General features: G+C 71.2%; 44 protein-coding genes (1 of these 44 only partly in view). 26 read left to right on the forward strand and 18 right to left on the reverse strand.

From position 1 onward, the window contains the following. From Apa02nite_RS51265 to Apa02nite_RS28110, 4 genes are all read right to left on the reverse strand, one after another. On the reverse strand, positions 1–677 hold the 5' portion of the coding sequence (locus Apa02nite_RS51265) for a CAP domain-containing protein (protein WP_239164622.1). Its footprint begins 73 nt before the window's first position; the window shows 677 of its 750 coding nt (coding positions 1–677); its start codon is at positions 675–677; the stop codon falls past the left edge of the window. A 341-nt stretch (positions 678–1,018) separates the two neighbouring features. Beyond that, positions 1,019–1,957 (reverse strand): pectate lyase family protein, encoded by a 939-nt coding sequence (locus Apa02nite_RS28100; RefSeq protein ID WP_203827708.1) that lies wholly within the window; start codon positions 1,955–1,957, stop codon positions 1,019–1,021. Positions 1,958–2,025: 68 nt separating this feature from the next. Beyond that, entirely contained in the window at positions 2,026–2,859 is an 834-nt protein-coding gene (locus Apa02nite_RS28105; protein WP_203827665.1) for a rhamnogalacturonan acetylesterase, read from the reverse strand. After that, positions 2,859–4,271 (reverse strand): pectinesterase family protein, encoded by a 1,413-nt coding sequence (locus tag Apa02nite_RS28110; protein WP_239164630.1) that lies wholly within the window; start codon positions 4,269–4,271, stop codon positions 2,859–2,861. Before Apa02nite_RS28110 ends, Apa02nite_RS28105 begins: the two co-directional genes overlap by 1 nt. 413 nt (positions 4,272–4,684) lie before the next feature. On the opposite strand from Apa02nite_RS28110, the gene Apa02nite_RS28115 reads away from it, so the two are divergent. Then, the gene (locus Apa02nite_RS28115; RefSeq protein ID WP_203827667.1) at positions 4,685–5,878 is read left to right on the forward strand and encodes a polysaccharide deacetylase family protein; all 1,194 of its coding nucleotides are present in this window, start codon (positions 4,685–4,687) and stop codon (positions 5,876–5,878) included. Between the two features lie 11 nt (positions 5,879–5,889). Here the strand turns inward: Apa02nite_RS28115 and Apa02nite_RS28120 are convergent, their stop codons facing one another. The 7 genes from Apa02nite_RS28120 to Apa02nite_RS28150 form a co-directional block, all read right to left on the reverse strand. Continuing rightward, positions 5,890–6,201, reverse strand: coding sequence for a MerR family transcriptional regulator (locus tag Apa02nite_RS28120; protein WP_203827668.1), 312 nt, complete (start codon positions 6,199–6,201; stop codon positions 5,890–5,892). A 668-nt stretch (positions 6,202–6,869) separates the two neighbouring features. Next, a complete protein-coding gene (locus Apa02nite_RS28125) occupies positions 6,870–7,298 on the reverse strand; it encodes a hypothetical protein (RefSeq protein ID WP_203827669.1) in 429 nt (142 codons plus the stop codon). A gap of 60 nt (positions 7,299–7,358) precedes the next feature. Next, positions 7,359–7,967 carry a nuclear transport factor 2 family protein gene (locus Apa02nite_RS28130; RefSeq protein WP_203827670.1) on the reverse strand — a complete coding sequence of 203 codons (609 nt, stop codon included), beginning with the start codon at positions 7,965–7,967 and terminating at the stop codon, positions 7,359–7,361. A gap of 34 nt (positions 7,968–8,001) precedes the next feature. Beyond that, complete coding sequence (locus Apa02nite_RS28135; RefSeq protein WP_203827671.1) at positions 8,002–8,577, reverse strand: NADPH-dependent F420 reductase; 576 nt, start codon at positions 8,575–8,577, stop codon at positions 8,002–8,004. 225 nt (positions 8,578–8,802) lie between these two features. Continuing rightward, the gene (locus Apa02nite_RS28140; RefSeq protein ID WP_203827672.1) at positions 8,803–10,095 is read right to left on the reverse strand and encodes a serine/threonine-protein kinase; all 1,293 of its coding nucleotides are present in this window, start codon (positions 10,093–10,095) and stop codon (positions 8,803–8,805) included. Positions 10,096–10,136: 41 nt separating this feature from the next. Continuing rightward, complete coding sequence (locus Apa02nite_RS28145; RefSeq protein WP_203827673.1) at positions 10,137–10,751, reverse strand: cytochrome b/b6 domain-containing protein; 615 nt, start codon at positions 10,749–10,751, stop codon at positions 10,137–10,139. Next, positions 10,735–11,466, reverse strand: a complete 732-nt coding sequence (locus tag Apa02nite_RS28150; protein WP_203827674.1) for a molybdopterin-dependent oxidoreductase — start codon at positions 11,464–11,466, stop codon at positions 10,735–10,737. The genes Apa02nite_RS28145 and Apa02nite_RS28150 overlap by 17 nt, the downstream gene beginning before the upstream one ends. 147 nt (positions 11,467–11,613) lie before the next feature. Here Apa02nite_RS28150 and Apa02nite_RS28155 point away from each other — a divergent pair, with 147 nt between their 5' ends. From Apa02nite_RS28155 to Apa02nite_RS28190, 8 genes are all read left to right on the forward strand, one after another. Continuing rightward, entirely contained in the window at positions 11,614–12,795 is a 1,182-nt protein-coding gene (locus Apa02nite_RS28155) for an FIST signal transduction protein (protein WP_203827675.1), read from the forward strand. Positions 12,796–12,815: 20 nt separating this feature from the next. Next, on the forward strand, positions 12,816–14,213 hold the full coding sequence (locus tag Apa02nite_RS28160; protein ID WP_203827676.1) for a GGDEF domain-containing protein: 1,398 nt from the start codon (positions 12,816–12,818) through the stop codon (positions 14,211–14,213). Between the two features lie 10 nt (positions 14,214–14,223). Continuing rightward, on the forward strand, positions 14,224–17,970 hold the full coding sequence (locus Apa02nite_RS28165; RefSeq protein WP_203827677.1) for a GTPase: 3,747 nt from the start codon (positions 14,224–14,226) through the stop codon (positions 17,968–17,970). Next, entirely contained in the window at positions 17,967–19,544 is a 1,578-nt protein-coding gene (locus tag Apa02nite_RS28170; RefSeq protein ID WP_203827678.1) for a GTPase domain-containing protein, read from the forward strand. The genes Apa02nite_RS28165 and Apa02nite_RS28170 overlap by 4 nt, the downstream gene beginning before the upstream one ends. Before the next feature lie 95 nt (positions 19,545–19,639). Continuing rightward, entirely contained in the window at positions 19,640–20,617 is a 978-nt protein-coding gene (locus Apa02nite_RS28175; protein ID WP_239164624.1) for an ABC transporter substrate-binding protein, read from the forward strand. Between the two features lie 4 nt (positions 20,618–20,621). Beyond that, the gene (locus Apa02nite_RS28180; protein ID WP_203827680.1) at positions 20,622–21,416 is read left to right on the forward strand and encodes a class I SAM-dependent methyltransferase; all 795 of its coding nucleotides are present in this window, start codon (positions 20,622–20,624) and stop codon (positions 21,414–21,416) included. Beyond that, entirely contained in the window at positions 21,413–22,168 is a 756-nt protein-coding gene (locus Apa02nite_RS28185) for an ABC transporter permease (protein ID WP_203827681.1), read from the forward strand. Before Apa02nite_RS28180 ends, Apa02nite_RS28185 begins: the two co-directional genes overlap by 4 nt. Beyond that, a complete protein-coding gene (locus Apa02nite_RS28190; protein ID WP_203827682.1) occupies positions 22,165–22,917 on the forward strand; it encodes an ABC transporter ATP-binding protein in 753 nt (250 codons plus the stop codon). Before Apa02nite_RS28185 ends, Apa02nite_RS28190 begins: the two co-directional genes overlap by 4 nt. Before the next feature lie 203 nt (positions 22,918–23,120). On the opposite strand, the gene Apa02nite_RS28195 is transcribed toward Apa02nite_RS28190, so the two are convergent. Further along, the gene (locus tag Apa02nite_RS28195) at positions 23,121–24,101 is read right to left on the reverse strand and encodes an amidohydrolase family protein (RefSeq protein WP_203827683.1); all 981 of its coding nucleotides are present in this window, start codon (positions 24,099–24,101) and stop codon (positions 23,121–23,123) included. 84 nt (positions 24,102–24,185) lie between these two features. On the opposite strand from Apa02nite_RS28195, the gene Apa02nite_RS28200 reads away from it, so the two are divergent. Next, positions 24,186–25,187, forward strand: a complete 1,002-nt coding sequence (locus tag Apa02nite_RS28200) for an Lrp/AsnC family transcriptional regulator (protein WP_203827684.1) — start codon at positions 24,186–24,188, stop codon at positions 25,185–25,187. On the opposite strand, the gene Apa02nite_RS28205 is transcribed toward Apa02nite_RS28200, so the two are convergent. Further along, the gene (locus Apa02nite_RS28205) at positions 25,184–25,444 is read right to left on the reverse strand and encodes a sensor histidine kinase (RefSeq protein ID WP_203827685.1); all 261 of its coding nucleotides are present in this window, start codon (positions 25,442–25,444) and stop codon (positions 25,184–25,186) included. The genes Apa02nite_RS28200 and Apa02nite_RS28205 overlap by 4 nt on opposite strands. Between Apa02nite_RS28205 and Apa02nite_RS28210 the strand changes: the two genes are divergently transcribed. Together Apa02nite_RS28210 and Apa02nite_RS28215 are read left to right on the forward strand one after the other, a co-directional pair. Then, entirely contained in the window at positions 25,424–25,726 is a 303-nt protein-coding gene (locus tag Apa02nite_RS28210; protein WP_239164625.1) for a helix-turn-helix domain-containing protein, read from the forward strand. The genes Apa02nite_RS28205 and Apa02nite_RS28210 overlap by 21 nt on opposite strands. Positions 25,727–25,775: 49 nt before the next feature. Then, positions 25,776–26,195 carry a BLUF domain-containing protein gene (locus tag Apa02nite_RS28215; protein ID WP_203827686.1) on the forward strand — a complete coding sequence of 140 codons (420 nt, stop codon included), beginning with the start codon at positions 25,776–25,778 and terminating at the stop codon, positions 26,193–26,195. A 7-nt stretch (positions 26,196–26,202) separates the two neighbouring features. On the opposite strand, the gene Apa02nite_RS28220 is transcribed toward Apa02nite_RS28215, so the two are convergent. Next, complete coding sequence (locus Apa02nite_RS28220) at positions 26,203–26,613, reverse strand: winged helix-turn-helix transcriptional regulator (protein WP_203827687.1); 411 nt, start codon at positions 26,611–26,613, stop codon at positions 26,203–26,205. Between the two features lie 98 nt (positions 26,614–26,711). Here Apa02nite_RS28220 and Apa02nite_RS28225 point away from each other — a divergent pair, with 98 nt between their 5' ends. Then, positions 26,712–27,212 (forward strand): SRPBCC domain-containing protein, encoded by a 501-nt coding sequence (locus Apa02nite_RS28225; RefSeq protein ID WP_203827688.1) that lies wholly within the window; start codon positions 26,712–26,714, stop codon positions 27,210–27,212. Between the two features lie 39 nt (positions 27,213–27,251). Here the strand turns inward: Apa02nite_RS28225 and Apa02nite_RS28230 are convergent, their stop codons facing one another. Then, a complete protein-coding gene (locus Apa02nite_RS28230; protein WP_203827689.1) occupies positions 27,252–28,193 on the reverse strand; it encodes an NADP-dependent oxidoreductase in 942 nt (313 codons plus the stop codon). Positions 28,194–28,279: 86 nt separating this feature from the next. Here Apa02nite_RS28230 and Apa02nite_RS28235 point away from each other — a divergent pair, with 86 nt between their 5' ends. From Apa02nite_RS28235 to Apa02nite_RS28270, 8 genes are all read left to right on the forward strand, one after another. After that, positions 28,280–28,879, forward strand: coding sequence for a TetR/AcrR family transcriptional regulator (locus Apa02nite_RS28235; protein WP_239164626.1), 600 nt, complete (start codon positions 28,280–28,282; stop codon positions 28,877–28,879). 73 nt (positions 28,880–28,952) lie between these two features. After that, positions 28,953–30,200, forward strand: coding sequence for a cytochrome P450 (locus Apa02nite_RS28240; RefSeq protein ID WP_203827690.1), 1,248 nt, complete (start codon positions 28,953–28,955; stop codon positions 30,198–30,200). Further along, positions 30,197–31,315 (forward strand): SDR family oxidoreductase, encoded by a 1,119-nt coding sequence (locus tag Apa02nite_RS28245; RefSeq protein ID WP_203827691.1) that lies wholly within the window; start codon positions 30,197–30,199, stop codon positions 31,313–31,315. Before Apa02nite_RS28240 ends, Apa02nite_RS28245 begins: the two co-directional genes overlap by 4 nt. A 35-nt stretch (positions 31,316–31,350) precedes the next feature. Then, positions 31,351–31,965 carry a lysophospholipid acyltransferase family protein gene (locus tag Apa02nite_RS28250; protein WP_203827692.1) on the forward strand — a complete coding sequence of 205 codons (615 nt, stop codon included), beginning with the start codon at positions 31,351–31,353 and terminating at the stop codon, positions 31,963–31,965. Then, a complete protein-coding gene (locus Apa02nite_RS28255; RefSeq protein ID WP_203827693.1) occupies positions 31,962–33,608 on the forward strand; it encodes an FAD-binding oxidoreductase in 1,647 nt (548 codons plus the stop codon). Before Apa02nite_RS28250 ends, Apa02nite_RS28255 begins: the two co-directional genes overlap by 4 nt. 84 nt (positions 33,609–33,692) lie before the next feature. Beyond that, positions 33,693–35,006 (forward strand): PD40 domain-containing protein, encoded by a 1,314-nt coding sequence (locus Apa02nite_RS28260; RefSeq protein ID WP_203827694.1) that lies wholly within the window; start codon positions 33,693–33,695, stop codon positions 35,004–35,006. A gap of 186 nt (positions 35,007–35,192) precedes the next feature. Beyond that, positions 35,193–35,696: a YcxB family protein gene (locus tag Apa02nite_RS28265; protein WP_203827695.1), complete on the forward strand. Its 504-nt coding sequence runs from the start codon at positions 35,193–35,195 to the stop codon at positions 35,694–35,696. Positions 35,697–35,869: 173 nt separating this feature from the next. Then, positions 35,870–36,343 carry a hypothetical protein gene (locus Apa02nite_RS28270; RefSeq protein WP_239164631.1) on the forward strand — a complete coding sequence of 158 codons (474 nt, stop codon included), beginning with the start codon at positions 35,870–35,872 and terminating at the stop codon, positions 36,341–36,343. 113 nt (positions 36,344–36,456) lie between these two features. Here the strand turns inward: Apa02nite_RS28270 and Apa02nite_RS28275 are convergent, their stop codons facing one another. Then, positions 36,457–37,203, reverse strand: coding sequence for a DUF6928 family protein (locus Apa02nite_RS28275; RefSeq protein ID WP_203827696.1), 747 nt, complete (start codon positions 37,201–37,203; stop codon positions 36,457–36,459). A gap of 328 nt (positions 37,204–37,531) precedes the next feature. Here Apa02nite_RS28275 and Apa02nite_RS28280 point away from each other — a divergent pair, with 328 nt between their 5' ends. From Apa02nite_RS28280 to Apa02nite_RS28295, 4 genes are all read left to right on the forward strand, one after another. Further along, positions 37,532–37,834 (forward strand): MafI2 family immunity protein, encoded by a 303-nt coding sequence (locus Apa02nite_RS28280; protein ID WP_203827697.1) that lies wholly within the window; start codon positions 37,532–37,534, stop codon positions 37,832–37,834. A 128-nt stretch (positions 37,835–37,962) separates the two neighbouring features. Further along, on the forward strand, positions 37,963–38,475 hold the full coding sequence (locus tag Apa02nite_RS28285) for a hypothetical protein (RefSeq protein WP_203827698.1): 513 nt from the start codon (positions 37,963–37,965) through the stop codon (positions 38,473–38,475). 178 nt (positions 38,476–38,653) lie between these two features. Continuing rightward, positions 38,654–38,938 carry a DUF2283 domain-containing protein gene (locus tag Apa02nite_RS52415; protein ID WP_203827699.1) on the forward strand — a complete coding sequence of 95 codons (285 nt, stop codon included), beginning with the start codon at positions 38,654–38,656 and terminating at the stop codon, positions 38,936–38,938. 56 nt (positions 38,939–38,994) lie between these two features. Continuing rightward, positions 38,995–39,570 (forward strand): hypothetical protein, encoded by a 576-nt coding sequence (locus tag Apa02nite_RS28295; protein WP_203827700.1) that lies wholly within the window; start codon positions 38,995–38,997, stop codon positions 39,568–39,570. Positions 39,571–39,742: 172 nt separating this feature from the next. Here Apa02nite_RS28295 and Apa02nite_RS28300 read toward each other — a convergent pair whose 3' ends face one another. Continuing rightward, the gene (locus Apa02nite_RS28300; RefSeq protein ID WP_239164627.1) at positions 39,743–40,057 is read right to left on the reverse strand and encodes a hypothetical protein; all 315 of its coding nucleotides are present in this window, start codon (positions 40,055–40,057) and stop codon (positions 39,743–39,745) included. Here Apa02nite_RS28300 and Apa02nite_RS51980 point away from each other — a divergent pair. Continuing rightward, positions 40,056–40,187 carry a hypothetical protein gene (locus Apa02nite_RS51980; RefSeq protein WP_275412535.1) on the forward strand — a complete coding sequence of 44 codons (132 nt, stop codon included), beginning with the start codon at positions 40,056–40,058 and terminating at the stop codon, positions 40,185–40,187. The genes Apa02nite_RS28300 and Apa02nite_RS51980 overlap by 2 nt on opposite strands. Positions 40,188–40,699: 512 nt before the next feature. Here the strand turns inward: Apa02nite_RS51980 and tnpA are convergent. Beyond that, positions 40,700–41,038: IS200/IS605 family transposase (tnpA, locus tag Apa02nite_RS28305; RefSeq protein WP_203827701.1), on the reverse strand; the 339-nt coding region annotated here is incomplete at its 5' end.

The raw sequence follows: 41,038 nt of genomic DNA on the forward strand, positions 1-41,038 counted from the left end.
GTGCTCGAGCAGTCGAGGATGTTCGCGCGGTGCCCGGCGCTGTTCATCCAGCCGGTGACGACCTCCTGCGGTGTGCGGTATCCCCAGGCGATGTTCTCCGCCGAGGCGCCGTTCTTCGGGTAGCCGGCGGTGACCTCACGGGCGACGAAGTCGCTGCCGTTCGAGCCGGTGTGGCTGAAGAAGTTCTGCGCGATCATGTCGCTGCTGTGTGCCCGGGCGGCGGCGATGAGACGGCTGTCGATGCGCAGCGCGCCGCAGCCGTTGCTGAGGCGTTCGGTGTTGGTCAGCGCGACGACCTGTGTCTCGAAGTCGTTCGAGGTCGCCGGCGGCGCGGTCGACGTTGTCGGCGTGACGGTCGGTGACGACGTGGGGCCGGGCGCGGAGGTCGTCGGCCGCACCGTCGGCGACGAGGTCGGCCGGGAGGCGCCGGGAGTCGCCGGCGGGGTGGGCCGGGAGGTGCCGGGAGTCGCGGGCGGGGTGGGCCGGGAAGCTGGCTTGCGGTGCCAGCGGTCGTCCGGCCGGTTCGGCTGCCCGTGCGGGTGGCCCGGGTTCGTGACGACGACACCCGTCGCGGCGGGCGGTGCCGCGGAGGCCGCAAGCGCCGGGCCCGCGACAGCGCACAACGGGGTGGCGATGACGACGGCGGTGAGGGCGGCGCGGCGGAGCTTCCGGGTCACGAGGGTGCCTCTTTCTGCGGTCGACATGGTCACCGCTGTGATCGGGTGGGTCGGTCGCAGGGGGAGCAGAAGACCTCAACCGCAACTGTCGGCACCTGAAGCGCCACCGCAGGAGGTTCGCCGCGACGACCCGCCTGGCCCGGACCGCGCAAAACCGAGCCATGCCACGGCGTCGGCGGCCCCCGGCCACCTCGAAGCCGGGCTCCGCGTCAACGTCGACGTCGAGGGCTCACCGCCGCCGAACCGGAGCCGGCGGATCAAGAGCTGGTCGGTCACGCGCTCCTGATCCGCGCCGAACCCGGTCCGCCTGCGGGGCGGACCGGGTTCGTGACCGGTTATGGTCAGAGCTTGCCGGTGCCCGCCCCGGCCTTCACCGCGGCCTTGACGTTGGCGGCCGCTTCCGGCGTGTACGCGTACGGGATCGCCGCGACGCTCGCCGGGTTGCGGACCAGCTCCGTACCCGAATTGACCTTGTAGTTGTTGAGGACCTTGATGTTGCCCAGATTCGTGTCACCGATGGTCATGGTGGGTTTGGCGACGTTCTCGAAATAGTTGCGCTCGACGAACACCCCGGCGTTCATGGCCGAGGCGACACCGTACGAACCGATGTTGCTGTAGTAGTTGTTCAGCACGTGGACCGGGTTGGCGAAGCGCACCCGGGGGTGGCGCTGGTTGGTGCCGTCGAACCAGTTGTGCACGTAGGTGGTGCGCAGGTGCCCGAGGTCCTGGGCGCCGTTGTCATCGCTGTGGCCGAGCAGCATCGACTTGTCGTGGTCGTGCAGGTGGTTCCAGGACACCGTGACGAAGTCCGAGCCGCGCTTGATGTCGATCAGGCCGTCGAAGCCGTTGGACAGGTCGTTGTGGTCGATCCACACGTTCGTGGAGCCGGACTGGACGTTGATCGCGTCGTCGCTGGCGTTCGTGAAGACCAGGTTCCGGATGATCACGTTCTTGACGCCGGAGAGGTTGAAACCGCCGCCGGTGACGCCGGAGCTCGCCCCGGAGCCGAGGACGGTCTTGTTCGACGCGACCGTGTACATCCCGGAGATCGTGATCATCCCGGAGATCTTGACGGTCTGCGCGGTGCTGGACGCCAGCGCGGTTTTCAGCGCCGCGGCGGTGTTGACGGTGACGACGGTGCTGCTGCCGCCGCCCTTGGTGCCGCCGTTGAGCGCGGCGAAACCGACCGGGCTGCTCTCCGCGGCGGACGCGTCGAGCTGGCCGACGGCCAGCATCGTGCCGGCGGCCAGGACGCTCACCGAGATCGCGGCGGCGGCCATGACGCGGCGCCGGCGGCGGGAACGGGCCGGAGGTGCGGTTGCGGACATGGGGGATCCTTCCGGGGGATTCAGTACGGGGCGGTGGCCGGCCAGACGATCTTGCTGTCCGGGATGGAGGTGTTCGTGAGCTGCTTGAAGTACGCCGCGGGCAGCACCGCCTGGCTCTGCAGGGCGGTGCCGATCAGCCGGGCGACCTCGATCGCGCCGTGCGCCTGGAAGTGCGTGTTGTCCGCGGCCCCGGCCGGATAGTTGGGGCTCTGCCCGGCGCTCAGGAACAGGAAGCACGCCTTGGTGCCCTCGACGCCGAGCCGGTTCCACAGCGCCATGCTGGACGTGCTCAGGTCGACGAGCGGCACGCCCTTGGCCGCGGCCAGCTGGCGCATCGCGGCCGGGTAGGCCCCGTGCGAGGCGGTGGCCACCCCGGCGCTGGTGAACCGGCGCCGCTCGACCGGCGTGATCAGGACCGGCTTCGCGCCCTTGGCCCGGGCCTTGTCGACGTACTGGCTCAGGTAGGACTGGTAGGTCGTCGCCGGCTCGGTGTACCGCGCCGGGTCGTCGGTCTTCTCGTCGTTGTGCCCGAACGAGATGAGCAGGTAGTCGCCGCTCCTGATCAGGCCGAGGATGTGGTCGAGCCGGCCCAGGTCGACGAAGCTCTTGGAGCTGGCGCCGGACTTGGCCACGTTGACCACGCTCGCGTCCGGGGTCAGGAACAGTTGCAGGGCCTGGCCCCATCCGGTCCGCGGCCGGTATCCGGTGACGTACGTCGAGGCCGTCGAGTCACCGGCGACGTACACGCGCACGGCGGTCGCGGCCGAGGCCGGTCGCGCCGTGACGAGCCCGGACGTGGCCCCCGCGGTGATCGCCGCGGCCGCGGTCAGCAGCGCGGATCTACGCGTTGGCATCAGCCGACCGGGTTCCACGCGTCGGTGCCGGCCAGGTACTTCTGCGGGGTGTAGTTTGCGGCCTGCGCGTCGGTGAGCTGCGTGCGGTTGCTGTTGACGGTCGCGCCGGCGCCGGTGTTCTTGTACTCGTAGAACCGGGCGTTCTGCCAGGTGTTGGTGGACATGTTGACCCACGGCTGGGCGGTGGCGATGGTGGCGCTCAGCGACGACTCGCGATAGGTCACCTGCGCGCCCTGGCCCCACGGCCGGCCGAGCTGGGTGGTGTCGGCGGTGGCGCCGGTGATCGTCGACTGGTAGATCAGGAAGCCGTACGTCTGGGCCGCCGGGGTGTTCGCCGCGGTGATCGGCCCGCCGGTGCTGCGCTTCTCGTAGATGGTGCAGGCGTGGAACACCGCCGAGCCGTTGCCGTAGATGAAGTCGACGGTCCCCTCGATGTACGAGTTCGCGATGTACGCCCGCGCACTGTTGTAGATCAGCAGGGTGTCCTGGTCGGCGGTGACCCGGACGTTCTTGAGGACCGCCCTGTCGCCGTAGAGGGCCAGCGCGAGCGCCTGCGACGCCGCCACGGTCTCGTCGTAGTCGTTGTTGAACGTCAGGTTGGTGGCGTTGAACTCTTTCGCCTGCACGTAGACGGTGGCCGACCCGGTGGTGCCGGCCGTCGAGGCGGGCTTGTTGTTGACGATCACCGTGGCGGACGGCGCCGAGCCCAGGCCCTGGAAGGTGATGAACGGCTTGTTCGACGGGATGACCACGCTCTCCCGGTACGTACCGGCCTTGATCGCGATCGTCTTACGGATGGTGTTGTTCGCCGGCACCGCGTCGACGGCGGCCTGCACGGTGCTGTACTGCCCGGTGCCGTCCTTGGCCACGGTCAGGCTGCCGGCCGGCGGCGTGGTGCCGCCGGTGACCGGGGTGAACGCCCACTGCTTGTTGCTGTTGGCCGAGCAGGTCTCCTGGATGATCGCGGCGCCGGACGAGGTCGACGCGCCCTTGTCGGTGACGCAGAGTCCACTGCCGACCCCGACGATCTGGTACGTGCCGGTGCCGCTCGCGGTGAGCCTCCACTGCTGGTTGGTCTGCGACGACACACAGGTGTACTGCTGCAACTGCACGCCGGAGGTGGTGGAGTGATCCGGCACGTCGATGCACTTACCGCTGTTGACGTTCTTCACCTGGTAGACCGAGCCGACCGCCACCAGCGTGAACTGCTGCCAGGTGGCACTCGGCGTGCAGCCCCACTGCTGCAACAGCGCGCTGTTCTCCTTCGACCCGGCGGTCACGTCGGCACACATGCCGCTCTTGGTCACCGCCAACTGGTACGTCACGCCGGCGGCCGGTGCTGCGGCCGCCTCCGACGGGAGCGCCGCGTAACCGGCCACGGCGCTGGGGACGGCCAGCACCACGGCGGCCACCAGCAACCGCGTTCTCCTTCTGATCCCTGACATCGCAGGTCCCTTCTAGGCGTCATCGATGGCTCTCCCGGCCGAGGACGACCCGGGGAGCCTGCCTAGTAGTTGCGCCAGCCGGCCGCCGATCACAGAAATCACGGAATTTCATAGCCGCATGTCGATCGGTGGCCGTCCGGATGGCATGCGCGAAGGGCGATCTGGCGCGACAACTGTGATAGACAGACCTCAATGACATGGGAGGTCGGATGGTTGTTCCGATCAGTCGACGCAGCGCCTTGACCGCCGGCGCGGTTACCGTCACCGGCCTGTCGATACCTCGACCCGCAGCTGCCGCAGCGCTCACGCTCGGGCCGTCCGGCCTGGCTCCGGGATCGCCGCTCCCGGCCAATCCGCGAGTCATCACCCATGTCACGTCGATGCAGAACGGGCACGGTTGGACTGCGGGGAACGTCAGCGCCAGCAACCTCAACGACACGACGACCTGTGCCCTGGGCACCCAGTCCGCATCGATCACCACCCGCAGTGACAACGTCGCCTCGACCCTGACCCGGACCGGGTTGTCGGTGAACCTGTCCGGCGCCAAGCACCTGCGGATACTCGTGCGCGTCGACGGGACCGACAATCTCAAGGGCCTCAATGTGTACGTGTCCTCGGACGGTGTGATCGCCAACTTCGGCTATGTCTACGTCCAATCGGAGACCCCCGACCCGGCCGTCCGCTGGCTCAAGGACGGCGAGTGGAAGTGGGTCACGCTGCCCTGGCAGTCGGCGACCGTCACCGGCAACCCGAACCTCGCCGCCGTCGACTCGTTACGGCTACGGGCGTTGTCCGCCGGCGGCACGACCTGCCAGGTGCGGTTGCAAGCCGTGCAAGTGATCGAGCGCCGGCCGGTCGCCGCCGGCGGCATCGTGTGTTTCACCTACGACGACTCGTACGCCTCTCAGTACACGATCGCGAAGCGCGACCTCGACAAGTACGGCTGGCCCGCCACCGCGTACACGATCGTCTCCAGCGCGCAGGACGCGGACGCGGGGAACACCGCCTATCTGAGCACCGCCCGGCTCAAACAGCTGCGGACCTGGTCGGGGTGGGAGATCGGGCCGCACGCCATGACCGCGACCGCCCACAACAGGGGCTTCGCTGGCGGCACCAATCCGCTGTCGGCCACCGAGCTCGACACCGACATCGGCGACACCGTGCAGTGGCTGGTCGACAACGACCTGACGGACGGGTTCATCGGGCACTGTTATCCGCAGGGCCGGTTCAGCACCGCGGTGCAACGGCAGATGCTGCGTGCCGGGGTGTCCTACGCCCGCGCCATGACCAGCACGGCGAACAGCGCCGAAACGGTGCCGCCGGCCGACTCGTACGCGATCCGCTGCTACACCCTCGACAACAACAGCACCCTGTCCGCCCTGCAGGCCCAGGTGGACGGGGTGGCCAACCACGGCGGGCTGCTCGTGTACTGCTGCCATGACATCGTCACCACACCCACGACATCCACCCAGTTCTCGATCGCCAACCACACGGCGCTGGTCGACTACGTGGCCGGCAAGAGCGGGATCCGCGTGATGACACTCGCCGACGTCATGCGCTCCCCACCCGGCTGACGGTCCGTAGGTCAGGCAGCGTCCGCGCGCTGGTAGCTCTCGTGGTGTCGGAGAGCGTCCTCGAGTTGGTTCTCGAGGATGATGATCCGGCAGGCGGCTTCCAGGGCGGTGCCGTGGTCGACCATTTCCCGGGCCCGTGCGGCGAGTCGTAACTGGTAGCGGGAGTAGCGGCGGTGCCCGCCGGCGGATCGGAACGGGGTGATCAGCTTCGCCTCGTCGAGGCGGCGCAGGAAATCCTGCGAAGCGCCAGTGATCTCCGCGGCGCGGCCCATCGTGTAGGCGGGGTAATCCTCATCGTCGAGCATGTCATCCGGTTGAGCCATACAGGGACCTCCATGACGAGGGCCCCGGCGCAGAAGCGCCGGGGCCCAGGGTTACGGGTTTACTACACCATCTACCAACAGGTTCGTCGGTTTGTCGTATCCGCACCGGCCGCGAACTTCAGCGGCGTGGAGTGCGAGGATCGCATACGCGTGACCGGAGACCACCTCACGTTCGATGGAGACTGCGGTGTCCACCCCAGAACCGGCACTGCGTCCTGACGGCGGGCGATCCAACGGTGTTCGACCCTCCCTTTCCTCTGCTTCGATTTTCTGTACTGCTGGTGTCGGAACCCCACGCAACGTCATGGCCCCGCGCACGTACAGCAGCTCATTCGTGCGTCAGGCAAAGCCCCGAACGTGCATCGGCCTTACCTGCATCGCCTTGACCTGGAGTTACGTCAAGGTCTTGTCCTGCTGGAGTGCGAACTCCATTGCGGTGCCGAGCGAGCCACGAACATCCGGGCCCTGCTTGACGCTCGGCTTGCGACGTCTGCGTCTTCAACGATCTTTGCTGTCAACGGGAGAAACGTTAATCGGTCCTGCCAAGAAAGTCTAGTAGGTTCGGCACAGATTTTCTGAGCCGCCGCTACCACCCCCGGTGCCGCCGGCGTGCAGTTCAGGACGGGGGCGCCTCCGCTCGGCCGGCGGTTCCCGGGCCCTGACATTGCTCAGGCCAAGGCCAGCAGCCGGGTGCGGAACTGCCGGCCGTCCTCGTTGCCCTCGAGCAGGATCCGCAGCGAGCCACGGTCGTTGAGGTTGCCGCCGACCCAGTGCCCGGAGAGGGAGAAGCTCGCCTCGGCCGTGGGCTGCGCCAGGCCGAAACCTGCGGTACTCAGCGACGTTCCGGCCCGCAGGTCGCGCAGATCGGTGCTGACCACGCCGACGCCCGTCGCGGTCGCCGTGACGACCGTGAACCGGTTCTCGCCGAGCAGGTAGAGCACCTCCATGACGGTGGGCCGGCGGAAACGGCGGGGTGTCTCGGCGCGGGTCAGGCAGCAGAGCGAGCCGGCGGTCAGCGCCGCCTCGGCAGCCGGGCGCAAGGCGTCCGGGATCTCCGCCGCGCTGATCAGTCGGGTGGACAGCTGGGGACCGCTCATGGTGCTCCTCGGTCGGACGGACGTGCCGCCGCCATTGTTCACTGCCCACCCACGCCTGGTTTACAGGCCGATCTGGGAGTAGAAGGACTGGTTGTCCCAGAACAGGAACTCCTCGTCCATGTAGCGCTTGCGCTTGTTCCAGATGCCGATGGTCGCCATGTTGATGGCGTACTTCTTGCCGGTCGGTGCGATGTATCCGCCCTTGCCGTCCGGCATGGGGCGGGAGAAGGTGCCGCGCATGACGCCGGTGACGGCGGTGAACTCGTTCAACGCGATCCGGATCGGGTGTTCGAGGATCCGGGTGTCGGGTGCCCAGACGAACATGGCGGCGAGGTCGGCGATGTGCTTGTCGATGCCGTCGGTGTAGTGCCCGTCGGGCCAGTGCACGCGGATGGTGGGGGAGTGGCTCTCGCCGAGCCGGGACCAGTCGGCGTGGGTGAACACGTCGAAGTCGAGCTCGTCGAAGGCCTTCAGGTGTGCCTTTTCGGTGCTGCTCAGGCCGTGCGGGAAGGGCGGGTTGGGCACCGGGGTGCCGGCCGGGTCGGGCATCGGCGCGGTGCGGACGGCCTCGTGCGCCAGGGCGGGCGAGCCCTGAGCGAACGCGCCCAGGGCCAGGGCGCCCAGCGCGACGGCGCCGCTGTCGCGCAGCAGGGTGCGGCGGTCGGACATGACGATCTCCTCGGTTGTCGCTGAACGGCAGGAGTCAGTGGGAGACGGCGAAGCCGCCGGTCCAGGTGATCTTTTCGCCGGCGGCGAGGGTGATCTGCAGGAAGCCGAGGGCTTCGAGCTCGCGGGCGCGCTTGAGGCCGCCGGCGTCGACGGCCTTGAGTCCGGCGGCAGTGACCACGCCGGTGAGCAGGGCCTTGGCGTCGGCGTCGTCGCCGGCGATCAGGACGGTGGTGGTCTCGGCGCCGACGCTGCCGCCGACCAGGGTGCCGCCGAAGTTGGTGTTGAACGCCTTGAGCACTGTCGAGTCCGGCAGCTGGGCGGCGATCTCGGCCGCGGCGGAGCCGTCGGCGGGGACGGTCAGGCCGTCGAAGGTGGCGAAGTCCACCGGGTTGGTGATGTCTACGACGATCTTCCCGGCGAGCTGCTCGCCGCGCTGCGCGACGATGTCGGTCACCGCGCTGTACGGGACGGCCAGCACGACGATGTCGCCGGTGACCGGGGTGCCGGTCTGCGCGCTGTTGACGGTCTCGACGGTGTTGCCGCCCTTGGTGACCAGTCCCGCGATGGCCTGACCCATGTTGCCCGTCCCGATGATGCTGATGTGCGCCATGACATCCTCCCGGATCAATTGGTTGTAGCTACAACCATGCGCGCACACTCAGGTTGAAGCAACAACTATTGTTGTTGCAAGTTTCACAGGGCGATCGGGAAGAGACGGGCGTCTGGCCCGCTGACCTCGGCCTCGGAAGCCGAGACTTAACGGGCTGCTCGACGGCGGCTGGATAAAGTGCCCGGGCGGACCCACGGCGAGCTGACGGCGACCGGCCCGGATCGGTCACCGGCGGCCGTGCCCGGATTTCGGCTTTTTCGCCTTCTTCGGCTTCTTCGGGTGCGGGGCGGTGACCGGGGCGGCCTTCGGTTTCGGCGGGTTCAGCGCCGGGCGGCGCGCCGGTGTGCCGGTCCCGGTCGTCCGGCGTGGGCGGCTGTCCGGGCGCGCCGTGGCGGTGGTCCGGACCGTGACCGCTTTCACCGGTGGCGACGTGGTCGGCGCCGTGCTCGGTGCCGTGGTGGCCGGTGTCGCGCTGACGCCGGCGCTGCCGGGGCAGGTCGCCGGGCACGACGTCTCGGAGCCGGTGGCGGCCAGGGTGTCGGCCGGGGTGGCCAGGTTCCACCACAGTCCACCGCCGGTCATCAGCACCACGGCCGCGGCGGCGGCCAGCAGGCCCCGCCGGGGACGGCGCACCGCCGGGCCGGTCAGGTTCAGCGTCGGCGTGGCCACCGCGCTGCGCATCACCCGGCTCGACGGCAGTCCGGCGATCTCGCCCAGCCGCTCGGCGACCTCGATCGCCGAGGGCCGGTCCGCGGGATCCTTGGCCAGGCAGCGCGTCACCAGCTGGACGACCGGTGCCGGCAGGCCGGGGACGGCCGGCAGTGGTGCCGGGCGCGCGTACACGTGGGCGCGCACCATCTGGGTGACCGTCGAGGCGTCCCAGGGCATCCGGCCGCACAGGGCCAGGTAGAGCAGCAGGCCGAGGGCGTAGACGTCGGTGGCCGGGCGGACCGGTGCGCCGCGGATGCGTTCCGGGGCCAGGTAGGCGGGCGTGCCGAGGATCTGGCCCTTCTGCCCGTCGACCGCGCCGACGATGGCCGAGATGCCGAAGTCGACGAGCTTCACCCCGACGCTGGTGACCATGACGTTCGCGGGTTTGACGTCGCGGTGCACGATGCCGGCCGCGTGCGCCGCGGACAGGGCCGCGGCCACCTGCGCGCCGACCAGGACGGCGACCTTCCACGGCAGGCTGCCGGCGGTGAGCATGTCGGCGAGGGTGCGCCCGTCGACGAGTTCCATCACGACGTACGACGAAAGCCGCCCCGCGTCGAGGAACTCGCCGTAGTCGTGCACCGCCACGACAGCGGGATGGTGCAGCCGCGCGGCGGTGCGGGCCTCGTCGTGGATCTGGCGCCGCAGCAGCGGGTCGGAGGCCAGCGCCGGCGACAGGACCTTGACGGCCACCTCGCGGCCGAGCACTTCGTCGTCGGCGCGCCACACCACCGACATGCCACCACGGCCCAGCTGCTCTCGCAGCCGGTACCGGCCCGCTATCACACTCTGCGACTCCACGATCATGCTCGATGCCCCGTGGGGCCGCAGCGAAACGTGGGACGGGATCACCCGTCGTGGTCCTCGCGCTCCCACAGTGCGTGATGGTGCCGGGCCCAGGAGCGGGACACGAACCCGGTGCGCAGCCCGGCCCGCGCCTCCGGGTCGTTGGAGGCGATCCAGATGTGCCCGGCCACCAGCGCGCCCAGCAGCAACGCGCCCCAGTCGTGCACGAACGTCGCCCCGATCCGGGTGACCAGCGGTGTCAGGTGCGGGAACCACAGGATCAGCCCGGTGCCGGTCATCACGAGCACGGCGCCGGCGGCCAGCGCCGCGTACATCTTCTGTCCGGTGTTGAATTTGCCCGCGGGCCGCGGCAGCCGGCGCAGGGTCGCCCGCAACCAGCCACGGTCGTGCGGGCCGAAGCGGTTCAGCCGGGCCAGGTCGGCGCGGAAGGCGCGCGAGAGCAGCCCGGCGAGCACCGGGATCAGCGCCAGGACCCCGGACCACTCGTGCACGGTGACCAGCAGGGCGCGCCGGCCGAGGATCTCGCCGAGCCCGGGCAGGTACAGGAACGCGGCGGTGATCATGGTGGTGCCGAGCAGGGCGGCGGTGCCGCGGTGGATCCAGCGTTCGGCGGGGGTGAACCGGCGCAGCGGCGTGTCATCAGGTGGGATCGTCACCACGCCCGTTCGAGCTGCCGACCCAGCCGTCGATGTCGTAGCCGCGTTCCTCCCAATAGCCGGGCGTGACGTGGTCGGTGACCGTGATGCCGGACAGCCACTTCGCCGACTTGTAGAAGTACATCGGCGCGGCGTAGAGCCGGACCGGGCCACCGTGCGCGTCGGTGATCGCCTCGTCGCGCATCCGGTCCGCGACGAGCATGTCGGGCCGGAGGGCCTGCTCCAGGGTCAGGCTCTCGGTGTAGACCCCGTCGAAGCAGGTGAAGCGCAGCGCGGTGGCGCCCGGGCGGACCCCGGCCGCGGCCAGCAGATCGGAGAGCAGCACGCCGGTGAACGCGGTCTGCGGCACCCGCCAGCCGGTCACGCACTGCACGTCGCGGACCAGGCGGGTGCGCGGCATCCCGGCCAGCTGATCCATCGTGTACGTCGCCGGCCGCTCGACCAGCCCGTCCACGGTGAGCCGGTAGTCGCCGGGGAAGCGGTGCGGGATGGCGTCGGCCACCGAGTAGAAGCGGAACCCGCCGCCACCGGGCAGCAGCCCGGTCAGCCCGGTCGGGTCGTTGGCGGCGACGGCGGCCAGCGCCCCGTCGGTGGCGTCCTGCACCCGCGCGCCGAGGGCGACCCCGGCGGCGCCGAGCGCGAGCACGCCGAGCACGATCCGCCGCCCGACGGGCCGGCCCCCGCGGTCGTCGCTGTCCGGCTCGGGTGCGCTCATGCCCGCCACGGTACTGCGATCCTTCTGACCCAGCCTCCTAGGACGCAAAGGCACTGTGCCCGTTTCGGTCAATTCCGTCGCTTCCCCGCCGATAAGGAGAAGCGCCGACAGGGCGAAGCGGACCACGAATCGGGAGGCAGGGCGGACATGCACGGCAGCGACCAGCTCGGGCACGGCAGCAGCCAGGCCGCCGACGCCGGCGAGGCCGCCACGGCAGCCGTCCAGGAAGCCCTCGGCGGCCGCACACCCACCGCCGCCGACCTGGTCCTGGTGTTCCCGACGATCGACTACGACCCGCACCAGTTCTTCGCCGCCGCCCAGCGGGCCGCCGGGGACGCGCAGGTCGTCGGCTGCACCTCGTTCCGCAGCTTCACCTCCACCGCGAACCTGCAGCGGGGCGCGGTCGCCGTGCACCTGCCGGCCGGCGGGCTGAGCTTCGGGATCGCGCTGCACGACGAGATCGGCCGGGACGTGCTCGGCGCCGCGCAGGCGGTCACCGCCACGGCCCGCGACCGGGCCGGTCCCGACGCCGGGCACCCGGTGCTGCTGATGCTCTCCGACGGGTTCGCCGGGGACCAGCGGGCCGTGGTCCGCGGCGCCTACACGGTGGCCGGCGCGACCGTCCCGATCATCGGCGGGGCGGCCGCCGAGAACCTCTCGATGACACAGACCTTCCAGTACGCCGAGGGCCGCGTCGCCACCAACGGCCTGATCGCGGTCTGGATCAACTCGCCGCGGCCGCTGGGCATCGGCGTCGAGCACGGCTGGCACGCGATCGGCGACCCGATGATCGTCACCCGGGCCAAGCGCAACATCATCCACGAGCTGGACGGGCGGCCCGCCGTCGAGGTCTACCTGTCGCAGCGCGGCACCGACCTGCCGCCGGGGGTGCGCGAGGGCCTGTGGGACCGGCCGTTCGCCCGGGCTGCGCTCGGTCACCCGCTGGGCCTGGCCGACGCGCTGGGCCGGTTCGCCGGCCGGCACATCCTCGACCGCACCCCGGACGGCGGGCTGGCCATGTTCGGGCACGTCACCGAGCAGTCGGTGGTGCAGGTGATGGCCGGTGACCACGGTGATCTGCTCGACGCCGCCGCGCGCAGCGGTGCCGACGCCGCCGCGCAGCTCGGCCGCCCGGCGCGCGGTGCGCTGGTGTTCAGCTGCGCGGGCCGGGTGCATCCGCTCGGCGAGCACATCGAGGCCGAGGCGGTCGCGGTGCAGGCCGGCACGGGCGGGGCGCCGATCGCGGGTTTTTTCACCTACGGCGAGTTCGCCCGGGTCACCGGATCTACCGGCTTCCACAACGCGACCGTGGTCACCCTGGCCCTCTGAGACCGATGACGGAGACGACGATGCAGACGATTCCGGCCGCCCCGGCCGAGGAACTTTCCGGTGAGCTGGTCCGCTTGCGGGCCGCGCTGGTCGAGGAGAGAGTCGCTTCGGTACGGGCACTGGCCCGCGCCACCCGGCTGTCCCAGCTGGTGAACGCGCTCGGGCAGGTCGTCGACGTGGCCGAGGTGTTCGACCGCGCGGTGTGCGAGGTGGCCGAGCTGTTCGGCGCGGACATCGCCGCCGTGTTCACCGGGGAGGGGCGCCTGGTCGCCTCGTGGGGGCTCGGTGACACCCCGGACGCGAACCGCACCCCGGTGCGCGGCGCCCGGCTGCCCAGCACCGAGTCGCCGGTGGTGGCCGGGCCGGTCGCCGACTTCGAGGTGCCCGGGTGGCTGGCGGCCTACCAGCCCCGGCACCTGACCTGCGGGCTGCTGACGGTGCGCGACGAGAGCCCCGGTCACCTGCTGCTGGCCCGTCGCGCCGACATCGCTTTCGACAACGCCGACCTGCAAGAACTGGCCGCGGTGGTCAGCCGGATCTCGCTCGCGGTGGACAACGGGCGCCTTCATCGTCGTACCCAGGAGCAGTTGCGCCGCAGCCAGCAGCTGCATGAGGTGACCGCGGACCTGGCCCGGATCGAGGATGTCGGTGAGGCCGCGCAGCGGCTCGCCGAAGCGGTGGTGACGCACGTGCCGGTCACCGGCGCCGCGGTCCATCAGGGTGACACGCCGGTCGGGCGGGCCGGCACCACCGTCTACCTGGACCGGCTGGTGCTGGGCCTCGGCGGTGACGCGGGCAGCTTCGGCACGCTGGTGATCGCCGGAGCGCCGGCGGCCGGGACCCTGGGCCGCACGTTCCTGGAGCACCTGGCCGAGGTCGGCGGGCTGGCGCTGGAGAAGGCGCTGCTGTTCCAGCGGATGCGCGAGCAGGCCGAGACCGACGCGCTGACCGGGCTGCCGAACCGGTCGCTGTTCCTGCAGCGGCTGACCACCGCGGTGCACCGCCGCCGCACCGGCGGCCGCGCGCTGAGCGTGCTCTTCGCCGACCTGGACGGGTTCAAGTCGGTCAACGACACGCACGGGCACGAGGCCGGTGACCTGCTGCTGACCCAGGTGGCCGGGCGGCTGCTCGGCGCGGTGGGTGACGCGGGCACGTGCGCGCGCCTCGGCGGGGACGAGTTCGTGGTGCTCTGCGAGGGCGGTGACGCGCAGGCGGTCGCCGATCGGGTCCGCGAGGTGCTCGACGAGCCGTTCGTGCTGGACATGCCGGACGGGCCGCTGCGGGTGCGGGTCGGCGGCAGCGTCGGGGTGGGCACCGCGGCGCCCGGCGAGTGCGACGCGGACGTGCTGCTGCGCGACGCGGACGCCGCGATGTACACGACGAAACAGGCCCGCAAGGCGGCCGCCGCCATCGTGTAGACATGTGCTCGTGACGACAGAGGTGGTGTCGCTCGAGCAGGCCGTGCACACGGCGGTCGAGCAGGGACGTGCGGAACTGACCGTCCTGGAGGCCGTCACCGCCGAGCTGGCCGGTGCGTTCGCGCCGTCGCCGCCCGGCGCGGGCACCCGGCTCGACGCGTTCACCCGCGCGTTCCCGGCGCAGCTGCGCCGGCACCTCGACCGGGAGGGGGAGTCGCTCGGGTCGTTCAACATCGCGTTCTTCGGGCGTACCGGCGTCGGCAAGAGCACCCTGCTGTCGGCGTTCGGCCGCCTCGACGGCGAGTACGTGTCGCCGGGGGTCAGCGACTGGACCACCGAGGTGCGCCCGGTTGCGTGGCGCGACTGCCGGCTGTTCGACACCCCCGGGATCAACGGCTGGGGCCGTACCGAGAGCCGCGACCACCTCGAGGCCAAGGCGCGCGAGGCGGTCGAGATCGCCGACATCGTGCTGCTGTGCTTCGACAACCAGTCGCAGCAGGAGATGGAGTTCGCGAAGATCGCCGCGTGGATCCGCAGCCACGGCAAGCCGGCCGTGGCGGTGCTCAACGTGCGCAACCCGCGCTGGCGGCACCCGGCGAAGGTGCCCGCGGCCCGGCGCGCGAACCTGTCCGCGTCGGTGCGCCAGCACACTGACAACATCCGCACCCAGCTCGTGCAGATCGGGTTGCCGGACACCCCGATCGTCGCGCTCCACAGCCGGCGGGCGCTGTTCGCCCGGGCCGCCACCCCGTTCCACGGGCCGGCCGAGCAGGACTTCCAGCACGAACGCGACCAGTTCGGGATCGACTACCTCGACCGCTGGTCGAACTTCCCGGCCCTGGAGCGCCTGATCGCCACCGCGATCGCCGAGGGCGGCGCCGAACTGCGGCTGGCCGCGCTGCGCGAGGACCTGCGGGCCCGCTGCCATCGTGGGGCCGGCGAGCTCGAGGACCTCGCGGCCGCGATCGCGCTGGACGCGGACGCCGCCGAACGCCAGGCCGAATCGCTGTTCGCCATGCTCGGCTACCCGGAGGCCGACGCCGGCGACGAGGCGTCCAGCGCGGAGCTGGTCAGCGTGTCCGAGCAGGCGCGCGGGCGGCCGTACACGTCGCCGGTCAGCGGGGCGCTGGACCGGTTCGTCCGGCACCTGGCCGCCTCGCACCTGGCGAAGTGCCGGCGGCAGGCTAAGGCCGCCGCGGACGACCTGATCCGCACCGCGTTCGACGACCACACCACGATCGACGAGGCGGCGTTCGCCGAGGCCGTTTTCGATCAGGAGGCCCTCGCGGCCGCGGCGCAGGCGGTCTGGGCCGATCGCCGGGCGTTCCTGCAGCGGGAGCTGGCCGTCGCGGTCGAGCATCGGAGCCTGGACAACGGACCGGCGGTCTCGCACGCGGCGACCATCCTCGGTGAGGAGGGCGGCGGCGTGGCCGGTGACGTGGTGCGGGGCACCGGCATCGCGGTCGGTGTGGGCGCCCTGGCGGTGCCGGCCGCGCTGGCCATGTTCTGGAACCCGGTGGGCTGGGTGATCGGCGCGACCGTCGCGGGGGTCGGGATCGCCGGGCAGATCCAGCAGCACTTCGGCCGCAAGATGACCCGCACCGCCGCCGAGCAGGCCGGCAAGGCGAGAGCGCAGGCCATCGCGGACTGCCATCGCGCGGTGGACCAGACGTTCGCCGACTACGAGCAGGCCCTGGTGCGGCACAGCCGGGCCGCGGCGTGGACGGCGCTGGCGCCCGCGGTCGGGGAGTCGCTGAACGCCGCGATCGCACTGCGCACGGACGGCGCCCGCGCCGTCCAGCTGATCGGCAGCGTGCGAGCCTGCACGGAGGCGATCACGGCGGCGCCTCCGGTGACCGACGTGCTGCTGCGCGCACAGCGCCGGATGGGCGAGTCGCCGGCCGCGGTGACCCGCACGCTGCTGGGCGAGGACTGGCTCGAGTCCGATCTCGATCACCCGGTGGCGCCGCTCGACCCCGCCGTGCCCGAGCGGTACGCCGCGCGCCGCGAGCAGGACCACCGGCGGCTGACCGATGCCTTCGCCGCGGCCTGGACCACCCCGCCCGCCGCTGGCATCCAGGCATGGCGCGCCGGCCTCGACGACGCGGCCGACGGCGACCCTGAGCTGGCCGCCATCGCGGCGACCTTCCGGCGTGTCGGCGCGGCACCACCGGCGCTGGCCGTGCTCGGTGACTACAACTCCGGCAAGTCGTCGCTGCTGCGCCGGATCGTGGTGGACAGCGGCGCGACGCCGCACACCGCGTTCGACATCCGCGCCTCGCCGGCGACCGCCGCCGCGCAGCACCACCCGTTCCCCGGCTTCACGCTGGTGGACACCCCGGGCCTGCAGAGCGGGCACGCCGGGCACGACAGCGCCGCGCTGGCGGCGATCGCCGAGGCCGCGCTGGTGTTCGTCGTCGTGCACATCAACCTGCTGGTCGGGGACACCGCGATCCTGGAGGAGCTGTCGCGGGGCTCGGAGCTGGTCGCCGCGAAGGGCGCCCGGATGGTGTTCCTGGTCAACCGGTGCGACGAGCTGGGCGTCGACCCGCTGACCGCACCGGAGGCGTTCCTGCACCTGCAGGACCGCAAACGCGACGAGCTGCGGGCCGCGTTCGCCGCCCGCGGTGTCGACGTCGGGATCGACCGGATCCACTGCCTGGCCGGAGACCCGTACGGCCTGGTCGGCGCGGACGACACCGCCGGACCCGGCGACTTCGACGAGCACCGGCTGTGGGACGGCGTCTCCGCGCTGACCGGCACCCTGACCGAGCTGTCCGCCGACCAGCTGGCCGCGGCCGCCGCGTCGGCCGCCTTCGACGCCGCGGTCACCGGCCTCAAACGGCACCGGCACACCCTGGACCAGGAACGGGACGACGGCAGCACGGAGCTGCGCCGCTCCGAACCGGTGATCGCCACCCTGCGCGCCGCGATCGACGACGCCGTGGTCGTCGAGGAGTCGCTGCGCGAGGACGCCCGCCGGATGGTGGACCGCCACCTGGTGACGACGAAGTCCGCGGTCGCCGAACTCGACCGCAAGGACGCCAAGAAGCTGGAGAGCCTGGTCGCGTCGTGGTGGACCGCACCGCAGTTCGAAGCGGATCTGGAACGCTATCTCGCCGACGCGGCCCAGCGGCTGCAGGAGTGGCACAGCGACCACATCGCGGCGATCGGGCGGGAGATGCGCGCCGCCGCGTTCCAGGTGGCACCGGAGTTCGCCGCCGAGTTCAAGGCCCGCGGCACCGCCTGGTACGAGGAGGTGACCGAGGGCGCCGGCACCGTCGCGGGTGCCGCCGCACCGCTGGCGAAGGCGCTGGGCAACCGTGAGGCGATCTACGCGATCGGCAAGCAGCTCGGCCACAAGTTCAAACCGTGGGGCGCGGTCAAGGGCGGCACCACCGTGGCCCGGGCCTCGATCGTGCTCGCCGCGGTGGCGGCCGCCGTCGACGTCGCGGCGATGGTCACCGACCACAAGAACGCCGGCAAGCACCAGCACGAGCAGCAGGCAGCGGCCGAGGCGATCGACGAGGCCGCCGCGCGGATCGTCGAGCAGATCATGCGCGGGGAGCAGGGCGAGGGCCCGGTCGGCTACCTCGACGCGCGGATCACCGAGCTGGCGGCCCTGCTCGACGGGCACCTCGACCGCACCGCGTCGATCAAAGAACGGATGGACGCGGCGGCAGCGCGGTCCGCGACGGCCGGCGCGTTGCTCGCCGCGGCGGACACCGTGATCGGCACACCGGGAAGGAACACGTGAGCATGGTCGACATCGAGGCGGTGCGGGACTGGCTGGGCCGGCTGCCCGGCGGATCCCTGGCCGGGCGGTACGCCGGCGACTGGGACGCGTTCGCGCGGCACGACCGGCCGGTGCTGACCCTGTTCGGGTCGTACGACACCGGCAAGAGCTCGCTGCTGCGCCGGCTGCTGGTCGACGCGGGCGGTGAGGTGCCCGGCTGGCTCACGATCAGCGCGCGCCACGAGACGTTCGAGGTCAACGACGCCGAGGTCGGCGGGTGCACGGTGCGCGACACCCCCGGGTTCGCGGTCGGCGCGTCCGACATGCGGGCGCAGAACAACGCGCGCCGGGCCCGGGCGGCGGTCGGGCTCACCGACGTCGGCATCGCGGTGCTGACGCCGCAGCTGGCGACCGCGGAACGTGACCTGCTGCAGCAGCTGGTCGCGCGGGGCTGGCCGGCCGGGACGATGTGGTTCGTCATCTCCCGCTTCGACGAGGCCGGCGCCGACCCGGAGTACGGCCTCGCGGCGTACCGGGACCTGGCCGCCCGCAAGGTCGGCGAGTTGCGGGAGATGTTCGCGCTCGACGAGCGGGTGCCGGTCTTCGTCGTGGCGCAGGACCCGTTCCAGAGCGCCGGCCCGGACACCGGGCTGGACCGCGACACCTGGGACGAGTTCCGCGGCTGGGACGGCATGGACGCGCTGACGGACGCCGTCGCGGCGGTGTCGCCGTCGGCGCTGCCCGGCTGGCGGCAGGCGGCCGGGCAGCGCTACTGGAGCGTGGTCCTGGACGACACCGTGACCGAGCTGCGCCGGCAGCTGGCCGACTACACCGCCCAGGCCGAGGTCGCCGCGGGCGGTGTCGCGCGCCGCGACGGCTGGCAAAGCGAACTCGACACCCTCGACCGGGCCGCGCACGCCGGGCTCGACGGCCTGGTCGAGGAGGTGATGCGCCGCTCGTGGGCGCCCGGCGCCGGCGCCGCCGAGCTGCAGGCCGAGATCCAGCGCACCCTCGACGAGTGGTTCACCCAGCACGACGTGCGCCTGCAACGGCTGCGGGCCTCGATCCGCAAGGCCAAGGAACGTGAGCGCGCCCGGCCGTCCTGGGCCGGGTTCGCGTCGCTGGCCGCGACCCTGCGCGCCGAACCGGAGCCCGGGGCGGCCGGGCCCGGGTCCGGCGCTGTGGCCGGGCATCTGGAGCAGGTCGGGACGATGCTGATCGGCGCGTTGAAGGCGGTGAACGACGTGGCGGCCACCGGCCGCAAGACCCGGGTGGTGACGGTGGCGCAGGGCTGGGGCCGGCACGTCGGCACTGCCGAGGCCGTGTTGCCGCTCGCCGTCTACCTGGCGAAGGTCGTCGACGACCGGCGCGCCGGCCAGGCGCGCCAGAGCCAGGACCGGGCCGCGATGGAGCAGCGCCAGCAGGTCGTCGACGAGGCCACCCGGCACGCCCGCGACGCCTGGCAGCCGTTCGTCGACGCGGTCCGCGACGAGATCGTCGCCGAGACCGCCGACCAGGTCGACCTGGACGCGAGCCTGCGCGAACTCGTCGGGCAGCTGCAGCAGGCCGTGGCCGAGGGCGAGAGCCTGCGCTGAGCGGACTGCCGGAACCCGGACAGACCTGTTCCATCGTGGACTCCCCGGGGTATCGTCGCCGGTAAATGCGTCGGCCCCGGTGGGGAGTCTTTCCGATGAGGCGTGTCTGTGCCGCGTTCCTGGTCATCATCCTGCTGCTCACCGGCTGCGGCGACTCCGGTGGTGGCTCGTCCTCCGGTGACAAGGTCACCTATCTGACCGCGTTCGGCGCGGTCGGCCGGGACGCCTTCGCCTGGGTGGCGCAGGAGAAGGGTTACTTCCGTGACGCCGGGCTCGACGTCACCATCCGGCTCGGCGCGGCCACCGGCGAGAACCTGAAGGTCCTCGCGGCCGGGCAGGCCCAGTTCGCCAACCTCGACCTGACCGGCACCTGGATCCTGGCCGGCAAGGGGGAGTACCCGGACGTCCGCGCGATCGCCGCGATCCACCAGCAGACCCTCGTCTCGATCGTCTCGCTGGCCGGCGCCGGGATCACCACGCCGAAGGACCTGGAAGGCCGGAAACTGGGCGCGGCGACCGGTTCGGTCAACCAGTTGCTGTTCCCGGCGTACGCGAAACTCGCCGGTGTCGACCAGGCCCGGGTGACGTGGGTCAACGCGCCACCCGCGCAGCTGCCGGCGCTGCTGGCCAGCAACCGGGTGGACGCGCTGAGCACGTTCCTGATCGGCGCGAAGGGCCTGGAGAAGGCGGCCGGCGGCAAGAAGGCCGTGGTGCTGCCGTACAGCGCGTACCTGCCGGAGCTGTTCGGCAACGGGCTGATCGCCCCGCTCGCGATCACCCGCGACCAGCCCGACCTGGCCCGGCGGTTCCGCGACGCCGCGCTCAAAGGCCTGGCGTACACCATGGAGCATCCCCAGGAAGCCGCCGAGATCATGAAGAAGGCGCAGCCCGCCGCGGACATCACCGCCGCGGTCGGCGAGATCACCCTGATGGCGCCGTACGTGAAGACCTCCGGCGTCATCGACCGCCAGCGGGTCGCCGCCGAGATCGACACCCTGCAGAAGAACGGCCTGATCCCGCCGGGGCTGACCCCGGACACCGCCGTCGACTTCGCCCTCGCCCCGGCGGGCTGACCCGATGACCGCCCGCGCCAGCTACTCGTTCGACAACGACGACCCGGTCGCGGCCGGCCGGCACCGGCTGCTCGCCGCGGTGCTCGACCCGTTCACCGTCGAACGGCTCACCGCGCTCGACGACCTCACCGGGCGGCGCTGCCTGGAGGTCGGCGCCGGCGGCGGCAGCATCGCGGCCTGGCTCGCCGAGCGCACCGGACCGGCCGGTACGGTGCTGGCCACCGACCTCAACCCGCGCCACCTGTCCACCAGCGGCGGCTACGCGGTGCTGCGCCACGACCTGACCACCGAGGACGTGCCGCAGCCGCCGTGGGACCTGATCCACGCCCGGCTGGTGCTGTCCCACCTGCCCGGCCGCGCCGACGTGCTGACCCGGCTGGTCGCCGCGCTCGCCCCGGGCGGGACGCTGCTGATCGAGGAGTGGGTGTCGGCGTATCGCGGCCTGGTGCTGGCCGCCCCGGACCCGCAGACGGCGGCGCTGGTCGAGCGCTACCACGACACCCTGGTCGGCCGGCTGCTGCCGGGCAACGGCGGTGACCCCGGCTGGGGTGCGACCGCGCACGCCGCGCTGCTGGCGGCCGGGCTCACCGGTGTGCACACCGAGATCCGGGCCTCGTCCTGGCCGGGCGGCACCGCCGGCGCCCGGCTGATCGCGGCGAACATCGCCCAGCTGCGCGCCGGGTTCCGTGACGCCGGGTTCACCGACGAGGAGCTGGACCGGCTCAGCGCGCTGGCCGAGGATCCGCGCCTGGTGATCCGCGGGCACTTCACCTACGCCGTGGCCGGCCGCCGCCGGTGAACGCGTCCCGCCCGGTGCTGCCGGTCGCCGGCGCGCTCGCCGCGATCGGGATCTGGTGGGGCGCCACCGCGGTGTTCGGCATCCGCCCGCTGTTCCTGCCCGCCCCACCCGACGTGGTGGCGGCGTTCCGCGCCCAGCCCGGCTACCTGCTGTGCGAGACCGGCGCCACGCTGCTCGAGACGGTCACCGGGTTCGGCCTGGCCGTGCTGCTCGGCCTGCTGATCGCGGTCACGCTGACCGCCTCGCGCACCCTGGAACGGGCCGCCCTGCCGGTGCTGGTCGCGCTGAACTCGGTGCCGAAGGTCGCGGTCGCCCCGCTGCTGGTGGTGTGGCTCGGCTTCGGCCCGCGCCCCAAGGTCGTCCTGGTGCTGCTGATCTGCGTGTTCCCGATCGTGGTGGCGACGATGGCCGGGCTCACCTCGACACCGTCCGAGCTCGGCGAGCTGAGCCGGTCACTGTCCGCCTCGGCGTGGCAGACGTACGTCAAGATCCGCCTGCCGTGGGCGCTGCCGCAGGTGTTCACCGGCCTGAAGGTCGCGGTCTCGCTCGCGGTGATCGGCGCGGTGGTCGCGGAGATCAGCAACCCGAGCGGCGGGCTCGGCGCGGTCGTGGTGCTCTCCGGCATGTCGTTCGACACCCCGCTCGCGTTCGCCGCGATCGTGCTGCTCGCGCTGCTCAGCACCGCGCTGTTCTACCTGGTGGTGGCGGTGGAACGGCTGCTTGTGCCGTGGGCGCGGGCGATTGCCGGATGATCGGCCTGGACCGGGTGTCGCGGACCTTCCCGACCCGCGACGGTGAGGTCACCGCGCTGTCCGACATCGATCTGCGGGTCGACAAGCACGAGTTCGTCGCCGTGATCGGCCGTTCCGGGTGCGGCAAGTCGACCCTGCTGCGGCTGATGGCCGGGCTGCTCGCGCCGACCAGCGGCACGGTCACCGTCGACGGTGCCCCGGTGCGCCGGCCCCGCGCCGACGTGGTGCTGATGCACCAGCTGCCCGCGCTGCTGCCGTGGCGCACGGCGCTGGGCAACGTGATGCTGCCGGTCGAGATCCGCCGCCTGCCCCGGGCCGACCACCGGGTCAAGGCCGCCGAACTGCTCGACGCGGTCGGTCTGACCGGATTTCACCACCGCCATCCGTACGAACTGTCCGGCGGGATGCAGCAGCGGGTCGCGCTGTGCCGCGCCCTGATCCAGCAGCCCCGGGTGCTGCTGATGGACGAGCCGTTCTCCGCGTTGGACGCGCTCACCCGCGAGGAACTGGCCACCCAGCTGCAGGCGATGCACATGAGCGCCCCGGCCACCACGGTCTTCGTCACCCACTCGATCGCCGAAGCGGTCCTGCTCGCCGACCGGGTGGTGGTGCTGAGCACCCGCCCGGGCCGGGTCCGCCAGGTGCTCGACATCGCCCTGCCGCGGCCGCGCTCGTTCGGCCACAGCGCGCACGTGGCCGAGGCCGCCGGCTACGTCGCCGAACTGCACGACCTGCTGCTGCACGACTGACCCGGGGCCGCGCGGTGGCAGCGCGCGTCGCGGCCCCGGCTGGTCCTCACGGCCGTATTCCGGTCGCCATAGGGGCCGTCAGGACCAGCCGGTGAGCGCGGGGCGCGGCCGCAGCCGGGAGTGGGGCGGTGTGGCGCGAGGCCACCGCGGGACGTGGCTCGTAGCCTGCGGGCGGGCGCTCCGTATTCGTACCGAATAGGGGTTTAGCGGTCGATGCCGAACAGCGACGCCGCGTTGCCCGAGGTGAAGGCGTGGCGGGCGGCGTCGGAGGGGAAGTGGGTGAGGAACGTGGTGATGGCGTCGCGGTCCGGGTGCTGGAACGGGTAGTCCGTGGAGAAGAGCAGCCGGTCGGGACCGGTCACCGACAGGGCGTGGTGCAGCAGCGCCGGGTTGAACATGCCGGACGCGGTGATGTGGAAGTGGGACCGGACGTAGTCCGAAACTGATCGGGGCAGGCCGGTGACCCGGGACAGGCTGTCCGCGCGGTCCAGCCAGAACAGCAGCATCTCGCCCCAGTGGCCGAGCACGATCTGCAGGTCCGGGTGCCGGTCGAAGGTGCCGCGCAGGATCAGGCGCAGCGCGGCCGTGGCGGCGTCCAGGTGCCAGCCCCAGCCGAAGGTGGCCAGGCCGAGATCGGTCAGCGGGCCGAAGCCACGGTACGACGCGTCGCGCACCGCGGCCGACGGGAGCTGCGGATGCAGGAACACCGGCTGCCCGAGCCGGGCGCACGCGGCGAAGAAGTCGTCGTAGGCGGGATCGTCGAGCAGCAGCTCACCGGAGCGGCCGTAGACCATGGTGCCGACGTGGCCCAGGCCCGCGGCGCGCTCCAGCTCGGCGACGACCGCGCCCGGTGCGGACATCGGCAGCGTGGACAGCGCCCGGAACCGGGTCGGGTGGGTGGCGACGGCCGCGGCGGCCAGGTCGTTGGCGGCCCGGCTCAGCCGGACCGCCTGCTCGGGGTCGAGGGGCTGGGTGCCCGGCGGGGTGAGCGCGAGCACCGCCACGTCGATGCCCTGCGCGTCCATCGTGGCGAGCCGGCCGGCGCCCAGATCCTGCAGGCGCTGCTGGTGGTCGCCCAGGTCGTTGAAGGCCAGGCTCTCGTCGCGGCGCTCGGGTGGTGCGGCGCGCAGTGCGGCGGTCAGCTCCGGCATGATCCAGTGCTCTTCGATGGCGATGAGTGTCATGATCCAAGCGTCGGCCGAGCCCGATGCCGTGACGGTCCGCGGCGTAGGATCACCACTATGGAAGCACCGGATATAGCGGATTCCATGCGGTTGGAGCCTGAGGACGTACGAATCATTCGTGCCCTGCAGATCGATCCGCGGGTCGGATTCACCGCCGTGGGTGCGGTGCTGGGGATCTCCGAGCTGACCGTGGCGCGCCGCTACCGCCGGATGTGCCGGGCCGGGGTGCTGCGGGTGGTCGGCGTCGTCGACCCCGGGGCGCTCGGGCAGAGCCAGTGGATGGTGCGGCTGCGGTGCCGGCCGGGCAGCGGCACCGCGATCGCCGAAGCCCTCGCCGGGCGCGACGACGTCAGCTGGGTGACGCTGGCCGCCGGCGGGTCCGAGGTCACCTGCGCGGTGCGCTCCCGGACCGCCGAGCAGCGCGACGACCTGCTCGGCCGGCGCCTGCCGCGCGCGGCCGCGGTGCTGGACCTGCAGGCCGCGGTGCAGCTGCGCCAGTTCGTCGCCGGTCGCGGGCACTACTGGGTGGCGCTGACCGGGGTGCTGACCCCCGAGCAGGAGACCGCGCTCGGTGCGACCGGCGGGAGCCCGTTCGTCGAACGGCCGATCGTGCGGGACCCGCCGGCGACGCTGAGCGCCCCGGACGACACGCTGCTCGCGGCGCTCGCCGCCGACGGGCGGGCCAGCCTGGTCGACCTCGCGGCCGCGACCGGGCTCACCGCGGGCCGGGTGTCGCGCCGGATGCAGGCGCTGCTGGCCGCCGGCGTGCTCTACCTCGACGTGGAGATCGCGCCGCTCGCGCTGGGCTACCGGGCGCGGGCGATCCTGGCGCTGCGGGTGCACCCGGCGCAGCTCACCGCGGTCGGGCGGGCCCTCGCGGCGATGCCCGAGGTGGCGTTCGCCGCGGCGGTGTCCGGGCGGGACAACCTGCACGCCGTGGTGCACTGCGCCGACCTGGACCGGCTGTTCGTGTTCACCACCGAGCGGGTCGGCGCGCTGCCCGGCGTCGAGACCATGGAGGTCAGCCTGACCTCGCGGCAGGTCAAACAGGTCGGCACCCGGGTCGACGGCGGACGGCTGACCTAGGTTGCACCGGTGCGGTGCAGAGGCACCTCGGCGGTGACCTGCCAGCCGCCGCCGGGCGCGCGACCGGCGGTGAACCGGCCGCCGAGCAGGTGCACCCGCTCGCGCATGCCGATCAGCCCGAGGCCGCCGCGGTACCGGCCGATCGCCCGGGGCGCCCGGCCGTCGTCGTGGATCTCGACCCGGACCGTGCCGCGCGCGGTGCGTACCGTCGCGGTTATCTCGCGGGCGCCGGCGGCATGCCGCCGGGCGTTGGCCACCGATTCCTGTACGAGCCGCAGCACCGACGTCACGACCGCCCCGGCCACCGGCTCGCCCAGCTCCACGGTCAGCCGGACCGGCGGGCCGGTGTCAGCGGCAAGGAGCTGATCGACCGGCGCATCGTCCTGGAGGCCCAGCGCCTGCTCGCGCACAGCGACCACACCGCGGCACAGATCGCCGCCCGGCTCGGCTTCGCCAGCGCCACCAACTTCAGCAAGTACTTCCACACCCGCACCGGCGTCACCCCGATCGCCTTCCGCGGCAGCAGCCGGACGACGTGATGGCGCCGTTTCGCCACCGGCCCGCCCCGTCCGGCAGTACGGTCCCGGCGTGAACCTGATCCGGCTGATCTACATCAGCACGAAGAACACCCTGCCCGAGGGGGAGATTTTCCGCATCCAGGAGCAGGCACGGCACAACAACGCCCGTGACGACCTGACCGGGGTGCTGTTGTTCAACCGTACGTATTTCCTGCAGTACCTCGAAGGCGACCGCGAGCAGGTGACCCGCGCCTTCACCGTCATCGCCGCCGACACCCGGCACTGCAAGGTCAACATTCTGCACGTCGCGGACATCGCCGAACGCAGCTATCCGGACTGGTCGATGGGCCTGCTCGACAGTGCGTCACCGTCGGTGCGCGGCGTCCTGAACGAGGTGCTGCCCGGTGGCCTGTTCCTGCCGGACAACCTGACCTGCGAATCCGCGATCCGGGTCGTGCAGCGCACCCGGTCACTGCACCTGACCCACTGACCGCAGGTCATCCGCTCGCATCGGGCCCGGCCCGGTCGAAGTCGTGGCGGTGGCGCAGGATGTCGCCCTGGTGCCCACGGACCCAGCCGACGAGCCCCTCCACGGCCTGGCCCAGGGAGTGCCCGAGCGGCGTCAGGGCGTATTCCACCCGCGGGGGCATTTCCGGGTACGCGGTCCTGGTCACCAGCCCGTCGCGGGTCAGCGCGCGCAGCGTCTGACCGAGCATCCGCTGGGAGATGCCGGCGACCTGCTGGTGCAGCGCGGTGAAGCGCAGCGGGCCGGATGCCAGGGCCGTGATGGTCAGCAGCGTCCACTTGTCGCCGACCCGCGCCAGCACGTCCCGGACCAGCTCGATCGTCTGCACGCAGTCCGGCGCGATCCCCCGCTGTGCGAGGTCGGCACCCCACGAAATCGCCATCGCCGTTCCTGACTTCGAAGTGCGTAACGGCGGGCCGGATTAACGGCGGTCGCCGCGCGTTTCTTACTGATCGTAAGCATTGCGGCGGAGGGAAACGCATGACCCGGCACGACACGTTCACGATCTCGCGGCACTTCGACCGGCGGCCGGCGGAGGTGTTCTCGGCCTTCGCCGACACCGGGCTGCGGCGGCGGTGGTTCCGGCTGCCGGGCAGCGGCGCTGCGTACGATCAAGATTTTCGGGTGGGCGGTGGGGAGACGGCGCACAGCACGTTCACCGGGCTGGACACCGCGCCCGAGCGGCTGGAGTACCGCTCGCGGTATTTCGCCATCGCGGACGCCGAGCGGATCGTCTACGGCTACGAGGCGATCGTCGACGGTGACCTGCGGTGGACCTCGCTGGTCACCGTCCGGTTCGAGGCGGAGACGGGCGGCACCCGCCTGGACTGGACCGAGCAGGTGACCTTCCTGAGGTACGACGGGGACGGCAGCGCCGACCTCGCGCACCTGCGGGGTGGGAGCACCCTGCGGCTGAACGGCCTCGAACCGGCCCTGCGCTCGGCCGCGCTCCCGGGCCGCGCTCCCGGCGGCGAGAGTTAGAGGTCGACCCTCCCGGGCCGCGCTGCTGGCCGGCGAGGGTCAGAGGTCGACGACGACCTTGCCGTGCACGTGCCGGCCGGCCTGCAGCTCGACCGCGGCGCGGATCTGCTCCACCGGGAACGTCGCGGCGATCGGCACCCGCAGCTTGCCCGTCGCGACCAGGCGGGCGATCTCCTCGAGGGCGCCGGGCGCGGCGTTGGCGCCGTTCGCGGGCGTGATCCCGTCGACCTGCGCGGCGATGGTGGTGAGGCGCTTGTCCGGCACGCCGAGCTCGCGGGCCGCCTGCACCGTGTCCGTGCCGTGCAGGTCGACGGCCGCGGTGACGCCGCCGGGCGCCAGCGCGCGGACCCGGTCGGCGAGGCCCTCGCCGTAGGTGACCGGCTCGGCCCCGAGCGCGCGCAGGGCGTCGGCCGACGTCGCCGATCCGGTGCCGATCACCCGGGCCCCCGCGAGCACGGCGAGCTGCACGGTGAACACGCCGACCCCGCCGCCCGCGCCGCCGACGAGCAGCGTGTCACCCGGACCGGGTTGCACGACGGCGAGCGCGGCGGCGGCCGTGCACCCGGCAATGGTGAGGGTGGCGGCGGTGCGGTCGTCGACGCCGTCGGGCGTGTGGTGCGCGTCGCCGCCCACCGCGATCGTCCCGGCCACGTCGATCACCACGTGGTCGGCGACCGCGCGGGAGAGGGCGCCGCCGAACACCCGCTCGCCGGTCGCGAACGCCGTCACGCCGTCGCCGACCTGGTCCACGACACCGGCGTAGTCGGTGCCGAACCCGGACGGCAGGCTCAGGCCGAACCGGCGGGCGGTGTCCGCGTCGGAGGCCATGAACCAGTCCATCGGATTCAGCCCGGCCGCGGTGACCCGCACGCGGATCTGCCCCGGTCCGGCCTGCGGTGCGGGGACCTCGCGGAGGCTCAGGGCCTCGGGGCCGCCGAACGACTCGACGAACTGCACCGCTCGGCTCGTTTGCACGCTCATGTGTCTGCTCCGGTGGCTGCCACGAGAAACGGACTATGCTCCGTTTGCTGAGAGCACCGTAACACGCAACCGGAGCGTGATCCGTTTTGACTACGCCAGAAGCCCGCACCCCGCAGGCTGCGCCAGAAGCCCGCACCCCGCGGGCGGATGCGGCTCGCAACCGCACCCAGCTGCTCGACGTCGCGACCCGGGTGTTCGCCTCGGCCGGCGCCGAGCCGTCGATGCGCACCATCGCCCGCGAGGCCGGGGTGGGTATCGCCACGCTCTACCGGCACTTTCCCACCCGCGAGTCGCTCGTCGACGCGGTTTACCGCGATCAGGTCGCGCGGCTCACCGACGGCGCCCGCGAGCTGCTCGCCGCGCTGGCCCCGCCGGCGGCGCTGCGCCGCTGGATGGAGCTGTTCGGGGACTGGATCGCCACCAAGAACGGCATGCTCGACACGCTGCTCACCATGATCGAGTCGGGGGAGATCGCCCACGCGCAGACCCGGGCCGAGCTGCTGGCGGCCATCGACCAGATTCTCGGCGCCGGCCGCGCGACCGGCGAACTACGCGCCGACGTCACCGCCGAGGACATCGCCGCCAGTCTGATCGGCATCTTCACCGTGGCGCCGCCGCCCGAGCACGAGGCCAGGGCGAGCCGCTTGCTGAACCTCCTGATGGACGGCCTGCGCGCGACACGGTGAACCGCCGGCCGATCGTGGTGCGCGTCATGCATTTGTTGATCATTCGTCGATCGGGGCAGCTGATCATGCCCGCATGACAGATCCGGTCGACCTCTCCAGCAGCGCGTTCTGGAGCCGGTCGCCGCGCGAGCGGGACCGGAGCCTGTCGATCCTGCGCCGCGACCGTCCGGTCAGCCGGCAGCGGCCCCTCGAGGATCCGGTGCTGCCCGGCGCGGCCGGCGGCGGCTACTGGGCGGTCGTCGGGCACGCCGAGGTGGTCGCGGTCAGCCGGGACCCGCAGACGTACTCGTCGGATGCCCGGCACGGCGGGGTGACCATGGAGGCGTTGCCGCCCGCACTCGCCCGCGCCACCCAGTCGATCATCGCGATGGACGCGCCGGAGCACGCCCTGCTGCGCCGGCTGGTGTCGTCGGCGTTCACGCCGCGCCGGATGACCGAGATGGACGGTGCGATCCGCCGGGCGGCCCGCGACATCGTGGCCGCGGCCGGGGCGAAAGGAGAGTTCGACTTCGTCGCCGACGTGGCCGAGCCACTGCCGATCTGGGCGATCTGCGAGATCCTCGGCCTGGACGAGCCGGACCGCACGTGGATCCTGCCGCACGCGAACGCGATGACCGGCTGCCGCGACCCGGAGTACGGCGGCGCCGACCCGATCGGGGCGCTGCGCGACGGCCTTGTCGCGTTCGGCGCGCTGACCGCCGAGCTGATCGACGACCGGCGGCGGCACCCGGGCGAGGATCTGATCAGCGCGCTGGCCGAGGCCGAGGTGGACGGCGAGCGGCTGACCGACGACGAGATCGCCGCGTTCGTCATCCTGCTGGTCATCGCGGGTAACGAGACCACCCGGCACGCGATCGCGCACGGGGTCAAGGCGCTGCGCGACACCCCGGAGCAGTGGGCCGCGGTCGCCGCCGACCCGGAACGGCACCGGGAGGGCACGGTCGAGGAGATGGTCCGCTGGGCCACCCCGATCATGACGTTCCGCCGGACCGTGACCCGGCCGGCGCTGCTCGGCGGGCATCAGGTAGCGCCGGGGGAGAGCGTGGTGCTGTTCTACGAGTCGGCCAACCGGGACGAGGCGGTGTTCACCGACCCGTGGCGGTTCGACATCGGGCGGCGACCGAATCGGCACATCGCGTTCGGCGGTGGCGGGCCGCACTTCTGCCTGGGCGCGCTGATGGCCCGCAAGCAGATCGGGCACCTGGTCGCCGAGGTGGTGCGGCAGATGCCGGCCCTGGAACTGGCCGGGCCCCGCTACGTGATCGGCAACTTCATCAACGCCGTCGGCGTGATGCCGGCCAGAAGTGGAGCCCTCGCTTGACCACCCACGTGGTGACCGGCGCGACCGGCCTGGTCGGTGCCGCCCTGGTCCTGGAGCTGCTGACCCGCACCGACGCGACCGTGATCTGCCTGGTGCGCCCGGGCCGGTCCAGCGCCACCGAGCGGCTGACGACCGCCCTGACCGCGGCCGCCCGCGCCTACGGCCGGGAAGAGACGAACGTGGACGAGCAGATCTGCCGGGCCGTCCCGGCGGACCTGACCCAGGCCCGGTGCGGCGTCGACCCCGCGGAGATCGGCCCGGTCGACGAGTTCTGGCACTGCGCCGCCGACCTGCGCTACGAGGACCGCCACCGCGACCTGCTCTTCGCCACCAACGTCGACGGCACCCGGCACGCACACGACCTGGCCCGCGCGGCCGGCGCCACGGTCTTCAACTACGTCAGCACCGCCTATGTCGCCGGCCGCCGCACCGGCCTGCTGCGCGAGGAGCCGGCCCCGGCCGGGCTGGGCAACAACCACTACGAGGAGAGCAAGACCGCCGCCGAGCACCTGCTCGCCGCGACGACCGGGCCGGCGATCCGGGTGCTGCGGCCCAGCATCGTGATCGGGCACAGCCGCACCATGGCGGTGGCCGGCGGCCGTACCGGGCTCTACACGATCCACCGCCGGGTCCACCAGCTCGACCGGATGCTCACCCTGCTCGGCGACGCCGGGGGCCGGGGCCGCCCGCTGCGGATCCGCGCCGAGGCGGACAGCCCGATCAACGTGGTGCCGGTCGACCTGGTCGCGGCGGACGCGGTCGCGCTGAGCACCGCCGGCGCGCCGGCCGGCACCTATCACCTGACCCATCCCGCGCCGATGCGGCTGCGCCCCGGGCTGGACCTGATGTTCGCGATGTCCGGGCTGGCCGCGCCGCTGCTGGTCGGCGGCGACGACGGGTTCACCCAGATCGACCGCGAGTTCGATCGGCGGCTGGACTTCCACCGTTCGTACATGAGCGGGCAGAAGGTGTTCGACCAGAGCGCCCTGCGCGCGGTGCTGCCGGACGCCGCCCTGCTGTCCTGGACGATCGACGCGCCCACGCTGGAGCGCGTGTTCGGCTGGCACCTCGATCAGCTCTCGGCCACGGCGTCGGTGCGGGCAGCCGTGCGGTGAGCGCGATTGTCCGTACCCTCAATGGGGTCTTGATCTTGAAGCCGTTGTTGTCGGCGACCTTGCGGATCTCGGTCTGCCGGCACGGCGCGCCCGGACCGTCGCCGGTCGTCGTGGCCGCCAACCACGCCAGCCACCTGGACACCCCGCTGATCCTGCAGGCACTGCCGGGCGGACCCCGCCGCACCGCGGTCGGCGCGGCCGCGGACTACTTCTACGCCTCCCGGTTGCGGTCCGCCGGGGTCCGGCTGCTTTTCAACACCTTTCCGGTACGACGACCCGCGCGCCCCACCGGCCCCCGCGCCGCCCACGGCGGCCGCGCGGACGCCGACCGGCTGCTGACCGCCGGCTGGAACCTGCTGCTGTTCCCGGAGGGCACCCGCAGCCGCGACGGTGTGCTCGGCGACTTCCGCCGGGGTGCCGCTGCGCTCTGCCTGCGCCACGGCGTCCCGTGCCTGCCGGTCGGCGTGACCGGAACTCATCACGCCATGCCCCGCGGTCGCCGCTGGCCGCGCCCCGGCCGCCCACCCGTCGTCGTGCACCTGGGCGCACCGCTGACCCCGGCGCCGGCCGAGGACGCGCAGGCGTTCACCGGCCGGGTCGCCGCCGCGGTCCGCGCCCTGATCGCCTGCCCCCTGGGAGAGCAACCGTGAGCCGTGAACACATGAAGTGGTGGGGCTGGGGCCGCGCGGACACCGCGTTCCACCACGACGACAAGCCGGCGCTGCGCCCGCTGCTGCTCGACCGCCTCGGCGTCGACATCGACATCCCGGCCGCCACCCCGCCGGACGTCGCCGACCTGCACCTCCCGCCGCCGCGCCGGCCCGCACCGCTGACCTCCGCGCTCGCCGCGGCGACCCGGCTGTCCGACGACCCCGTCGAGCGGCTGGTGCACGGCACCGGCAAGTCGCTGCGCGAACTCGTCGACCTGCGCGCCGGACGTCTCGGCCGGCTCCCGGACCTGGTCGTGCACCCGGGCGACGAGGCCGAGACCGCCGCGGTGCTGCGGCTGGCCCTCGACCACGACGCGGTGGTCATCCCGTTCGGCGGCGGCAGCAACATCTCCGGCAGCCTGCGCCCGCCCGACGACGAACAACGCCCGGTGATCTCGATCGACCTGGACCGGATGAACCGGGTCACCTCGATCGACACCGAGTCGGGCCTGGCCGTGATCGAGGCCGGCGCGCTCGGCCCGGAGCTGGAGGAGCAGCTCAACGCGGCCGGCTGGACCCTCGGGCACTTCCCGGACAGCTTCAAGCACTCCACCCTCGGCGGCTGGATCGCCACCCGCTCCTCCGGCATGCAGTCCGACACCTACGGCGACATCGCCGCCATGGTCCTCGCCGTCCGCGTCGTGACACCGCACGGCCTGCTGCGGACCCGCCCGCTGCCGGGCACCTCGACCGGCCCGTCGGTGCTGCAGATGATCCTCGGCAGCGAGGGCCGCCTCGGCGTGATCACCGAGGCCACTGTCCGGATCCGCCCACTGCCGCAGCGCCGGGTGGTGCTCGGCTACCTCTACCCGAGCTGGGAGGCCGGCCTGCGCGCCACCGCGGCGATCACCCGCGGCGAGGCCCGGCCGGCCTTCGTCCGCCTCGCGGACGCCGAGGAAACCACGTTCTCACTGTCGCTGCGCACCGGCGGGCCCGGCCTGGCCGAGAAACTGCTTGATGGGTACGTCCGGAAAGTCCGCCGGCAGGACCCGGCGCAGTTGTGTCTCGGGCTGGTCGGGTTCGAGGGCTCCCCGGCCGCGGTCCGGCGCGACCGGCGGCTGGTGGCGGCCGCGGTCAAGGCGGCCGGCGGGTTCCCGATCGGCGCGGGCGCCGGCGCGGTCTACGACCGGAAGAAGTTCGACACCCCGTACATCCGCGACTTCCTGCTGTCGCGCGGCGTGCACGCCGACGTCTCGGAGACCGGCGCTCCGTGGTCCCGGCTGCCCGGCCTGTACACCGAGGTGATGACCGCGTTCCAGGCCGGCCTGGCGGCATCCGGGGCGCGCGGCTCGGTGATGTGCCACCTCTCGCACACCGACCCGGTCGGCGCGTGCCTCTACTTCACGTTCGCGGTGGTGCCCGCCGAGGACGGCGACCTGCACGACTACGACGTGGTCAAGTCCGCGGTCCAGCAGGCGTTCGTCGACGGCGGCGGCACCCTGTCCCACCACCACGCGGTCGGCACCGAACACGCCCGGTGGCTGTCCGAGGATGTGTCGCCGGCGGGCGCGGGGCTGATCGGCGCGCTGTTCGCGGGCATCGACCCGGCGGCCCAGCTCAACCCAGGCAAGATCGTCCCGTGAGCGCTCGTCTCCTGGATGGATAATGATCAGCCCACGCGGGTTGACGTTTCCCCCAGGAGATCGGCACCGGAGGACCAGCCACCCATGACGTCGGAGCGCACGCGGCCGAACTGGCCGGTTCAGATATCGATCGTCAGCGCGGTCCTGGCGGTGTCGCTCGTGGTCCTCACGCTCGCCGGCTTCACCAGTGGTCTCTTCGGATGGCATCCCGGGACACCGGCGGCCGTGCAGGGGGCGCGGGCGGTGAACCTGCCGGCGGCGGTGGGGGCGCCGGGTGTCCGCAGTGCCGACGAGACGAAACATCCGGTGGCCGCGGCTGGCGTCCTGATCAGCGGCAACACGTGGTTCGCGGACGGCTCCGGCTGGTACGGCGCGGTGATCAGCGCGGACGCGGGGGAGTACCGGGTGTTCGTCAACAACGCCGGGGCCGCCGGGTTCGGGGCCGTGCTGTCGCCGGACGGCCGCCGCCCGGCCTCCGGTGACGGGATCCTCGACATCGCGACCGGCCGGTGGACGGGGTACCCGCAGGCCTGGCAGGACCGGGAACTCGCGGCGCAGGCCTGGTCGCCGGACGGTGCCCGGCTCGCCGTGACCAGCCGCGTGCCCGGCGGCGACGGGCCCTACCCGTCAACGGCGAACGCTTCGGCCACCGTGCTGAACCTGCTCGACGTCGGCAGCGGCGCGATCACCGAGGTCGCGGGACTCCCGGACGCCGCGGCGCTGGACGGCTGGACGGTCGCGTTCTCGCCGGACGGCACACGTCTGGCGTACCAGGCTTCCGGTCAGGTCCGCATCGTCACCGTCGCCGACGGCCGGAGCACCGCTGTCCCGTTGCCGGACGGCGCACGGCTGGCGGGCAAGGGCAGCTGGACCCGCGACGGGCAGGGGCTGCTCGTGGTGTCGGGGGAGCACTGCTGCTCCTGCGGCGACTACCCGATGCGCTGGACCGTGACGACCCTCGTGGCGACAACCGGGGCAGCCGTGGGGCCGCGGTACCAGGTCGACGGGGCGTACGCGGTGCGGGTGCTCGGCTGGTGGCCCTCCGGCCGGCCGGTGGCTGTCGCGTACGCGCCCACCGATGACGCCGCCACGACACTGTTCGACGACGAGCCGAGCCGGTACCAGCTGATCAGCATGGACAAGGTCGATTCCGCCCGGCTGCTGGAGCTTTCACCGGGGAGCGGCCATCACCAGTTGAGCTCGGCCGGCACCGAGGCCATCGATGTGGCCGACTACGTGCTGGCCGCGGGCAAGGTCGGAACGGCCGCGACGCTGGCCACCACTGTCGACAGCATCGCCGGCGGCCTGCTCACCGCCGCGGCGCTCGCGGCCGCGACGGCGCTGCTGTCCGGCGGCTTCGCCCTCTGGCGGCGGCGCCTCCGCCGTCCGGCGCCGTAGGCGTCATGAGGATCGTCGACCGGCTCGGGCCGGTGGGAAAACCGCACAGCACATCGGCTGAGGTAGCCTCCACTGCCGCAGCGATGGATCAACTGCAATGCGGCCAGGAAGCTGCTGTACAGGTTGGACCGCCCCGGGCGGCGGTCCATAGTCGGAGGACTCATGCCGCCAACATCCGATGTGGTTGTGGACATCACCTGGCAACCCGAGAAGGCGGATCATCGAACGGCTGTTCGCGCGGCCCTGATAACGCCGGCCCGCAAGGTCGCCTGGATCATTCTGGTCAGCTTCATGGGTCTGCTGCTGATCCTCATGCTCCTGGTCGCGCTGACCACCGGCGATTTTCACGTGGGCTACCGAGCACTGGCAGCAATGGCCGCGGGCGTGTTGGGACCCTTCGTGCTACCTGCTCTCCTGGTAGAAATGGCCTGGCGATCGAGCCCGGCAGTACGACAACCCGCCCGAGCGCGCATCGATCCCCATGTGGGCATCACTTTCACTCAAGGCGGCACCTCGACGCTGCACACGTGGGCCGCGATCGGACGCATACGCGAGACGGACACGCTCTTCCTGGTCGGACTGGCCGCTCACAAAGGCATCAACATCCCGCTGCCCAAGCGCAGCCTGACCAGCCCGGCGCAGGTGGAATACCTGCGCTACCTGTTCCAGAACTTCCTGGCCCGCAACTGACCAGCAGAAAATCCTGGAGCGACCTGGGTTCGCTCTACCATTTCCGGCTCGACTTGGAACTTTGTGGGCCTTGGAACCAGGTCTGACCAGCGTCCGGGTCGATGCACGCCGCCTCGACCCGGCGGTCGGTCAGCCTTATGATGCGACGCCTTGGTGACCGAGCCAGATTGGCTGTGGAGGTTGGCGAGGTCTGGCCACCCGACGCGGCGACGGGCGATCTACGCACCGTCGATGTGTGGGCCGGTGGCACATGGCTGACCACCGTCGACAACACGGCGTACGTTCCCTCCTTTACCCACTACCTGCGGCGTGACGCGGAGCAGGTCCGCCGCCGTGACGTCAGGACCTGTCCTTTCCCGGAGCGCTCGCCGGAGGAGATCTGCCGACTGCTCTACGCGCAGGCCTGCGCCGGTGAGTCAGACTTCTCGGAGCAATTCCGGCTAATGGACTGGGGTCCGACCGCCGACAACGTGACCTGCTTCGCCTACCTGAACGGCGACGAACTAATCATCACCCTCGTCTTGCGGGACGACGATCACTTACCCGAGGACCAGGAAAAGGTCGTCGTTGCCAGGATCCTGGCGGACGAGTGCGTAGCTGTCCTCACCGAAGCGGCTGATCTACTGGATGCCGAACGCGTTCGATAGAGGGATCACCATGGCTGATCTTCTCCTGAGGCGCCCGGCCAGACCCGGAGTAGTCGCACGTGCGTTCTCTGCGGCAGATCCGGAAGTCTATCGAGGCCACCTCGGCGAGGTGGTCAAGCGTCGGCGATTTCCTGGAATGTGCCGTCGAGCATCATGCGGTAGCGGCGCGGCGGTCCCATCTGCAGCAGTAGCTGCTTCATGTGGGCCTCGCGTTCCGCCTGTTCGCGGCCGGTCGGGTCAGCGACCCGGAACCCCTGCAAAGGAACTTCGAACGGGTCGACGTCGGCAGGGTCCGGCAGGCCTTCCAAGATGAAACCGAACAAGGCGCGCAAGGCGTCCTCACCCAACTCCAGCGGATGAAACGGCAGCGGGTACGGCTCTCCTGAGAACGTCGACCCGACCGGCTGCTCGCCCGCCCAGTACGGACGCTCGAACTCGTACGGTTCGCCGATGTTCTCCCCGATGCCGCCGTCCGGAGAAACGCTGAGCGAGCGGACCAGAGAGCCGTTCTCCCACACCGCGAAGCACAGCCAATCGGAGACTGAGTGCATCCCGTGCATGATGATCCGCCGGTCACCTGCGGCACGAAGCAGACGGGCGGGTAGCTGCGATGGGGGGTCATAGACGAGCCGACGATCGCAGAACAACTCAGCGCCGGCCAGCACAGTCGCGTAGGTGGTGTCGTCCGGCGGGTACGTGTCGTCGCCGAGTACGCCGCCGTCAATCGGTGTCACCTCGTAGGCGGGGTGCATTTCGCGCACCAGGGCGAGGACCTCCGCAGGGTCGGCTCGAACCGCTTCCCGCAGAGCGGGGCGCAGAGCGCCCTCAGTGAAAGCAAGCAGTGCAGTCTTCGCGCCCATTGGACCCTTCGCCTCTTGCGGGGATGATCACGCAGACTACGGCCACCTGGCCTTGGTCGGGCATGGGTGATGCGTACTCGGCGCACCCCGCTACCGGATTGCTGCTACAACCGCGTATCAGCACGACAATGACACCAGCCCAGACCGCCGGTTACCGACCGTGACGCGGCGGCGGCCGACCCGAGCACGGACAGCGGCAGTTGAGTGAACTCCTCTGGCGAAGCCAGGTGCGCTGAGATGGCACCGCAGCTATCTTCGACAAGCGCCCGAGCAAGGGTGTGTCGAAGAGTCCGCGTACGGCGTCAGCCGGCGTCCTGGGGAGCTGACGATGGAATCGCCATTGGCGCGAGAGAACCGCGTGGTGCTTGAAGTAGTCCAGGCTGCGCTAGGGCTGATCTCCCGTGATATGCGAGCCATCTCGGTTTGCACGGAGCCGGACCGGATCGTCCTGCACGTCGCTGTCCACGAGCGGACTCCGCAGGTTGAGGAAGACGTCGACGACCTGGTATTCGAGCTGGACGCGCTTCAAGGCAAGGCGGTTGAAATTGAGGCATCAATCCACGTGGGTGAGCCGGGCGCTACTTGGCCGGGAAACCTCGGCCGCCGTGTCTACGTGGCGAAGCAACCATGACCCGAGTCGTGGGCGCCATCGCCCGAATCGCGGCAGATGAGGACGTCCACTTGTGGCGTGGCATCATTTGCCCTGTGGCGTTGTAGGACTGGGTACGGCGGAGGCGCGAATCGCCAGAGGCTGGGCCGTTGCGGTTCAACCGTTTCGTCGATGAGGACCGGGTCAGCTATCTCCACAGCCTCGTATTCACGTTCGGCGAGTTCGAGGCTGCTGACGAACTCATCGAGCTGCTGATGCCGGCAGGCCGAATCGGGGAGGCCGTTATCGCGGCTCGTCACGTCACTGCCTATGGCAGTGACGACGCGCTTGGTCGGTTGAGCCGCCGGTTGGACACTCCGGAGCTCCTGACGCTGGCCATCACGCAGCTGGAACAGCACGATGCTGATCCGGAAGCGGCGGAGGAGGGGTCGGCTGCTCATGCTCTTGCTGAGCTGCTGTATCTGCGCGGCCTGCTGGACCGGTTGCTGGGCAGGGCGAATGCGGGAGATTTCTTCGCATCCATGAGGGCCGCGGATATTTTGCTGAATCAAGGCCGGACCGATGAGGCGCGCCGCGTCTTGAGTGACCAGGCAGAGCGGGACGGGCCCTACGGTCACAACGCCCGATCGAAAGCCGAAACTATCGGCGAAAATCAGACATGACCGGCCTTCGGCGGCCTTGACTTCGGTGGCGGAATGTACTGAAGTCGGCAGATCCGCCTGTCGGCGCCGCCCCGTCACCGGTTACCGTGCGTGATGGGCTCGATGGCGCCTGACGAGCGACTTGCGGCAAGAGAGTGCCCTCGCGGTCGGCGCTGACGGGGCTGGCAAGCTGTACGCCATGGTGCCGTTGAAGGTCACTTACGACGAGGTCGCGGATGCGGCCTACATCTACTTCCAGGCGCCTGGTACTCGGGCGGCGACGATGTATCCGTGCGATCCAGTCGACGTAAACGGCATGATCAACCTGGATTTCGATGCGACTGGCCGCCTGATCGGTCTTGAGGTAGGGCCATATGTCCCCCAAGTACGCGCTTCGAATCCGCGCGGCCGAGTTCGCTGCAATAGTTTCAGCATTACCGCCAGTCCCCGTAGGGCTCGGCAGCCTCATATCCGCGTGGCCTGATTCGGGCGACCGTAGGCTTGATTGGCAGCATACACATCCGCAGCCGAGGAGGAACCGTGGCCAAGTGGATCGAGATGCACTATACCAACAGTCCATGGGACAAGAACCCACTAAAGATGGGGTCATTCGACTACGACAGGACACTGCGCTTTAGAAAGCTTGCGAGGCAAGGCTTTGAAAATCATCCCGGTAGTGACGCAGCGGGCGATAGCAGCAAGCTCATCAGGGAGGAGTGCCTACTGCGGACTGCTAGCGGCCAGTGGGTATTCGAGCACTCCGTACAGCGGCCTCCCGGTGATCCTGAAATTCACTACTCACTTTGGAGCGACGAGGATGCCGTTGGATGGCTGTCGGTCTTCGGAATGCAGAACGTTGTCGAGCACTACTTCGGTGCAGCCGAGGAGATTCGGCTTGATTATCCGCCAAACATCATACCGACGGCCAGCGGAGAACCTATATTCTTCCAGCCAGGTGCAGATTTGATCTCGAGAATCGACGCTTATGCAACCGCGAAAGGGTTTGACCGTCGGTACGCCCTATACTGGCTCCTAATCGAGGCTCTGAATGCCGCTGAGGCAGCCGATAAGTGTGGCAACTCCGACCCATCACACGGAGTTAGACATCCCGATTAGACATGATCCGATACCGTCCATTCGTCGATGCAATCGGCGCGCCGGGATTGACCCTCTTCGACACGACGCAAGGGTGCCACGGCAAGTAAAAACACGCACTCTCGTCGGCAGATGAGGTCGGCGGGAGCGCGATTATGGACGCTGCTGGGAGCTGTGTTTGTCTGCTACGGCGTCACGACAATTCGGCTGCATCCTGCCGTACGGGATCGTCGGACGCTGGGGTCGCGGCGGCGGCGCGCAGTGCTGCCTCCACCCGGCGGTTGTTGGTCATGGTGGTCGTGACGGCGGTCATGGCGAGCAGGAGGCCGGCGGCGGTGTAGAGCGGGGTGCGCACGTCGAACGTGGCGGCCAGCCAGCCGCCGAGGAAGGCGCCGAACGGGGCGGCGCACATGGCGAGCATGCGCGAGGTGGAGGTGACCCGGCCGATCAGGTGGGCGGGGACGATCGCCTGCCGCAGGGAGGGCGCGAGCACCATGGTCGCGCCCATGCCCGCTCCGCGGACCGCGAGCGCAAGGGAGAAGGCCGGGTTCGCGCTGGTCGCCGAGGGCGAGCTGGAACCGGACAAGCCGATCGACGACCGTCTGCACCGGGTGCTGCGCCGGGACCGCCCCGCCTGACGCGACGACCACGAGATGTTCGCCCGGCATTGCCGGCGCGTTCATCGCGGTGGAACGGCGCTTATCGCGGTCCGGCAATGATCAGGATCCGGCACTGTCGCGCGAACGCTGAGGGAGCACGATTCATGACCGCAGCGATCGCGACACAAGCGCGTCGGCCATCCCTGAGCCGGCGGATCGGCCGGGCAGCCCGGACGGTCGGGATCGTGGCGGTCACGGTGCCGCTGATCGGGATGCTCGGCGCGTGGCTGGGCTGGCAGCACGCCGGTGCCCTGCCGACCGGCGCCGAGATGCTCGCGATCGTCGAGGTGCTGACACCCGGCGACCCGCCCGCGAAGCTCGAACGGCGCGACCACATCGCCGGTCTGATCTACGCGGTGGACGAGGAGAACCCCCGCTTCCTCTTCGGCGCCGACGACTACGGCGCCGGCTACCGGGTTGCGGGGCAGTGCTCCGGGCTTCAGCCCGGGGGTGAAGGCCCGCGCGGGAGGGCCGCCAGGCCCGAGCGTGCCTTAAACAGGGCGGTTCTGCTGTTCGATGTACTGGCGTACGACGCTCAGCGGTGCGCCGCCGACGGAGCCTGCGAAGTACGAGCCCGACCAGAGCTTGTTGGCCCGGTAGTAGTGCTGGACCAGGTCGGGGAACTCCTGGCGCATCCGCCGCGACGACACGCCCTTGAGGCTGTTGACCAGCTTCGCCAAGGCGACCTTGGGCGGGAAGTTGACCAGTAGGTGCACGTGGTTGTTCTCCCCGTTGAACTCGACCAGCTCGGTTTCGAAATCGGCGCACACCGCCCGCATGATTTCCTGCATCCGGGCGAGGTGCCGGTCCCCGAACACCCGGTGCCGGAA

The sequence above is a fragment of the Actinoplanes palleronii genome, from assembly GCF_016862315.1.
GTDB lineage: Bacteria > Actinomycetota > Actinomycetes > Mycobacteriales > Micromonosporaceae > Actinoplanes > Actinoplanes palleronii.

Excerpts from the sequence above, each read along its gene's own strand:
- Apa02nite_RS28100 (WP_203827708.1), bottom strand. The coding sequence starts at position 1,957 with ATGGCCGCCGCCGCGATCTCGGTGAGCGTCCTGGCCGCCGGCACGATG.
- Apa02nite_RS28105 (WP_203827665.1), bottom strand. The coding sequence starts at position 2,859 with ATGCCAACGCGTAGATCCGCGCTGCTGACCGCGGCCGCGGCGATCACC.
- Apa02nite_RS28115 (WP_203827667.1), top strand. The coding sequence starts at position 4,685 with ATGCAGAACGGGCACGGTTGGACTGCGGGGAACGTCAGCGCCAGCAAC.
- Apa02nite_RS28120 (WP_203827668.1), bottom strand. The coding sequence starts at position 6,201 with ATGGCTCAACCGGATGACATGCTCGACGATGAGGATTACCCCGCCTAC.
- Apa02nite_RS28125 (WP_203827669.1), bottom strand. The coding sequence starts at position 7,298 with ATGAGCGGTCCCCAGCTGTCCACCCGACTGATCAGCGCGGCGGAGATC.
- Apa02nite_RS28130 (WP_203827670.1), bottom strand. The coding sequence starts at position 7,967 with ATGTCCGACCGCCGCACCCTGCTGCGCGACAGCGGCGCCGTCGCGCTG.
- Apa02nite_RS28135 (WP_203827671.1), bottom strand. The coding sequence starts at position 8,577 with ATGGCGCACATCAGCATCATCGGGACGGGCAACATGGGTCAGGCCATC.
- Apa02nite_RS28140 (WP_203827672.1), bottom strand. The coding sequence starts at position 10,095 with ATGATCGTGGAGTCGCAGAGTGTGATAGCGGGCCGGTACCGGCTGCGA.
- Apa02nite_RS28150 (WP_203827674.1), bottom strand. The coding sequence starts at position 11,466 with ATGAGCGCACCCGAGCCGGACAGCGACGACCGCGGGGGCCGGCCCGTC.
- Apa02nite_RS28155 (WP_203827675.1), top strand. The coding sequence starts at position 11,614 with ATGCACGGCAGCGACCAGCTCGGGCACGGCAGCAGCCAGGCCGCCGAC.
- Apa02nite_RS28160 (WP_203827676.1), top strand. The coding sequence starts at position 12,816 with ATGCAGACGATTCCGGCCGCCCCGGCCGAGGAACTTTCCGGTGAGCTG.
- Apa02nite_RS28175 (WP_239164624.1), top strand. The coding sequence starts at position 19,640 with ATGAGGCGTGTCTGTGCCGCGTTCCTGGTCATCATCCTGCTGCTCACC.
- Apa02nite_RS28180 (WP_203827680.1), top strand. The coding sequence starts at position 20,622 with ATGACCGCCCGCGCCAGCTACTCGTTCGACAACGACGACCCGGTCGCG.
- Apa02nite_RS28190 (WP_203827682.1), top strand. The coding sequence starts at position 22,165 with ATGATCGGCCTGGACCGGGTGTCGCGGACCTTCCCGACCCGCGACGGT.
- Apa02nite_RS28195 (WP_203827683.1), bottom strand. The coding sequence starts at position 24,101 with ATGACACTCATCGCCATCGAAGAGCACTGGATCATGCCGGAGCTGACC.
- Apa02nite_RS28200 (WP_203827684.1), top strand. The coding sequence starts at position 24,186 with ATGCGGTTGGAGCCTGAGGACGTACGAATCATTCGTGCCCTGCAGATC.
- Apa02nite_RS28210 (WP_239164625.1), top strand. The coding sequence starts at position 25,424 with ATGCCGCCGGGCGTTGGCCACCGATTCCTGTACGAGCCGCAGCACCGA.
- Apa02nite_RS28220 (WP_203827687.1), bottom strand. The coding sequence starts at position 26,613 with ATGGCGATTTCGTGGGGTGCCGACCTCGCACAGCGGGGGATCGCGCCG.
- Apa02nite_RS28225 (WP_203827688.1), top strand. The coding sequence starts at position 26,712 with ATGACCCGGCACGACACGTTCACGATCTCGCGGCACTTCGACCGGCGG.
- Apa02nite_RS28230 (WP_203827689.1), bottom strand. The coding sequence starts at position 28,193 with ATGAGCGTGCAAACGAGCCGAGCGGTGCAGTTCGTCGAGTCGTTCGGC.
- Apa02nite_RS28240 (WP_203827690.1), top strand. The coding sequence starts at position 28,953 with ATGACAGATCCGGTCGACCTCTCCAGCAGCGCGTTCTGGAGCCGGTCG.
- Apa02nite_RS28260 (WP_203827694.1), top strand. The coding sequence starts at position 33,693 with ATGACGTCGGAGCGCACGCGGCCGAACTGGCCGGTTCAGATATCGATC.
- Apa02nite_RS28275 (WP_203827696.1), bottom strand. The coding sequence starts at position 37,203 with ATGGGCGCGAAGACTGCACTGCTTGCTTTCACTGAGGGCGCTCTGCGC.
- Apa02nite_RS28280 (WP_203827697.1), top strand. The coding sequence starts at position 37,532 with ATGGAATCGCCATTGGCGCGAGAGAACCGCGTGGTGCTTGAAGTAGTC.
- Apa02nite_RS52415 (WP_203827699.1), top strand. The coding sequence starts at position 38,654 with ATGGTGCCGTTGAAGGTCACTTACGACGAGGTCGCGGATGCGGCCTAC.
- Apa02nite_RS51980 (WP_275412535.1), top strand. The coding sequence starts at position 40,056 with ATGCCCGCTCCGCGGACCGCGAGCGCAAGGGAGAAGGCCGGGTTCGCG.
- Apa02nite_RS28300 (WP_239164627.1), bottom strand. The coding sequence starts at position 40,057 with ATGGGCGCGACCATGGTGCTCGCGCCCTCCCTGCGGCAGGCGATCGTC.